The sequence below is a fragment of the Leucobacter faecis genome (assembly GCF_054456635.2).
In genome coordinates this window covers 1-57,671 of the sequence record NZ_JBTJEP020000015.1, presented here as the reverse complement: position 1 = coordinate 57,671, position 57,671 = coordinate 1, and the positions used below count along the sequence as shown (strand labels likewise).

Here is a 57,671-nt window from a genome sequence, read left to right as displayed (position 1 = left end):
CTTCTTGACGACCAGCTGCTCCTGCTTGATGTTTGCCTCATCGAGCGTTTCGAACTGCTCGTTCAGGCTCTTGCCCTCGCTGGTGCGGAACTCGCTCTTGAACTTCTCGATGTGCGAGGTGATCTCGGCCACGAGTGAGTCATCGAGCACGTTGGTCTCGCGAAGAGTCTTGAGAGCCTCGGAGTTGCGGCCGAGGTAGTCAAGGAACTCACGCTCGAAGCGAAGGATATCCGCGACGGGAACCTCGTCCATGAAGCCGTTGGTGCCAGCCCAGATCGAAACGGTCTGGTCCTCAACGGGGTAGGGCGAGTACTGACCCTGCTTCAGGAGCTCGGTGAGGCGTGCGCCACGCTCGAGCTGCTTACGGCTTGCCGCGTCGAGATCCGATGCGAACATCGCGAATGCCTCGAGTGCGCGGTACTGAGCGAGCTCAAGCTTGAGCGTGCCCGACACCTTCTTGATCGACTTCACCTGAGCGTCGCCACCCACACGCGAAACCGAGATACCCACGTCAACTGCGGGGCGCTGGTTAGCGTTGAACAGGTCTGACTGCAGGAAGATCTGGCCGTCGGTGATCGAGATCACGTTGGTCGGAATGTACGCCGAAACGTCGTTTGCCTTGGTCTCGATGATGGGCAGGCCCGTCATCGAGCCTGCGCCGAGCTCGTCCGACAGCTTCGCACAACGCTCCAGCAGGCGCGAGTGCAGGTAGAAGACGTCACCGGGGTATGCCTCGCGGCCCGGCGGGCGGCGCAGCAGCAGCGATACGGCACGGTAGGCCTCGGCCTGCTTCGACAGGTCATCAAAAATGATGAGCACGTGGCGGCCGTCGTACATCCAGTGCTGACCAATGGCCGAGCCGGTGTAGGGTGCCAGGTACTTGAAGCCCGCGGGGTCCGATGCCGGCGAAGCCACGATGGTCGTGTACTCCATGGCACCGGCGTCCTCGAGCGCGCCCTTCACCGAAGCGATGGTCGAGCCCTTCTGGCCGATAGCGACGTAGATGCAGCGAACCTGCTTCGACTTGTCGCCCGACTCCCAGTTAGCCTTCTGGTTGATGATCGTGTCGATCGCGAGAGCGGTCTTGCCGGTCTGGCGATCGCCAATGATGAGCTGACGCTGGCCACGGCCAACAGGGATCATCGCGTCAATCGCCTTGATGCCGGTCTGCAGCGGCTCGTGAACCGACTTACGCTGCATCACACCGGGAGCCTGGAGCTCAAGTGCGCGCCGGCCCTCGATGCCAGTGATCTCGCCGAGACCATCAATCGGTGCGCCGAGCGGGTCGACAACGCGGCCGAGGTAGCCCTCGCCCACGGGTACCGAGAGAACCTCGCCCGTGCGGGTAACGGGCTGACCCTCTGCAATGTCGGTGAATTCGCCGAGAACGACAACGCCGATCTCGTCTTCTTCAAGGTTCTGAGCAAGGCCCAGAGTGCCGTCCGCAAAGCGAACGAGCTCGTTAGCCATAACGCCGGGGAGACCCGCGACGTGTGCAATGCCATCGGCTGCGTCTACGACGGTGCCGACCTCGGTCTTCTCTGCCTGCGACGGCTCGTACGACGCTGCGAAATCCTTCAGCGCGTTACGAACCTCATCAGGGCTGATGGAGAGTTCTGCCATTTCGATTCCTCTGTCTGTTCCGGAAAGCCTAGGCCCCCGGGATAAAAAGTGGTGCCCTAAGCTGCGAGCTGCGTGCGCAGGTCGTCCAGTCGGGAACGGATGCTGCCGTCGATCACATCGTCCGTGATCTGCACGCGGATCCCGCCAATGACCGAAGGATCAATGACGGTGGTGATCTTCACGGTGCGACCCGCTGTGCGCTCGAGAGCGCTCGCGAGTCGGGCCTGCTGCTGCGCCGAAAGCGGCGCAGCGACGGTGACGGTGGCGAGATCGCAGCCAATCTGGTCAGCGCTGATCCGAGCTGCTTCGCGCAGCGCAGATTCGAAACGACGACCGCGAGGGTACGACACCAGCTGGTTTGCGACCGTAATCGCAGCAGCCGAGACCTTGCCGGTCAGGAGGCGCTCAAGGAGCGACACCTTACCGGCCGCGGCCACGAGCTTGCTGCCAAGCGTGAGCTGCAGCTCGTGGTTACGTGCGACCAGATCGGCAACCGACAGCAGCTCGTCTGAGAGCGCGGGCTGCGAGACGCCCGTAGCACGAATGCCGAGCTCCTCGATGCCTGCAGCGAACTCGTCTGGGCTCGACCAGCGGCCGGAGACCGCGGCGCCAAGGACCGCGAGCGCGTCAGCGGAGAGCGCGCCGAAGAGCTGTGAGATCACAGCGCTCTTCGCCTCGGCCGCTGCGGAGTGGTCTCCGAGCGCGGATGCGAGTGCGGGGTTCGAGGCGATAGTGCCCGAGACCTCAAGCAACTCGGTGCCAACGCTTGTGGCCAGGCCGTCCCGGAGTGCGGTACGTGCCTGCGCAAGTGCTTCGCGTGACGCGCTGCCCATTACTTGGCCGCCTTCTCGGAAGCCTCAAGGTCAGCGAGGAAGCGATCGACCAGAGCCGATGCCTTCTGGTCATCGGTCAGGCTCTCGCCGACCACGCTCGAGGCGAGATCGATCGCGAGCGAACCAACGTCCTTGCGCAGCGAGACAACGGCGCTCTGACGCTCTGCCTCGATCTGAGCCTGAGCGGCCTGCGTGATGCGTGCCTGCTCGGTGACGGCGTCTTCCTTGGCCTTTGAGACAATCTTCGCGCCGTCTGCACGTGCAGCGTCGCGGATCTCGCCAGCTTCCTGGCGGGCGCTTGCGAGCTGCGCGGTGTACTCCTGCAGCGCGGCCTCCGCCTTAGCCTGAGCTTCATCAGCCTTCGCGATGTTGCCTTCGATTGCCTCGGCGCGAGCGTCCAGCATCACCTGGACCTTCGGAAGGAAAACCTTCCAGAAGGCCACGAGGAGGATGAGGAATACAATCGCTGACCAGACCATGTCGTACGTTGCCGGGAGCAGCGGGTTACGGGCTGCTTCTGCGGCGACGAACAGCGATGCGGGGTTCATCGTGCCTCCCTTTCGAGACTAGGGAAAGAGTGGTCTATTAAACGAAGATGAAGTAGGTAGCAACACCGATGAGTGCGAGCATCTCGGTGAACGCGATACCGATCCACATCATGCCCTGGAGCTTACCTGCGAGCTCGGGCTGACGAGCGGTGCTCTCAATGGTCTTGCCAACGACGATTGCCACGCCAATTGCGGGGCCGATGGCTGCGAGGCCGTAGCCTACGGTCGCGATGTTACCCGAGATTGCAGCGAGAACAGACACAGTATGTGTTTCCTTCCGTATGTGAGTGCGGCGGTCGCCAACACCCGGTGGGGGTTTTAGTGCTCTTCAGCCAGCGCGAGCTGGATGTAAAGCGCGGTGAGCAAAGTGAAGACGTAAGCCTGCAGGCCGGCAACGAACAGCTCGAAGAGCGTGAACGCGATGCTGAACCCGAAGGTGACAGCGCCGACGGCGGGGAAGATACCCCCGGCAGACAGGATGAAGAAGTTGGTGGCCGAGAACAGCAGCACCATGATCATGTGACCCACGAGCATGTTCATCAGCAGTCGCAGTGCCAAGGTCACAGGGCGCATGATGAACGTCGAGAGGAACTCAACGGGAGTCACGAGCAGGTACATGATCTTGGGCACGCCTGCGGGGAACAGTGAGTTCTTGAGGAAGCGACCCGGGTGCTTGCGCAGGCCAGCGTAAATGAACGCGATGTAAGCAACGACCGCCATAACGAGCGGGAAGCCCACAACCGACGACGCCGAGATGTTGACACCCGGAATCACCGCCGTAGCGTTAAACGCGAAGATCAAGAAGAACATCGACATGAGCAGGGGCGCGAAACGACGCCCCTCCTTCGCGCCGAGCTGCTCTTCAATGATGTTCTTGCGCACGAAGTCGAGCGCAAACTCAAGAACGCCCTGAGCGCGGTTCGGAACAACCCTGAGGTTGCGCGTACCTGCCCAGAACAGAATCAGCAGTACCACGAGCATGACCACACGAAGGATCATGATGCGGTTCATCTCGAACGGCGTACCTTCAAAGAGCACCGCCGCCGGGAAGAAGTCGTCAAGGGTAGGGCCGTGAAAGCCACCCGATTCAGAACCAAAAAGTCCGGGGGCAACGAGGTGCATAGCGTTTGGGAACAGCGCCATTCTCCTGTATTCGGGGTGCGGAAGAAGCCGCACGGCTTCGAACGATGGACGAGCCCCCAGCACTTATTGCGCGCACGACAAGTGGCGCCCGGCAGGGACTCGACCAGTGTAACAATATTTTCGCGCTCAGTGAAACTGAACGGCCAAAAAAACAGTTGCGATGGGCGCAGCGTCTGGCGCCCGTTCGCTAGCCTGGCAGATTAGCGATCGGTATGCGCCCGCGCGCAAAGACCACCGCGTTTACGGTGAGTGAAACCACCACACCGACAATGATTCCAATAAACATCATGGTCGGGTTGAGCCAAGGCTGCTCCCGTAGCAGGATCGCTGCGACAAGGAAGACAACGATCTTGAGCAGCCAGGCGCCCATCACAATGCTGAAAAAGATCTGAATAAAGATTGGGCTCGAAGAGAACCTGTTCGCAAACGCAATACTCCCAGCAGTGAGCGTAATGAAGAGGCCGGCAATGCCTGCGCCAATCGCACCGCCTGCTACCCCTGTGAGCCCTGAGACGAGCCACCCAATTCCGGCGAACACCACCACGAGCAGCAGCGATACGACTATCCCCCAGCGCACCGCACGCAGCAGCACCGGCTGCGAGGTGGGCATCAGATCAATGGCCTCGTCGTCGTAGTTGGCGGTGTCGGCCCGGTCTGCACCCGGCGTTGGTTCGTGTTCTGTCACTCGGTTCTCCTGTCAGTAGGCACACGTTCGACCTAAGGTAGCAAGCTCCGTCGTGCGATCGCTGAGCGCACTCGATTAACCGGGAACAGGAGCACCAGCACGCACACGGTGCCACCGATGATCAGTACCGTGAGTGGCACCGTGTAGCTCTGCAGCGTAAACACGAGCAGCGCCGCGGTCGAGAGCACAGCCGAACCCAGGTAGAAGATAATGACGGCCTGCACGGGTGAATGGCCCATGTTGAGCAGGCGGTGGTGCAGGTGAAGCCTATCGGCGGTAAACGGGCTTTGACCGGCCTTGAGGCGCCGGAACACGGCGAGTGCAAAGTCTGCGAGCGGCAGCGCGAACACGGCCACGGGCAACAGAATCGGAATGTAGCTTGCGATCACGAGCTTCTGGTCGAGCGCAGCGGGGTTCAGTTTACCCGTCACGCTCATGGTGCTCGCCGCCATCAGCAGCCCGACGAGCAGTGCGCCGGTGTCACCCATAAACATTTTCGCGGGGTTCCAGTTATAAGGAATGAACCCCACACACACCGCCACCACTATGCACGCGATGAAGCTCGCGAGCGTGACCGCGTCAACCCTGCCGATGCGCTCGTGCAGCAGCAGCGTGTACACAAAGAAGACCGAGTTCGAGATGATCGCTACCCCTGCAACCAAGCCGTCGAGCCCGTCGACAAAGTTGACCGCGTTCATCACCAGGGTCATGAAGAACACGGTAATCCCAAAGTTGAGCACCGACGAGCCCACAAATAGCGTGTTGCCCACCGGCAATGACACAATCTGTAGCCCGTTCCACGCAAGCAGACCTGTCGCGGCGAACTGTGCCCCCAGCTTGATCATCCAGTCGAGGTCGAGGAGATCGTCGAGGATCCCCACGGCGGCGATGATGATACAGGCGCCCGCCAACGCCCACATTTCGGTGCTTTCGGTATAGATCGACTGAAACTCAGGCACCATCGCACCAACACCGAAGGCCGAGAGCAGCCCGACAAACATTGCTACACCGCCCAAGCGTGGCGTTGGCGTCTTGTGCACATCGCGCGCGCGCACTGCGGGGGCGAGGTTAAACCTGCGACTCAGCAGCAACACGACGTACGACGCGATCGCGGTGACCACGACGGCGACCCCTGCCACGATCAGGTACGGGAGCATCTCAGTCCTCGAACGTTACCCGAGGCAGCGCCTCGGCGAGGGCTTCACGTGTCACGCCACCCTGCCGCAGAATACGCAGGGTGCCCCCGTCTTCTGTGAGCCCCGTCGCGTCAATGATGGTCGACGCCGGGGGCTGATCCGGAACCTCGCCGTACTCCAGGTACACCTCGACCGAGTCGGCAAGCATGGCCTGCGCCTCGGCTGCGGTACGCGCCGCGGGCTCACCGGTCTTGTTCGCCGACGACACAGCGAGCGGGCCGGTTTCTTGCAGTAGCTCCAGCGTGAGCGGGTGGTTGGGAATGCGCAGTGCGACGGTGCCGCCTGTCTCTCCCAGGTCCCAGCTGAGGGCGGAGTTAGCGTTCGTAACAATGGTCAGCGCGCCCGGCCAGAACGTCTCGGCGAGCGTGCGCAGCGTGCTCGGCACCTCAGCCGCGAGCGCTCCGAGCGTGGCGACGTTGGGAATCAACACGGGCGGCGGCGACTGCCGCGTGCGGCCCTTGGCGTCGAGCAGCCGCTGCACCGCTTCGGGCGTAAACGCATCGGCCGCGACTCCGTAGACGGTGTCGGTCGGCAGCACCGCGAGCTGCCCGCTGCCGAGCGACCTGCGCGCCGCGCGCATCGCCGATAGAAGCTGTGTGGTGTCGCTGCAATCAAAGACCTCTGCCATAGCCCCCCAGCTTACTCCGGTTAGCTCACGGCCCGCGCCGTCGTCACCCGGTCTCGGCCCGTCAGATCGAGGTGGGTCTGCGCCAGGGTCCAGCCATCTCGCTCAAGCAAGCGCCGGATCGCCGCCCCCTGCTCCTCTGCGTGCTCGAGCGCAATGAGCCCCCCGGGGGCCACCAGGTGACGCCCCACCCTGCTCAGAACTCGAATGACGTCGAGGCCGTCCTCGCCCCCGTACAGCGCGAGATCCGGATCGTGCTCGCGCACTTCGGGGTCGCGGGGAATGGCGGCCGCCGGCACATAGGGTGGATTCGAGGCCAGCACGGTGACGCGCCCCGCCAACGGCAATATGGCCCGCGCAACCGCACTGGCGGGCGCAACGACGGGCCCGGCGGGATACTTGGGGTCGAGCTCTGCCACGTCACCGAGCAGCAGCGTCACCCGGCCGTCGCCCCACTCGGCCACGTTACGCGTCGCCCAGGCGTGCGCTTCGACGCTCTTCTCGACAGCCCACACGCGGGCGCCGGGCACCTCTTGTGCAAGCGCCAGGGCAACGGCTCCACTGCCCGTGCACAGGTCAAGTGCGACCGCATCGTTCGCACCACGGAGCTCATCGATGGCGAGCTGCGCGAGCAGCTCGGTCTCGGGCCGCGGCACGAAGACTCCCGGGCCGACTTGGAGCTCGAGCGTGCGAAACGCGGCCCGGCCGGTCAGGTGCTGCAGCGGCACACGGTCGGCGCGCTGCGCTGCGAGCGCTTCGAGTCGCGCGGCGTCGTCGCCTTCCAGTGTGCTGCCCATGATGGCAAGGGCCTGCACGCGCCCACGCGAAACCCCCAGCACGTGCCCCGCAAGCAGTTCGGCGTCGGCCTCGGGCGTGTCGATGCCTGCCTGGGAGAACTGGTCGCACAGTGCGGCGAGCATGTACTGCAGCGAGCGTGGATCTGATGCCATGCGTCAACCTTCCCACACCGCAGGTAACGCGCGTAACAGAGCGACACCTTTCATAACTTCTGACTACCCCTCCAATAAGGTGGGACTATAGTAAGCGACGTTCAACACACGCAGGAGGAAGCACCCATGGCACGGATCTACGACAACATCACCCAGGCATTTGGTAACACGCCGCTCGTGCGACTGGGGCGCGTCACCGAGGGCGCCGGCGCAGAAGTTTACGCGAAGCTCGAGTTCTACAACCCGGCAGGTTCGGTGAAGGACCGCATCGGCATCGCGATCATCGATGCGGCAGAGAAGTCGGGGGCGCTGAAGCCCGGCGGCACGATCGTCGAGGGCACGAGCGGTAACACAGGTATTGCGCTCGCGTTCGTCGGCGCTGCCCGAGGCTACCGCGTTATTCTCGTAATGCCCGAGACGATGAGCATTGAACGCCGCAAGTTCCTCAAAGCCTTTGGCGCCGACATTGTGCTCACACCCGGTGCGGCAGGCATGAGCGGTGCGGTCGAGAAAGCGAGAGAAATCGTTTCGGACACACCCGGCTCGATTCTCGCCAACCAGTTCGGCAACGACGCGAACCCGCAGGTGCACTACGAGACGACCGGCCCCGAGATCTGGGCCGACACTGACGGTTCGGTCGACGTTTTTGTCGCTGGTATCGGCACAGGCGGCACCATCACCGGCGCAGGTCGCTACCTGAAGGAGCAGAACCCTGGCGTGCGCGTTGTAGCGGTCGAGCCGAAGGACTCCCCCATTCTCACGGGCGGCCAGGCAGGCCCCCACAAGATTCAGGGACTCGGCGCAAACTTCGTGCCAGAGGTGCTCGACACAGACCTCTACGATGAGGTCGTCGATGTTGAGCTGGACGACTCGTTGCGCTTTGCACGCGACCTCGCCACTAAGGAGGGAATCCTGGTGGGCATCTCGGGTGGCGCAGCCATTGCCGCAGCAGTCGAGGTGGCGCGTCGCCCAGAGAGCGCAGGCAAGAAGATCGTGGCCATCATTCCCGATTCGGGCGAACGCTACTTCTCAACACTCCTGTTCGCAGACCTCGAGGTATAACTAAGACCCATGAGCATCCTGTCGAGAATTCGCGAAGATGTGCGTTCGGCGCGCGCCCACGACCCCGCCGCCCGCGGCGCCGTCGAGGTCTTTTTCGTGTACTCGGGGTTACACGCGGTGTGGTGGCACAGGGTGTCACACGCGCTGTGGCACCGAGGCGCACGGTTCCTGCCGCGCGCTATCTCGCAGGGTGCCCGGTTTTTCACCGGCATCGAGATTCATCCCGGTGCCACCATCGGTAGGCGGCTCTTCATCGATCACGGCATGGGTGTCGTGATCGGTGAAACCGCTGTCGTAGGTGACGACGTGCTCATCTATCACGGGGTGACACTTGGCGGCACGGGCCACGGGCGAGGCAAGCGTCACCCCACACTGGGCGACCGCGTCGTCGTTGGGGCCGGCGCAAAGCTGCTTGGCGCAATCGACCTGGGCCACGACAGTGCGGTGGGCTCAAACGCCGTTGTGGTGCGCTCTGCCCCACCCTGGACCACGCTCACTGGCATTCCGGCAGCAGCGCGGCCACGCCGCGGGGCGCCGCACGCAGAACAGCCCGACATGGCGGACTTCTACGTGATCTAGTCTCACCGCAAGCGGCGGCCGTGCTCCGCCATCCAACGCTTCGTCCGGCGACTCTCCACAATGATCATCGTGAGCCCCAGCAGCCACAGCGGCGCCTGCACCGCGAACGCCCATTTAAAGGCTTCGAGGGAATAGTCTTCGGGGGATCCGGCGCCCTGAGCGTCGAGCGAGAGCCCCAAGAGCAGCATGACCACCAGGGTCGCAATGAACCCGCCGGTGTTGACGAACCCGGTCGCAAAGCCAGCGAAGCTGCGCGGCGCGTGCGATCTCAGCACTTCGAACGCGATCATCGACGCCGGCCCACCCAGCGGCATCACGAGGATCAGGGCAATGAGCAGCCACATCGGCGGTGCGCCGGGCCACAGCAGCACCAAGCTCCACGTGCAGGCGATTGCGACAGTGATGCCAAAGTTGATCCAGACGCGTCGCTCGACGAAGCGTGAGCTAATCGGGCCCAGCATGAGCCCCGCGAACATCGAGGAGAGCACGGTGAGGCTCAAAAGCCCCGCCGACTCGGTGGTACTGAGGCCCACCCCGCCGGTGAGAAACGGCGTACCCCACAGAAGCAAAAAGGTGTTGAGCGCGAAGGGCGAGGTGAAATGAACCCAGAATGCAAGCCGCACACCGGGGATCTGCAGCATGCGCCTGGCCTGCGCGAAAAATGCGGGGCCACGCCCAGCGCCAACGACGGGAATCGACGAAGTAGCGGGCGGAGCGATGGAGGTGGTGATCACCTCCGGTTCGCCCGCGAGCGACCGCGCATTGCGCGTGAGCTGCCCCGGCCGACCGGTGATGCGCTCGAACAGTGTAGGCGCGCCGGGCTTGTCGCGCAGCACAGCGGCGCCGACGATGGTGACCACCAGCCCGGCCGCGGCGAGCCCCAAAAACCCGTTCGTCCAGCCCGCCGCACCCACGAGCAGCGCGAGCGGGGTGACCGATACGAGCTGACCGGCTTGACCTATGAGCCCCGTGAGCTGGCTCACGGTGGGCAGCTGGCGCACCGCGAACCACTCGGGCAAGAGTCGCATTACGCTGATGAAGGTGCAGGCATCGCCCGCCCCCACGAGCACGCGCGCAAGAATCGCGAGCGACACCTCGGGCACGGTCGCCATGGCGACCTGCCCAATGATCATGAGAACCCCACCGCCCAGCACCATCGCTGTGGTGCCGACGCGGTCAAGCAGCAGGCCAACGGGAATCTGCAATCCCGCATACACGACCAGCTGAATCACCGGAAATGCTGCGAGCGTGGTCGCGTCAATGCCGAAGTGTTCTTGTGTTGCTGGGCCGAGCGCCGCGAGCGACGATCGGTTGATCACGGCCACCGCGTACGCTATGGCCGCGACACCCCAAACGATCCACGGGAGCATTGGGTGGCGGGCAGTGCGCATGCCTAACAGCCTATCGCCGCATTCGGGCTTAGAATTCACCCACAGAGATAAGTTTCATTGCCTGGCTACAGGTGGCACATATGCATTACAGTGAGGAGCACTTGTGAGCGCGTTCGATACGAGGGAGCTCGCGTGGGCGGCCCTGCATCACACGCGCACCACCGCGCAAGATCTCGCCGATATCGCGGGCCGCTACCCCGAGTTTGCGTCGACCATCGCCACGCACCCGAGCGCCTACCCTGAGCTGCGTGACTGGGCTCGCTCAATGTCTCAAGATCCAGATGCCACGGCCTCGCGCCGCCTTGCGCCTGCGGGCGCGGCTGTGCTCGCGGCGACTACCCCGCAAGCGCTGCTCATCGCCCCCACGCCCGCGGGCACGAGATTCACGCTGGCCCCCGACGGCGGCGCCAGCGGGCCCATGTTCGCGCCGCCCATGGCGGGTACGGGTTTTGGGGCTCCCCCGCCCGTCGCCCCGTCTCAAGCTCCGGATCACGCCGCGCGGCGCAAGCGGGTGCTCTGGTGGACCCTCGCGGGGCTCTACGCCGTGGCAGTCCTAGCCAGTGCGCTCTTTGAGGCTCGGTATTGGTTCGAGAGTTTTCTGACGGACGGGACGCTGCCCTACCCGATCTTCGCGTTTCTTGAATACCGCGGCCTCTCTCTCGTGTTCGCCGTGCTGTTTGCGGCACACTGCATGATCGCCGCACCGCGAGGCTGGCGAAAGGCCATATCGCCTATCTTTGTAGTCTTGTCTCTGCTCCAGGTCTGGGTGCCCTTCGTAGGCATGTTCACCGGCATGACATTCTTCCTCGCCCTTGCTTACTTCGTCGCGCGACCGATACGTGGTGCAGGCTGGGCTGCGCTACCCGTATTTATCGGGGCGGGAGTCCTCCCCGTACTGCTAATAGACTTCGGGTGGCTCTATAACAGCCCCAGCCCTGTACTGGCAGTCTTAATGCACTGGGGGATCCTGATGGCGGTGACTGCGCTCGGGGTATTTATGGCGGAAGCATTGAGCAGGGGCGCTGTACGGCGCATCGCTACGAGCGATGCTGCATGGGCACAGCAGAGAGCTGAGCGAGAAGCACTACTCGCGCAGACTGTTGCTGGCGCAGGAGACGCGCAAACGAGCATGTGGGCATTGGCCGAGCTCCAGCGTCCGCCACGCAACAACACACTCGCGGTGCTTTCGCTCGTGTTCTCGGTGCTCATGGCGCTACCCGCCATCGTGATGGGTCACGTAGCGCTGGCACAGATTGCCCGCACGGGTGAGAGCGGCCGGGGTCTCGCGATCGCCGGGCTCATCATCGGATACTTCATGCTCGTTGTGGGCGTTGTAAGCGCGATCCTCTACAGCTTGGTCTTCTACCCGCTCTGGGCGCTCATGGTCTAGGGCCCGCTCATGCAAACGGCCTCGCTCGTGTGGGCGGGGCCGTTTGTATACCTTGGGCGTCCGGCGCTACCTGACTCGTGCCACTTTACTGCTGGCGCGCAGTGCACATGTCGAGGCTTTTGTGGCAACAGCCCAGGCGAATGCGGCTTTTACCCCGCATCCAATGCACCAAAGATCGATTCCTATGGGGAATAGGTGTGTTGCAGCCCGGCAAAGAGGGCGTGCGGCCAAAAGTGGGTGTTATCGGTCCTGATAACACCCACTTTTGGCCACACGATGTCTTGGCGCCTCTCTGTGACCTGGTTCGTGCGGTCGAACACCTACCAGCACCGCATCCAATCAGCGATTTCCTATCAAATTGAGTACGAAAATCTAAAAGTGGCACGAGTCAGGTTCTACCCGCTCTGGGCGTTCATGGTCTAGGGCCCGCTCACGCAAACGGCCCCGCTCGTGTGAGCGGGGCCGTTTGTATACCTTGGGCGTCTGGCGTTACTCGCCGAGGCTCGCCAGGCGGTCTTCTTCGTCCATGCGAATGCACGACTCGATGACCGCGTCGAGCGCGCCGTTCATGACGTGGTCAAGGTTGTAGGCCTTGTACCCTGTGCGGTGATCGGCAATGCGGTTCTCGGGGAAGTTGTACGTGCGAATACGCTCCGAGCGATCCATGGTGCGAATCTGGCTCGAACGGTGTGCGCTGGCCTCGGCCGCGGCTTCCTCCTGCTTACGCGCGAGCAGCCTGGCGCGAAGCACTCGCATGCCCGCATCGCGGTTCTGCAGCTGGCTCTTCTCGTTCTGCATCGCAACGACAATACCGGTGGGAATGTGCGTGATGCGCACGGCGGAGTCCGTCGTGTTCACCGACTGGCCGCCCGGACCGCTCGAGCGGTAGACGTCAATCTTGAGGTCGTTCTGTGCGATCTCGACCTCTTCTGGCTCGTCAACCTCCGGGTACACCAGCACCCCAGTGGTTGACGTGTGGATGCGGCCCTGCGACTCGGTAACGGGCACACGCTGCACGCGGTGCACACCACCCTCGTACTTCAGGTGCGCCCATGCGCCCTGCGAAGGGTCAGACGGGTTGGCCTTGATCGCAACCTGCACGTTCTTGTAGCCGCCAAGATCGCTCTCGTCTTTCTCGAGGATCTCGGTCTTCCACCCCTTTGACTCTGCATAGTGCATGTACATGCGCAGCAGGTCAGCACCGAACAGCGCAGATTCAGCGCCGCCCTCGCCACCCTTGATCTCAAGAATCACGTCACGCGCATCGTCTGGGTCACGCGGAATCAAGAGCCTGCGCACCTTTTCTTGCGCTTCAGCGAGCCCCGCCTCGAGCTCGGGGATCTCTTCAGCGAATGCGTCGTCCTCTTTCGCGAGCTCGCGCGCGGCCTGAAGGTCCTCCCCCAGGTGCTGCCAGTGCTCGTATGCGACCTTGATCTTGTTGAGTTCGGCGTATCGCCGGTTAACCTTCTTGGCGCGTGTCGCATCGGCGTGCAACGCCGGATCGGCCAGGGCCTCCTGCAGGGATTCGTGCTCCTTGAGCAGCGTCTCAACCTGTTCGAACATGTTTCCTCCGAGAGTGTGTTGCGTATGCGTGACCGTGGGCGCTTACGCGCTAGGCCGCGGAGGTGGGCTGAAGGGCTGCGGCGCCGCGGGTGCGTGAACGCTCCGCGTCAACGACGAGCTGCGCGCCGGTCGCCTGCGCGAAACGAATCTCGCAGTTTGCGACCGTGCGTAGCTCGCGCAGCAGCTGCTTATCTGCTGCGACACCGGTCTTCGTAGCGGCCGTGACGAGCACGGTCAGCGATCCGGCGTTCTCGGCGTTGCGTGCCGCGCCAAGAACGCGTCGCACCTGGGTGATCGCAAAATCGTCGATCGCGCCGTGAGCGGGGCGTGCCGAAACGGGCTGTGCCTGAGCGTAGGCCCGTGCCAGGTCACCCACCGAGTCCACCAGCACAACGACGTCATGCCCCAGCTCGGCCAAGCGGCGTGCGCGGTCGATACCCAGTTCGGCGACGGTGGCCTGATCTTCTGCCGGGCGTTCGAACGACGCCGCGACGACCTCGCCGTTTACCGTGCGCGTGAGGTGCGTAATGTCCTCGGGCTGCGCGTTTGTGAGCAGCAGCATCAGGTGCGCGTCGGGCGCATTCGCGCTGACACCGGCGGCAATCTGGCTCAGCACCTCTACACCGCGTGCGGGCTTAGGTACTACGAGCAGACCTCGCTGGCCCAAGCCTACGGGAGCGGCGGCGTCGATCTCGGCCCCAAGACCCGCCCCCTGGGCGAGCTTAAGCTGGCGCTCAGGGTAGATAGCAGCAAGCTCTGCGAACTCTTCACGCTTTTCGTTCTCTTCGAGTGAGCGCCCGTTGATGGAGTCGACCTTGACGATCGCGTTGTACTTCTGACGGCCCGCCTGCTCGCCCTCGCGGGGCTGGCGAATGGCGCCGACGATAGCATCGCCGCGCTTCATGCCGTACTTCTTGACCTGCCCGAGCGAAACGTAGACGTCACTCGTGCCGGGGAGGTAGCCGGTGGTGCGCACGAATGCGTAGTTATCGAGCACGTCGAGAATGCCGGCGATGGGTAGCAAGACATCATCTTCAGTGATCTCGGGTTCGAAATCGTCGCCCTGGCCGCGACGCTTGCGGTCACGCTGGCGCGTTCGGCTTGAACGAGAATCGTTGTTCTTATCGTTCTGCTTGTGCTGGTCGTTACCGTTGTTACCGCCGTCGCTGGCCTTCGCGTCGGCGTTCTTCGCTTCGGTGTTCTTCGCGTCGGTGTTCTTCGCGTCACCGTTCTTCGCGTCGGCGCTCTTGGCGTCAGCGTTCTTGGCGTCACCGTTCTTGGCGTCAGCCTGATCTTGCTTCTGGCCACGGCGCTTGCGTGAGCGAGCGGGTTTGTCTGAATCGGCCGTCTCGGCAGCCGGCTGCCCGGGAGTCTCTTCTGCCCCCTGGGGCGCTTCGGGCGTAGTCGACGAGGCTGCAGCTTCATCAAGTTTCGCCTCGATTGCGGCTGCGACAGACTCGGGTGCGCCCGTGGCACCCGCCTCTGCAGTGGCGGCCTGCTGAGCGGCATCGGCTTCTGCCTTCGCTGCCTTCGTGACGCGCGCACGACGCGTCTTCTTCACGGGTTCAGGTTCCGTTGTTGCATCGTCTGCAACGGAGGCAGATTCCGCGGCCGTGGGAGCTTCAGCGGCTGCAGGCGCATCTGCCGTAGCGGCATCTGCGGCGGGGGCTTCAGCAACCTTCTTGCGCGCACGCGTCACGCGCTTCTTCGGTGCGTCCGCAACCGGCGCGTCCACCACGGGTGCGTCAGCCGCTTGGTCTGCTGCTGCAGTATCTGCGGCATGTGTAGCTGCGGGCGCTGCCTCTGCGGCCTCGGCTGCACTGTCAGTCGCCTCGGTGACGGGCTTCTTACGGGCGCGGCTTACTCGCTTCTTCGGCGCTTCAGCGGGCTCTGCTGCCAGTGCAGCGGCGGGCGCAGCGTCCACAGGGGGCGCCGCCTCGGCCGCGGGCGCCGAAACCGTCACGGCTGCTGCGGCTTCGCCAGCAGGAGCCGTGACACGGCGCGAGGCGCGCTTGCGCACGGGCTTCTCGGGGGCGGTCTCAGCCGCAACAGCGCTGGCCTGAGTTTCGGTCACGTTATCGTTCACAGTGTTGTCCTCCACAGTGTGTTCCTCTCGGAATGTTGCGTAGCTGGCGCGAAGCGCACCACCGCAAAATTGCACGTTGTGTGCGATTGGATCGACGGGCAGTCGCCCTGACGAAGAAATGATCCACCCCTCCACAGCGGCACAAACACCGTGCACCGAAACACTCGGCCGCGCGGGAACGCTACTGGGAAACGCGCGCAGAATGCGCGGGGATCGGCTCCACTGTAGCACCCTTCGTGTCAACCGCGAGAGTAAGCACGCGCCAATCGGGGTGCTTCTCAGCGACCAAATCGGCGGCGGCCATGCGCTCCAGGGGCCCGTTTGACAGTACGAGCACCGACGGCCCCGCCCCCGATACGACGGCCGGATGACCCGCGGCACGCAGCTCGGCGATCAAGTCGCGCGTGCCCGGCATCGCAGCCCCGCGGTAGTTCTGATGCAGTCGATCCTCGGTCGCTTCAAACAACAGCTCAGGGCTCTGCGTGAGCGCGGCAATGAGCAGGGCCGAGCGCGACACGTTAAACACCGCGTCCTCGTGCGGCACCTGCTGCGGCTGCAGGCTGCGCGCAAGCTCGGTCGACATCGTAAAGCTCGGCACGAGCACCAGCGGCGCCACACCCCGGTGCACCATCAGTTTCTTAAACTTCGGCCCGTCGGCGGTGGTCCAAGCGATCGTGAGCCCGCCAAAAAGCGCCGGCGCCACGTTATCGGGGTGCCCTTCAAGCTCAGTTGCGAACGCAAGCAGCTGGGTCTCGCTGAGGGCAAGAGGCGACACCGGATCGCTCTCAAGGAGCCCCGCGGCGATCATCACTCCGGCGACAATGGCAGATCCGGAGGAGCCCATGCCGCGACCGTGAGGAATGCGGTTGTGAGCAGAAAGTTCGATGCCAGGGATGTTGCGGCCCAGGCGCTCGAAAACGTGAGCGGCCGAGCGCACGACCAGGTTCGTAGCGTCGGTGGGCACTTCGCCCGCGCCGACGCCCGTGACGTGTACGAGCGCGCCTGGCTCGTCGCGGGTCACCGCGGTGAGCTCATCGCCGTACGCCAGAGCGATGCCGAGCGTGTCGAATCCGGGGCCCAGGTTCGCGCTAGTGGCGGGCACACGCACCCGCACCGCGCGGTGCACCGTTAGGCCCGCCGCTGATCCGGCGCTCACGCGTTGCCCTCGAGGCGCAGCACGCTCGTGACCTCGTGCACCAGATCGGTAGCACGCAACGCGTCAACCATCGCGGCGAGGTCTGCCTCGCGGGCGACGTGCGTACCGATCACGAGCAGTGCGCGACCGGGCGCGCCGTCGGCGATGTTCTGCTCGACACTCGCCGCTGAAACGCCGTGCTCTGCGAGGAGGCCCGCGATGCGCGCGAGCACACCGGGCTGGTCGCGCACTTCGAGCATCACCTGGTAGGCGGTGCTGACCGCGCCCACGGGCAGGATCGGCAGCTCGGCGTGCAGGGAGCCTGCAATGCCGGGGCCGCCCACGACGTGGCGGCGCGCCGCTGACACCAGGTCACCGAGCACCGCCGATGCGGTCTCAGAGCCGCCAGCGCCCGCACCGTAGAACATCAGTTCGCCAGCGGCCTCGGCTTCGACGAACACCGCGTTCTTGCCACCGTAGACCGCCGCGAGTGGGTGATCGCGGCGAATCAGTGCCGGGTAGACGCGAGCAGAGACACCCTGCGTGCCGTCGGCAGCAGTGAGCCGCTCAGCGATTGCAAGCAGCTTGATCACGAAGCCAGCCTTCTTGGCTGTCTCGATCTGCTCGAGCGTGATGCTCGAGATACCCTCGCGGTACACGGCCTCGACCGGCACCTCGGTGTGAAACGCGATCGAAGCGAGAATCGTAGCCTTCTGCGCCGCGTCGTAACCCTCGACGTCAAGCGTCGGGTCTGCCTCGAGATAACCGAGTTCGCTCGCGACCCGCATCGCGTCTTCGGCGCTGTCACCAAAGCGATCCATGCGGTCGAGAATGTAGTTTGTTGAGCCGTTCACAATGCCCATTACACGCGTAATGTGATCGCCCGCAAGGCTCTCACGCAGCGGGCGCAAGATAGGGATTGCGGCGGCAACGGCTGCCTCGTATGACAGCTGCGCGCCCACCTGTTCGGCGGCTTCTGCGAGCTCGGGCCCGTGTGCGGCGATGAGCGCTTTGTTGGCGGTGACGACGTCGGCGCCGCCCTGCAGTGCCTGCAGGATGAGCGTCTTTGCGGGTTCTATACCACCCATGAGCTCGATGACAATATCTGCGCCCTGCACGAGGCGGTCAGCGTCGCTTGTAAAAAGTTCCTGGGGCAGGTCGACGTCGCGCTTCGCATTCACATCGCGCACGGCAATGCCAGCGAGGGTGAGACGCGCGCCAATACGCGCGGCGAGCTCGTCGCCGTGCTCGAGAATGAGCCTGGCTGTCTGGGCGCCCACCGAGCCGCAGCCCAGCAGGGCGACGCGTAGGTCACGGTATCCGTTCACTTCACTGTCTCCGATCATCGTGTGTGTTGCGCCGCACACACCGTGTGGTGCGGCAGGTTTGCGCGCCGTCGCCCGTAAACGTGGGCGACGGCGACGAAGCTTAGAGCCCTGCGGGCGGCAGGTCGCAGGCCGCCGCGCGGGGCGCGGGCTGCCACGCAGGCGCGCCGGTCACGCTTTTCGCGAGCAACTGTTCTTCGGTCTCGCCCGCCACAATGAGGCGCGCGCTACCGCCCTGCACTGCTACGACAGGGGGCCTGGGCACGTAGTTGTAGTTACTCGCAAGTGACCAGCAGTACGCCCCAGTCGCGGCGACGGCGAGTGTGTCCCCCGGACGCACGTCGCTGGGCAGTAGGTCTCGCGGCACGACGATGTCACCCGATTCGCAGTGCTTGCCGACCACGCGGGCCAGCGCAGGCGCGGCCTGGCTCTCGCGGTTTGCGAGCACCACGTGATAGTCGGAGTCGTAGAGTGCGGGGCGGGCGTTGTCACTCATACCGCCGTCAACGCTCACGTACAGCCGTTCGCTGTAGCCGAGGTCTGCCGGGTCTGCCGCTGCATCGCTACCCGCAAGTTGCACCGTCTTTGTCGTACCGACCGTGTAGATCGTGACACCCGCCTGACCGATGACAGAGCGACCGGGCTCGAACGCGAGCTTGGGCACCGGGATTCCTACTTCTTCGCAGCTTGCAGCGACGATATCGGCGAGCTCACGCGCAATCGTCGCCACCTCGGGTGCCTGCTCTGCCTGAGCGGGTGTGTAAGCAATACCAAAACCACCGCCGAGGTTGAGCTCGGGAATCTCACGCCCCGCCAGCTTTGCGAGCTCGGGATACACGCCGAGCAGGCGGCGTGCCGACTCTCGAAAACCCTCGGTCGCGAAAATTTGCGACCCGATGTGGCAGTGGAGACCGACGAAGTCGAGCGACTCGTGGCCGAGGATCTGTTCGACGAGACGGGGCGCGTCTGCCAGCGGGTTGCCAAACTTTTGGTCCTCGTGAGAGGTGGCGAGGTAGTCGTGGGTCGAGGCGTGTACGCCGCTGTTGACGCGCAGGCGCACACGCTGCACACGGCCCTGTGCCGCGGCCACGCGCGCGATACGCTCGGTCTCGATAGCGCTATCGATAATAATGGTGCCCACCCCGGCAGCCACGGCAAGCTCAATCTCGCCGATCGACTTGTTATTGCCGTGGAAGCCGATGGCCTCGGGTGCGACGCCCGCGGCAAGCGCGACCGCAAGCTCACCACCGCTCGCAACGTCGACCGCGAGGCCCTCCTCGGCCATCCACTGCGCAACCTCGACGCACAAGAATGCTTTGCCGGCGTAGTAGACGGTGGCTGAGGTGCCGATGCGCTCGGCCTCACTCGTGAGCGCTTGGCGCACCTCACGCGCTTTCGCGCGAGCAGCACCCTCGTCAATAACGTAGAGCGGTGAACCAAACTGAGCGGTCAGGTCGGTGGCCCGAATTTCGCCAATCTTGAGCTCTCGGCACTGGTTGCCGCGGCGCGCCGAGGGCGGAAACACGCGGGTGTCAATGGCGTTCAGGTCGGCCGGCTGGGGGGCAGCGGTCATCACAGCTCCTGGAGGGGTCAATCGTGGTCGAGAACGCGCTCGCAGCGGCTGCCCAGGGCAGCGCGTGGCGAGCGGACCCGGCTTGGTCCCTGAAGCCGTGCGAACGGAGACTTAAGGTCTCAGAACGAACCCCTCAAGCTTAGCGTGATGCGCATGCCCGCCGCACCACGCACGCGTCATATGACGCGCGTGCTGCGAGCGTGGCACGATTACTTGCAGCTGCCCGGCTGCTGCTCGGCCGGGTCTGACAGGATCGTGGGCGCCAGCGCCGCACGAATCGTGACCGATCCCGTCGATGACATATCAATTGCCGTCAATTCGACGCCCTTCGGTAGGCGGTCTGAGATGCACACCTGCTGCGGCTTCAAGATCGGGTCGAGCAGACTACCGGTAGCCTTGCCCAACTGCTCAGCCGCGAGATCAAACCCGGCGGCCTTCACCCCCGTGGGCTCGACGGTTACCTCACCGTCTTTGACACCCAAGTGCAGGGACGCTGAGAGCCCGACGTTCTGACCGAATATCTCGAGCGAGCGCCCTACAACTAGGTCATCGCCGCGCACCTCACCCGACTGCGCGATTCCCTGGGTAAGCATCTCGATCGTGGCACCCAACTCGTCCTTCGGCACCGTAAGCGCGGCCGTGCCACCCCGAATCTCACCCTTCGAGGGGTCGAAGGGTGAGAAGGCTGCGTGAACCTTCGCGTCGACGGAGAGCCCATCGATGATGGGCACACCCGGCGACGATACTGTGACGTCACCAATGCCCCCGCGCAGGGCATTGATGAGAGCAGAACCGCCCATCTCAACTTCGACGGGGTGGTCATCGCTGAGTTTCATTTCACTGCGAATCGCACCGGCGATCACGCCGGGCACAATGAGCCTGAGGGCCACCTCTGCGGCGCCCGCCAAAAGACCGAGCACGACCACGACCACGAGTGACCGTAGCCACCAGTTCGTTTTACGCGGTGACATGGGAGCGGAGCCCGTACTAGAGCCGCTCGGGTGCCGAGACACCGATGAGGTCGAGTCCGTTACGCAGCACCTGGCCAGCAGCGTCGTTGAGCCACAGGCGCGTGCGGTGCAGGTCACCGATCGCTTCTTCGCCTAGTGGCAGCACACGGCAGGCGTCGTACCAGGAGTGGTATGCGGAGGCGAGCTCTTCGAGGAATCGCGCGATGCGGTGCGGCTCGCGCAGCTCAGCCGCGCCCGCGACAATGCCGGGGTACTGCTGCAGCTTGCCGAGCAGCTCAGTCTCCGTCTCGTGTGTGAGCAGTTCAGGCGCGAACGTGCTGCGGTCGATTCCGGCTGCCTCGGCGTTGCGATCGACCGCGCAGGTGCGCGCGTGCGCGTACTGCACATAAAACACGGGGTTATCGTTCGAACGGCTACGTACCTTCTCACCATCGAGCGCGAGCGGCGAGTCGGCCGGGTAGCGTGCGAGCCAGTAGCGAAGCGCATCTGATCCGAGCCACTCGAGCAGGTCGTTGAGCTCGATAATGTTGCCTGCGCGCTTCGACAGCTTCGCACCGTTCAAGTTGACGAGCTGGCCGATGAGCACCGTCACGTCGGTTTCGATGTTGTCGCCCGCAGCGCCCGCGATAGCGGTGAGACGCCCGATGTAGCCGTGGTGGTCAGCGCCGAGAAGGTAGATTTTCTCGCCGAAGCCGCGGTCCTTCTTCGACAGGTAGTAGGCGGCATCAGCCGCGAAATACGTGTAGATGCCATTGCCGCGCGTAAAGACACGGTCCTTGTCATCACCAAAGTCGGTCGTGCGCACCCAGGTCGCACCATCTTCGTCATAGACATGACCCTGTTCGCGCAGACGATCAATCGCTGCTTCGATCGCGCTCGCTTCGCCATTCTCGCCCTTGGCGTGCAGCGTGCGCTCCGAGAAAAACACGTCGAAGTGCACGTTAAAGCGCTCGAGCGAGTCTTGGATCTCGGCAAGCTGCAGCTGATAGCCGAGCTCTTCGGCCTGTTCGAGTGCTGCACCGCGATCGGTAGCGGCGAGTGCTGCGAGCCCTGGTAGCTGCTCAATAATCTGCGCGCCAAGGGCCTGAATGTAGGCACCGGGGTACGCGTCTTCTGGGGCGTCTTCGCCGAGGGCGGCGGCCAGCACAGAGCGACCGAACTTGTCCATCTGCGCGCCAGCGTCGTTGATGTAGTACTCGGTCGTCACCGTGGCACCGGCGGCGCGCAGCACCCGTGCAGTCGAATCACCCAGCGCGGCCCAGCGGGTATGCCCCATGTGCAGTGGCCCGGTGGGGTTCGCCGAGACGTACTCAAGGTTGATGTTTTCACCGTTGAGCGTGTCGCTGCGGCCGTAATCGTAGCCCTGCTCGACGACACGACGGGCGGTCTCGCCGGCACTCGCTGCGTCAAGCGTGATGTTAATGAAGCCTGGACCAGCGATCTCTGCCTTGGCTACACCGTCGATGACTGCTGCCTGCGCCACAACCTCTTGGGCAAGCTCGCGCGGGTTGACACCGAGCTTCTTGGCGAACTTCATCGCGACGTTCGAGGCCCAGTCGCCGTGTGCACGGTTTTTGGGTCGCTCCACCTGCGTATCAAGCTCGGTGACCTCAATCTCAGCCCCTCGGGCTTCGACGATGTCGGTCAGAATACGGTTGATTGCTGCAGAGAGTTCTTGTGGCGTCACAAGGGACAAGTCTACTCGCATCCTCGGTCACGAATTTCCGTTGACAGGAGCGAGCCGATAGAGAACTTCAGGGCGCCCCTTTCTCCCAAACCTGTGCGACGTGTCAACTTCGCCAACTCGCACGAGATAGTCCAAGTAGCGGCGCACGGTTGCACGGGATGCACCAGTGAGCCCACCGACGTCACTCGCGGTCATTGCTTGCCAGGACGACAGCGAGTGTCGCACTTTCTGGAGGGTTGCCGGAGACACCCCCTTCGGTAACGGCGCATCTTCAAGCTGGGTCTCATCAGTCTGGCGACGCCTGGGTTTTGACAGCACCGCCAACAGCTGGTCGATCTCTCCCTGTCCCAGCGGCACGTCAGCCTCGTCCTGCGCTACCCGTGCGGTAGCACGCCAGTCGGAGTACTCGGTCATTCGCGCCCGGAACGTTTCCTCAGAAAAAGGTTTCAGCAGGTACCCCGAGACCCGCGCAGATAGAGATTGACGCACAGTTCGCCGATCGCGTGATGAACTGACAATAAAAATGTCGACGTCAAGCCCATGCGCAGCACGGATCTGGTGCAGCACTTCGATACCGCTAAAACCCGGCAAATGGATATCGAGCAAGATGAGATCGATCGCAAGTCGGTCAGCGGCAATCACGGCATTCTCGCCTGTGCCAACGGCGGCCACTACATGAAACCCTTGAATCCGGGATAGATACTCTTTGTGCAGCGCTCGAGCCGCCGCGTCATCGTCGACAACGAGCACTCGAATCTGGCCACTAATCACGCGTTCTCCTTTGTGGCAGAACTACTTCGAATCGTGCGCCACCCAGTGCGGCTTCTCCCACTTCGATCGACCCGCCAGCGTCGACTACCTCCTGCAGCACGAGGGAGAGCCCAACGCCTCGCCGCTGCCCGTTGGGCGTCGATTTGGTTGAGATCCCACTATCGAACACGACATTCCGAAGGTGTGCGGGAATCCCTGGACCATCGTCTTCAACGGTCAGTGTGATCTCGTCAGCGCCCACCGCCCATTTCGTTTCAATGTTGTGCGCCCCCGCTTCGACCGCGTTGTACACCAGATTTGAGACGGTCGTCGAAAAAGCTCTGGGCGCTGTAATGAGGTTGGGAAATTGGCCCGTGCTCAGGCACACACCCTTGCGAACAGCCTCACGCGAAAGGCTATCTAGCAGTCCCTGAAGTTCGCTCGCAGGAATCAAGTATTCGTCGTGCTCGCTCCTTCGCCGAACGGTGTGCGTAGTTTTTGATCCAGATGCGTCACGGCGTTTTCTATCGTTGTCGTCCTGATCCGCTGACGCATTCGCAATGAGATTTGTGAGAAATGCTTCCGCCTCAGCATATTTGCCCGATGACAGATACCCCTGGGTGATGTGCAGTTGCGTGCGGAACTCATGCGTCTGCTCTTTCAACCCATCAACCAATTTAGCCCGTACTCTGGCACTGTGCGCCTGAATAGCGAGCAACCTTAGTCGCCTGTTGAGTCGCGTTGCTATCGCGGCCGCACCAAGCGTCCCCATAATCGCCGCAAGACCGATCCACGGCAGCGTCTCAAACACCGCCGTATGAAAGTCTTCGTCGATATCTGAGATCGGCACTCCTACCGACACCGTGCCTGCGGCCTCCCCTGCGACCAAGATACGGGTTTTGGCACGCAGCGTCGGTACGAGCTCGCCTTGTTCGACCCCGACGAACGGTTCTCCAGCCAGCACTGCAGAGTGGTCGGTCGAGAGCGGCTTACCTCGTTCACTCACTATTGGATGTGTGAGTCGAATCCCTTCATCGTTCGCAAACACGACAAAAGTGAACCCGGACGCTTGAAGGATCGCGTCGGCCAGAGGTTGGAGGTCTGCCGAAGCCCCGGCAAAGTCCAACTGCATTGCGTCCCTGACGCGATCCATCTTGGCGAGTCCCTCAGCGGCGTTCAAGACTCGTTCTTCAGCCAGTTTTCGCAGCGAATGGTCTTGCACTGCCACTGCGACACCAGCAGAAACGATCACCACTACCAACACGATCGCACACTGTATAAGAACGATGGCCCAGCGTTGACGGCTGCCAATATCGAGCGGTGCCCACTGCGCCTGGTTCGTCACGCGATCCTCTCAGGTCTAATTTGCTCATCCTCCCATACCCGCGAGCTTTCACGACCAGTTCGCGCTTAAATATCAGGCCTTGATCCGTCGTCGCACGAGCAGACCCACGCCTACGAGAGCGAGCAACCCTGCCAGCGTCAACGGCGCCGTAAGATTCCCCGCCCCCGTTTCGGCGAGCGGATCTGTTTCTTTCTCTACAGGAGGCTCAGGATCGACCCCTGTCGAAACGTCGTGGGTAGCCTGTGCGCTCGAAGTGAGGTGATTAGTGTCGCCCGAGTATGTCGCCACTACCGGCGAAGGAAGCGAGTCTTGCAGGGCGTCGAGCTGCCATGAGCTGTCACCCGCCTGTAGCTCTACAGTCCCGAGCGTCTTGTCACCGTGGGTCAGCGTCACCGTGCCCGTAGCCATCGTGCCAAATTGCGTCATCACTTCGCCTACAGCCGAGAGGATCGTCCCCTCGTCGTCAGTTTCCAGTTGGATCGAGAGCTCGGTCGTCGCCGGAGCCACCGTAAGGGTGCCAGGCGTTCCGACCGCAGTGATACTGCCGCCGGCAGCGTCTTTCAACTGCAGCTCCACTTCGTAAGATCCCGCGCTCTGTGTCGCTGCAGGAACTAAAGCTTCGAGGACTTCACCGTCGGCAATGCCCGTTACGTCGAGCACAGAGGTTTCCACTCCATTAACCATGAAAGTCGCAGTGGCAGGGTCGAAGGACCCCTTGGTGATCGTTCCTGTGAGCGTCACATCCTGCCCGTACGTCACTTGTACGTCGTTCACAACCGTGGTGGGATCAGTTGTGACACCAACCGACTGAAAGACGTATACAGAACCGCTCTTTGCACGTGCCAGAGGACTCGCGATGAGTGCGCGGTCGCCGCTGATGCTGAGTCCCCGACCGTAGATCTGCTGCCCGAAATAGTCGCCCGGCTGGGCGTCTGAGGCTGTCAGTACCTGTATCGGTGCTGGCGACTGGCGGCCGTTCGTGTCGCCGCTGCCCACTCGATCAATCGTGTCCATGGCGTACACGTACACCTCACCCGCGTAATCGGGTCCATGATCACCATTGGTGAGCAGCACCTCGCCGTCAGCATCCAGCGAGTAGCCGAAGCCAGTGGTGAAGGGCGGCGGTGTGAGCTTTCCTCCTGTTTGTGTGAGGGCGGCGTCGAACAGATACACAGCCCCCTGCGTGGTGTCTCCCGCGGCTACCGCTTCTGATGTGCAGCCGATTTCGGGGGTATCCGCGTTGTAGTTCAGCTCAATGGGTGAGCCGACAGCGAGGTAGTCGCCGAAGAACGAGAGCGACATTCCAAATGCCGGGCCGCCGCCAGCAGAATTCAGGCACGTCTTCGGGTCATTCATTGGCTGGCTGGTGAAGAGTGGTTCAGCGCCCGTGGCGAGATCCCAGAGATACACCCCTCCAACTGGTTTATTCGCGCCGTCCCTGAACTGCACTGCGCTGACGGCAGCCTTCGTCCCAGAAATTGCCACAGATTGACCCGTCACGCTGTGCGCAAGAGGTGTTGCCGCAATAAGTGGAGTCCAGGTTTCATTCGGAGCCGATACATCTACGGCAAACGCGAACCCTGCGTTTCGTAGATCATCAACTCGCGCATTCGGCACCCCAACAACGAGTTTGCCCGCGGAGTAGGACAGGGACTCACCAATGGAGGCTCCATAGTCCGTTACGCGCGACGGCTTCACGTCGGGCGTAAGCGATCTTGCGAGAGACCACTGCCCCGCTGCATCACGGAGATACTCGTAGACGGTCTGAGCTTTCGGCGCAGACACATAAGCCGCTGAAGCATCATCATTAAACACAACGGCAGCCCCAAATTCGGTATCCGGCTCGGGAGCGGCTACCGTGCTGGTCGACCAGTCTTGGGGAGTTGGCCCAACGAACTGTGCAAAGTCAACCGATTGTCCTTGGACACGCGTGTACGCCGCAAAGTCTCCTGAGAAATCCACGCTGTAGCCAGCACGGATGCCGTCAGCCGGCGAAAATTTCGCAACCTCGTTGTACTCCGGAATGGCCGCTAGGGCGGGCGATGTTCCGAGTGGGAGCAGCATAGCTCCCGCCATGAGTCCTGAGGCAAGCACACCAATACGTTTAGGCACGGGCATATTCCTTTCGTGATGACGCATTCGATGCTTTGGGGTATCGAATTGCTTTGGTGGGTCGAAGAGAATCGGCTAAACAGTCGCCGGTGTCGAGTCTTTGCGCTCGGTCACCTGGCCTGTGGCTTCAGTATCCGCCTCCAACTTCTCGGTAGCGTCTTCCACCGTTTCTGCGCGTCGCTTGCCTGGAACAATAAAGATGAAGAGCAAAAGTGCCACCACGGCGACTCCTACGTACAGCCCCGTACTCGTTTTGAGGAGGCTTGATACTAACCCGACGAATGGCGCGTGGAAGAAGTACTTATCTGCTTCGGTGATCACATAGGGTTGAGGATCCTCGGTCGCGTTCGCATCACCCCGCATGCGCATCTCAAAAGCGGTGGGGCTACCATCGACGGGTGAGATCTCGAGCACCCGGTGGGTGATGAGGCCTTCTCCCTGTGTTCGCTCCGTGGTAATGACGTCGCCAGGTGTAATGTCTTTAGCGTCGATCTTCGTCGTGAAAATCATCGAGCCTGTCGGAATCCCGGGCTCCATCGATCCGGACATGACATTGAGTGCCTTCACCCCGAAGAACATCGCCGATAAGAAGACCACGATCGAAAGTACACCCATCACCGCCGCAAGCGTAAGAACGCCCGAGCGAAAGTGTGTATAGATTGTGTTGATCATAGGGTTCCTTGGTTTCTTGTTTTGTGGTCGAAGTAGCGTGAACGCGCCTAGGGAGCGACCGATTGCGCGTCAAATCGGATCGCGAGTGCCGATTGGCCACCGTTGAAATCGACAGTCTGCGGGTCGTCAAGGTAGGTAATCGTGAGCACGAGGTTCTGGCGGCTTCCGCTGTCTCCGTCGACGAACACATCGCCGTGAGCAAGCGGCGCTTTCCCACGGGGCTCCAGCTTCCCTAAGGTGCCCACCGCTTCCTCCCAGGGCTTGTCTGCAAACAGTTCAACGCCGTCCAGCTTGGCTGAGAACCGCAAAAATTCAGTGATGTTTGGCTTCCCCGGTACTGCACCTTGATTGCCTTTCAGAAGCAACCGAAAGTCGACTACAGCATCAATCTTCGGGGTGTTGTTAAAGACGGGAATTTCGGTTTCGATCGTGCCACCCGGCACAAGGGCATCTGAGTCCTTAATTCGCCAGTCAAAACCTTTGTCGGTGTCGGCTTGTTCGACGGTTCCTGCCGGAATGACCACACCTATATCGAACTTGTTGGCGCTACCGATGCCAGTGCCCCCCAGGTTCAGGTTCGCCCAGTCGGTGAGGACTGCCGCTGTTGCGAGCGCGCCCGTGAGCAACAACGTTCCGGTAGCCAGCAACAGCCGCTTTTTGCCAGTGAGGCGGTGTAGGCGTTTCATAACTTCCGTATCCTTTTCGCTTATCTTCAATTGGCGGCTCTAACCGAAGACGCCGAGTCCAATATCAGTAATCAACCGCTTACTTGCGCCTACTGGCTTACCCAAGACACCTTGGGCGTTGTATCCCTGACCCCAGTTCTCACCGCTCGAAAGTCGCCAGATATAAAACCCCTGCCCCGCACTGAAATCGACGACGTCAGAGCTCACAAGCACTGGGGACTGCGGAAACTTGCCATAGTCATCGCTGGCACCGTAGCCATACAGGTTTTGGTTGGCGTCGAGCAAGATCGTCCCGGTGAACCCCGCTGCCGTAGATGTGATGTTGGCGAGCGAAGATTCGGGCACCAGACCGGGGTTGTGCGGGGCGGGGTTGCCTCCCCCGCTCGGCCTGCCGCCAATACGGGTGTCATTGCCACCCCAGGTCAGCACTCGGCCGTTCGACAGCACAGCGTGGCCCATGTCGATCCCGCCCGCCACCTGCACGATGTACGGTTCTCCCTGGCCCACATTGTTCTTGAACCACGGGCTCAACGCTTTCGATTGCCGCGCCTGGTTCAGACTTGCCTGGTCTGCGCGCGGCATTGAGCCTTGGCTCCCCCAATACCAAACTTCACCATTACTCAGGATCACCCAGAAGTTGTTGTAGGCGCCGTTGAGGTACATCGGAAATGCATCACCCGAGCTCGGATCGGGAAGACCTGGCACTTGGGTAGCGCCTCTCCCGCTCATCCCGCCATAGCCCGCTTCACCCCAGGCCCACACTGTGCCATCGTTGCGCACGGCGGCTCCTGCCTGCTCAGAGCTCGAGATCATTCCAATGTTCTCGAGTAGGGGGCCCGCACCGTTCCAGTGAGATCCGATCCGGATCTGGGCGGGCCGATTGTCGGGGCGCTGGTTGCCAGTGCCATCGCGTGCGGGGATGGTGCCCCAGCCCCATACGTGACCGGAGGATTGCAGCGCATTGTAGTTATAGATGCCGCCTGCGACAGACGACATTTCCCCGACGGGGAGGCCTCCGACGGGAGTGGCTTTCTGCCACAGGCCGCCGCGATTCGATCCGGCTTTGGCGTCGTTGGTGTTTCCCCAGACGTAGACGGTGTTGTCCGTTCCCAGCCCAACGCCAGTGTCGACGCTGCGTGCGGAGGTGAGCCCGGTCAGAAAGGGAGGCGGCACGTGGGCCGTGAGCGGCTCAGACCTCGCGTTTGCCTGATCCACATAGGCGGCAGCGGTAGCACCTGCAACCGCCAGCGCGCCCACGACCAAGGCCGTGAGGGTCATTCCTCCGACACCACGCGAGATCCGGCCGCGCCGTCGCACCGTACCCGACGTTGTCATTTCTGCACCGTCTTTCGTCTCATGATTACTGCACCAGTTCCAATAAGTAGCGCTGCGGCGATACCCGCCGCAGCGAGCGGTGCGCCTGTTTCAGCCAGGGCATCTGTAACCCCGGGGGTGTCACTCGTCTGTGCAACGAACGTGAACTGCAGGTTTCCCGATGCCCCCTGGTACTCGTTGCCAGCTTCTGCGGGCAACGACACCGTGCCCGTGAGGGAGATTGATTCCCCGGGATCTAGCTGACCAAGTACGGGAATCTGCGGCTGTAGCTGTGTGACGCTGAGATCATCTAGCAGCGTGCGGCCCGCTGAATCAACGATTGTGATTCGTGCGGGGGTGCTCCCCGATCGCAGGACTTCGTCCAGCTCGTTGACCGTCGACAGATCCACGTCCACCGGGTGCTTGGCTACATTCCGCACTTCCGTGCTCCAGGTTTCCGTGTGTCCGGGCGCCGGCATTGAAATGTGGCTCGACATTGGCGACACACTGATCAGGTCAGAATCCTGCGCGAGGGCCGGTGTCGACGCGATCGGAGCAACGAATAGTGCGACTACGATCCCAATAATGATTGTCTTCACGGTGTTGATACCCCTTCGAACCTCAGGCCGATCATGGTTTCTTTACCCGAGAGCATGAAGCTCGTCGAAGGATCGAGTCGCACGGACAGCTTGACCGAGTGAGTGTCACCCGGCACTACTCCGAGAAACTTGGCGTCGGGAAGCTGATTAAACATCTCTGACGACACCGCCGATGCCACCAGGGTGCCATCTAACGAAACGTCGAAGCGCATTTGATCGAATAGCGCAGAGCAAGCGCCTTTGCAGTCTTCACGCAGCACCAATTTGGGGCTCACGTCTCCGCTCGGGCCACCCGGTTCGATCCGTACGGTCGCTTCGTATTCGATCGGGTTATTTACCGAAATCACCGCGTCAGGCGTCGTCGGATAGACCACGGCTGAAGCTTCGTCGTCGGCATCGGCCCAATTGGAGCCGTCGGCCACCTGCACCTCAAACTCGTTCGGGTTGCCGATCGCTTTGCCCCCGAGATTCAGGTTGGCGTGATCGATATACGCTGCGCTCGTACCCGCGACTACGGTGAAACCCACCAGGCCAATCACAGAGCAGGCTGCGAGCATTTCGGTTCTTCGCCCAGGCGCGATTCTCACAGGCTTTCCCCTTCAAATCCAAAACGAACGTCTGTGCTCGCAAGCTGCCACCGGTTGTCGAGCGATTCGGGGATGTCGATCGTGACATCGAATACCCGATGTTCGCCGGCTGCAATCGGCCCCTCGAGCTGAATATCCTGCAGTTCGTTCGCCGGCACGCCCGTGATCAGGCTGCGCCCGTCTTCACTAACTGAGAAAAGTAGAGCCGGGAAGAGGTCAACAAAATTTCCCGTCTCCGGATCAAGTTCGTGGCTTCGATCGTGCGGATCGCTGATCTTGAGATCCACCTTGCCAGCCAGTTTTGGGCTCGCATTCTTAACCGCCACGGTGAGTTCAATCGTCTCACCGGGAACCACTACGAAATCTGATCCGTCGGCGGTCAAGGAGATTTGGAACGGAGCGGGGTTACCTTCCACCCAGCTCGCAGCCCCGGGCTGCCAGTTGTGTCCGGGTGCTCCAGCCGTCAAAATATTCAGCCGGTTCTCGCTTCCGTCCAGAAACACGGAGCTGTTTTCTACGTCGAGGATCACAGCGGCAGTGAGCAACGAGCCAGCCCCCAAAAAGAGGCCAGCAGCAAGCACAAGCCGCACATAACCGCTGCGTTTCATGATTCACTCCCGTCAAGATCAAGGTGGGGCAACCCTGTCGGCTGCCCCACCTCGAGATGGAACTTACGGCTTGACCGACGAGGCGTGGAAGTTCGCCTGGACGTAAGAGACCTTCTCCATCAGAGCATTGTTGGCTTCTTCGGAGCCCTGGTCAGGCAGCGTGATGGTCAACTTCAGCAGGCCTTCCTTTGCCGACGTGTATGTGCCGAGGTCGAGGTTGTTGACCTCGTCCTGCGAAACGTTCGTGACGAGCTCCGTGCCGTCGAGGGTGACGGTGTAGTCGAGAGCGTTTCGCATCTCAGGGCTCGACACGTGGTTAGGGCGATCCTGCAGCTTGAAGTCAATATCGGCAGAGAGGACGGGGCTCTCGTTGCGGAACGGGATATCGACGCTGATGGTGTCGCCTGGGGTGATCGTGTCAGCACCCGGAATGTTGATAGATACGCCCTCGGGGGTATTTGCTTCCTGCCATGCGCCGGGAACAGGGTTACCGAGCGGGTCGGTCTTAACGACCTGGATGTTGAAGCGGTTGTTACCACCAATACCCGAATCGTCCGTACCGCTTCCAAGGTTGAGGTTCGCGAAGTCCGTAAACGCCGCAGCGGTGGCAAGGCCCGCTACAACGAGCAGGCCACCGCTGGCCAGAATGATTCGCTTGCGCCCCGAAGTAGCGCTCTTCATTGTTGACATGACTGCATGTTCCTTTCACAAGGCCGTCTGGGCCAGGTGTCCTGGCGTTTACATGACACCTGGACGTAGCGTGTTAGCCAAGCTGCCGCTGTCTCCTTGTGAAAGACAGGGCCTGACTAACTCCGAGTGTGCCGAACTTGAGTCGCTGACGAGACGGAATGCCCAGTTGTACTCATTGATGCTCACGGCGGGCACGACGCAATAAAAAACGGGCCTGAACTGCTTTAAGCAATTCAGACCCGCTTCTGTCGCCGTGCCCCCGGAGGGATTCGAACCCCCGACCTTTGGTACCGGAAACCAGCGCTCTATCCCCTGAGCTACGGAGGCGAGGTACTGCGACCCGATCAGCTTAGCGTAAGTGCGGGCATGACTTCGAATCGAGCGGCGCGCGTCGGCCAGGGCCTTCGGGTTCAGGCGCGATCCGGAGCAATCACAGCATAGATCGCGGTCGTAACGCGCTCCCCCTTGACCCACGCGCTGTCACGCAGCGTCGCCTCGCGGCGCATGCCGAGGCGCTTTGCAAGCGCGGCCGAAGCCGCGTTGCGCGCGTCGAGCTGCGCCGCGACCCGGTGCACCCCGTGCTGCTCGAACGCGACCGTGAGCAAGGCGCTTGCTGCCTCGGCCGCGTACCCCTTCCCCTGCCATGCCGGATCAAACGCCCATCCGATTTCGGCGATGCCGTGTGCGCGGTCGGTGTACCACAGCAGCACCTGCCCAATGGGAACAGCGGGTTCTGCGCGAACTGTGCGAACTGCGCGCTCGGTGTTGCCCGCAAGCTCGACCGCAAGCGTGAGGCCGCCCGCCTCGCCCTCGAGGTCGTTCTTAGCGATGTGCTCGGCTAGCTTCTGCCGCGTGAAGTCGATACTCCACGGCTCATAGGGCAAAAAGCGCGCGACATCTTCGCGCGAGAATAGCGCGTATAGCCAGGCAGCGTCGGCCGCCCGGTGGGGCCTAAGCCGTAGTCGCTCGGTGATAATCGGATAGCTGATTTGTGATGTCACACTTCACACTAGGCACAATTTTGTTCGCGTCAAATTGTGAAATTCGCGCATTGCTTGTTACATTGCCCGATGGGAAGTTACGCACTGCGGCGATTTCGATGTCGCAGTGCGAGGGTCGAAGTCGTCTGCGCGCTTCTTGCCGCGCGAAGCACAAGACGTCAGTTTCGCGCGGGGACAATGACCCCCACTGAAACGGAACCTTTTGAATACCGGCACCATCGAAGTCGCCCCCGGGGCAGCCACTGCCCCAGCCAGCACGGGCACGGCCGCCCACAAACACCCAGCGATCACGTTCTGGCAGGGCGTCGCCATCATCTTCGGCACGAACATCGGTGCCGGCCTACTCAGCCTGCCCTACGGCTCTCGCCAGGGTGGCTTCCCCGCCCTGATGATCGCGCTGCTCATCTCGGGCTTTCTCGCGACCGCGTCGATGCTGTATGTTGCCGAGGTCGCGCTGCGCACCAAGCAGCCACTGCAGCTTGCTGGCCTCGCGCAAAAATACCTCGGCAACACCGGATCATGGCTGGTTTTCGCTGGAGTCGTCGTCAACGGTTTGGGTGCGCTCATCGCGTATGCATCGGGTAGTGGAAGTCTGCTCGCAGACCTGCTCGGCGTGCCTCCCATGCTTGGCAGCATCTTGTTCTTTGTGCCCGCCGTCGCCATCATGTGGCTTGGCCTACAGGCCACCGGCAAGTCTGAGCAGGCGATCACGGTCACGATGCTCGCTCTCATTCTGGTGTTGTGTGGCTGGACGTTTGTGGGACCGGGCCTGCACGCCGAGTTCCTCACGTATATGCAGCCCTACTTCATCATTCCGATCGTCAACCTCGCGGTATTTGCGTTCGTCGCGCAGTACACCGTGCCCGAGCTCGCGCGCGGCCTCGCCGCGACCAACCCCCGCGCGCTGCCGCGCACCATTGTCGTAGGCATGAGTGCGACGGGTTTCTTGCTGGCGCTCGTGCCGCTCGCGGCGCTCGGCATGATGGGCCCCGACGGCATCACCGAGGTTGTCACAATCGCCTGGGGCCAGCAGCTTGGCACCGCCGCGTATTACATGGCCAACATTTTTGCTGTGCTCGCCATGATGACGTCGTTCTTGGGCATTGGGTTCACCATGATGATGAACATCTTTGACCGTTTCAAGTGGCCTTCTGAGGGCTCACGGCGGCACAAGGTGGCAGCGATGGCCATCACCGTGGTGCCGCCGTTTATCATCGGCGTAGCTGGCTGGGCCGGTTTTGTGTCGGCACTCGGTTACGCGGGCGGCTTCGCGGGTGCGATCATGTCGATTGTTCCCGTGATGATGCTGCACCGCGCGCGCAAGCACGGCGACCAGGAGCCCGCCTGGGTTGCTGGCTGGATCGCGCACCCCGCCATTCAAACGGCGCTCATTGGCGTCTTTGGTGCGGCTTTTGTGTTCTCCATCCTTTCAGTGCTGGGACTGGTGCCGCAGGGCTGGCTGTAGTCCTGGCTACTTAAACTGGGGCCTGGTGATTTATCTTCGTCCACAGGGCCCCTTTTAGGGGTCTCTACGTTCGAATCTGTGGATAACATTTCCCGAAGATTTGTACGATTCATGAGATAATAGATACATGACTCCCACCACCTCGCCCCAGTTCCCGGCACACAGTGCGTGCCGGGAACTGGGGCGAGTCACCGGCCGTTGGAGCGTGCTTGTATCATGACCGCTTACGCCCCGGGCCCTACTCCTCGCGCATCGCGCGGGGCAGGGGCCGGGGCGGGCCGCAGTGCTGGCGGTGGTGGCTGCGGTAAGGGGCAGAAGAAGCCCCGCAAAGAACAGCGCGAACGGCGTCGTGACGGCCGCACCACGAACGAGGCCGTCACCTATGTTGAAGAACTCACGCGCATGCAACGGCGCATCGACCGCGACCGCATGGACGAATACGCCCGCCTCGTCGCGGTCGCGTCACATGACCGCTCCCCCGCCCAGCTCGGGCTGCGCTGCCTCCGGGCAGAACTCGCGGCCGCGCTACACGTGAGTGAACACGCGGTCGAACGTGAACTCGACCTCGCCCACACCCTCGCCACCCGCTATGTCGCCACGAGTGAAGTGCTGGGGGCGGGGCTTGTCGGGTTGGCGCATGTGCGCGTGATCTGTGACGCGGGCACGATCATCGGATCAGGCGAGGGATCTGCCGTGCGGCACGCGAAGTACGAAGCGGCCGTGCTGAAGTACGCGATCGAAGAAACCCCGACCAGGTTGCAACCCATCGCGAAGCGGCTCGCCGAGGAATACGCTGAAGTGTCACTTGACGAGCGGCACGCGGCCGCCCGCAAGCGGCGCCGCATTGAAGTGGTTGACCGTGAAGACGGTATGGCCGAGCTGTATGCGTATTTGCCGGCCGAGATCGCGTACGCGATCAAGGACCGGGTGCAGCGCATCGCGAAACAAACCTGGACCGTCGAGGTCGTCACGGTCGAGGCCGAGCGGCAGGCCGCCGCACGTGAAGACGCCGCCCGCGAGGCCGCCGCGCGCGAAGCCGCCGCGCGGGCTGCTGCCCCCCAAGCGGCTGAGCAGGCGGGCGAGGCCAGCCAGGCGGGCCAGACGGCAGAGCCGGCGCCGAGCCTGGCCGATCAAGTGGCACCGGCGCGCACCCTCGACGAGGTGCGCGCCGACACCCTCGCTGAGCTGCTGCTCAACGGTAACCCGTACACCGAGCTTGATGTGAGCGACGGCAGCAAAGCAGCGCAGGTACCCAGTGGGTTCTTCGCGCACGTGCAGGTGCTGGTGCCCATCGCCTCGATCCCGGCCACAGCAGACCTCGCCACCGGCACCAGCGCCGCATCCCCGCGGCAGGTGTGTGAACTCGTGGGGTACGGGCCGATCGCTTCGCAGATCGCGCACGACATGCTTGCCCTCTCCCGCAACGTCTCCCGCGTGGACGAAGACGAGTACGGTAACGTGCTGCGCGTCGACCGCTATAAACCGACGAGGGCGATGCGTAACCTGTTGTGGGCGAGAGACCGCAGGTGCAGGTTTCCGGGCTGCACCCGGCTCCCCATAACCTGCGACATGGACCACACGATCGCGTGGGAACACGGCGGCCCCACCACCACAACTAATTTACAACTGCTGTGCAAAGCACACCATTCCTTGAAACACGGCACGGATTGGCGGCCCGTGCAAGACCGCACGGGCACGGTGACGTGGAAGAGCCCGACCGGTCGGGTACACACGGACCGGCTCGCGGGCCGCCGCTACCCCCGCCCCGACACTGGCCCCGACATCGACCCTTACGGCGACTGTGAGAACGGGCAGGCCGACGATCTTGGGCCCGACCCGTGGGACGAGGCGCCAGCGGTGGCGCAGGAGTTCAGCGAGTTTTTGTGGTGGCGCCAAGCGAGTACGGAAGCAGACCGCCCAAAACCAGCAGACACCACCCCAGCAGGCACAGCCACAGGCCCCAAGCGCGAGGTGAGGTTCGTGACTGCCGACGACACCGACAGCACCGACAGCACCGACGGCAATGACGCAGGCACGGGCGATGAGGCTCGCAGCAGCGAAGCCACCGACTGCAGAGCCTGGCACAGCGGGTTCACGGTACGCGACCGGCTCACCGCCCTCGAGAAGCACGCCATCACCTGCGGCTGCAACTACCCCGAGTTCTGCGACCGCGACTGCGGCACAGAGCTCCGTGCAGAATACGAGCGCAGGGCCGCCCGCAGCGTACCCAAAGAACGGCCGTTCTAGATCTATGTTCTGGCTCACGGCACGCTGATATGTTCGAGGTTACCGCTCGCGCAGGCACAAGGAGTTTCAATGACGCAGCAGCTACTCGCACCGCATCCGGCAGATCGCGTGGACGCGATCATCGAGACAATCACCCTCGCGTTTGCAGGCGACCCGATGTGGGGGCCGATGCTGGCGGGACCATTGGCCGGCGACCTGTCTGTCGCACGGCAGTACTGGAAACTATTTGTAACGAGCGCACAGCGGTACCCCCACACTTACGTCGCAGCCCCGCCCGCGCCGACACCACCTGGAACCTCACCCGTGGCCGCCACCACGGTGTGGCTACCGCCGGGCGGCGCAGAGCTGTCTGAGACTGAAGACGCCAACTTTAGCGATTTTGCGGCACAGCTTCTCGGTATGGCTAAGCGCGATGAACTCTTCTTGGCTTCTGAGCGCTTCGAAGCCGCACACCCAACCGAACCGCATTACTATTTGAGCTTGCTCGCCACGCACCCCGATCACCGAGGGCACAATCTCGGCATGGGGCTACTCGCCGCGAACCTCGCGCATTTCGATTCGCTTGAGGCACCAACCTATCTAGAGTCGTCAAACCCGGCAAATGACCTGCGCTACATGACTCTCGGCTACGAACGCCACGGCTCGATCGAGCTGCCCTCGGGCCTCACGCTCAGCACATTCTGGCGCGAACCGCACACCCCCGCTACGCCAGCGACATAAACAGCTTCTCGAGTTCTTCTTTGTCGGGTGCACCCTCTGCATCGGGGTTAGTAAGGCACTCTTGAAGCGCCGTCGAGATCACCAGGAATCCCGCACGGTCGATCGCTTTTGATACCGCCGATAACTGCTGCACGACATCTCGGCAGTGCTCGTCTCGCTCAATCGCGTCGATCACTGCCCCCAGCTGCCCCTGGGCACGGCGCAACCGGTTGACAATCTTGCGTTTGGTCTGCGCATCATGCCGCGCATCCTGCTGCGATTCAATTTCCATGACAATGTCCTCCGCGCTTATTGCTCTTGACACCAACAATACCCGAGGGGGTATAGTTAGTCCACAAATACCCCCGCAGGTATTCAATGACCCATCTACCCGATCGGAGCGCCCCATGTGCCGACCCACCACTTGCCGCACCTGCCAGAAGACGACGTGGGCTGGCTGTGGCCAGCACGTCGCAATGGTTAAGAAGAGCGTGCCCGCATCTAACTGGTGCAGTGGCAAGCACTCCCAGGCCGAGGTCGACGCCGCCCGCACAGCCCGCCCAGGGTTGTTCGCGCGCCTGTTCGGCCGCTAACCCGCGGGCAGTCGCACCTCTGCGGTGAGACCACCACCGGTTCTGGCATGCAGCGCGAGGCTCCCCCCGTGGCGGGCCACGATTGCACGCACAATCGATAGCCCCAACCCGCGCCGGCCACCGCCGACCCGGTCTTCCCCGCGAGCGAAGGGCTCAAGCAACCGCTCCAGCGCCGTGTCTCGCAGCTCAGCGCCAGTGTTCGACACACGCAACACCGCGAACTCCCCTTCGCGGCTCACCTCCACTTGTACGCTGCCACCCGGCACATTGTGCTGCACCGCGTTCTGCACGAGGTTTTGCACGAGCTGCCGCAGCAGCACGGCGCTGCCACGCACGGGCGCTGGCTGATCCGGAGCCCGCGTGGCCACCTGCACGGTGACGTCGTGCGCGCTCGCCAGATCAGAACAGCGCGAAGCCTCACCAGCAACGAGCGGCACGAGATCGACCAGCTCGGCCGGGGCTCCCTGGCCCGTGCCCTCGATCTCGGCGAGATCGAGCAGCGCCTCGACGGTCTCGACGCTGCGCTCATTGACCTCACGCAGGCGAGTGAGCAGCGCACGGTCGGGCCCTCCGGGCGTGACCAGCGCGACGTCGAGCATCGTGCGTGTCGTCGCGAGTGGCGTGCGCAGCTCGTGCGACGCGTTCGCGGCAAACCGCCGATGTGCTTCGACCGAGCGCTCAATCTCGGCAAGCATCGTGTCGAACGTGTCGGCGAGCTCAGAGATTTCATCACGCGGCCCGGTTGCCCCGATACGGTGATCGAGTTCACCCGTCGCCGCGCGCTTCGCCGCTTCGTTGACCTCGGCGAGCGGCTGCAGCATGCGACCTGCCAGCAGCCAGGCCACGGCCGCGGTCGCAAGCGCGAGCACTGCGAGCGCCACCACGGAAACCGTCACGAGCACGCGCAACATGTCGTCTTGTGTTGCAACCCTGATCCCTGCGTCGGGGTCGAGCTGCACCCCCGGTTCGAGCTGAATTTGCAGCCCCGTGGCACCAAACGAGTAGCTGGGCACCACGCTCATAAACACCGTCACAATGGTGATCAGAACCGCGCCACAGATCGTGACGAGCAGCGCATACGAGAGCGCGAGCCGCGCACGCACTGTGAGCCTGCGCCGTCTCACCAGCTCAGCCACGGGCGTCTGTCGAATCTGTGTTGAGATCGATCGCATACCCCACGCCCGGCTCAGTGCGGATCACCCAGGGCTCACCAAGCTTGCGGCGCAGCGTGCTGATCGTCACCTTCACTGATTGGGTGAAGGGGTTTGCATTCTCGTCCCATGCCTTTTCGAGCAGTGTTTCGGCGCTCACCACGCGACCCGGGTCACGCATGAGCACGTCGAGCACGGCAAACTCTTTGCGACTAAGCCGAACAAACCGACCGTTGCGATAGACCTCGTGGCGAAATGGGTCGAGCGTAACGCCCGCCGCGTGCAGCTGCGGCGGGAGCGTGGTGAATTTGCGGCGACCGAGTGCACGCACGCGCGCCACAAGCTCTTCAAAATCAAAAGGTTTTGCAAGATAGTCGTCTGCGCCGAGTTCGAAACCATCGACTTTGTCGCCGAGGCGCCTGGCGGCCGTGACCATGAGAATGGCTGGGCGTGTCTCACGCGCATTGAGTTCACGGCACACATCGTCACCGCTCAGGCCAGGCAGGTCACGGTCGAGCAGCACCACATCGTACGAACCAAGTTCGACGGCCGCGAGCGCTTCATCACCGCGCTGGGCGATGTCTGAGGCGATCGACTGGAGCGCAAGCCCCGCCTTGATGGCGTCTGCCAGGTAGGGCTCGTCTTCGACGATCAGTACACGCACGAGTGTCTCACTTTCTATGGCGGCTTTCTATGGCGGCTGCATCGGGTTCGTGTTTCTTATGCAAGTCAATCACGCAGTTAAGCACGCGGCCGGTAAAGAAAAGGTAAGTGTCTACCTTTACCCCGTCGCAACCTCACGTTCGATGAGATGGATTCATCCCCGCCAAACACGGCAGGGCGCGGCTCGCCTCTTGGGTCGCGATTTCACCCCCACTTCGAACGAAGGATCTCACTGTGACTGATTCACGTATGACCCCCGCCGCAATCGCGCTCATTGGCCTGACCGCTGTGGCCACACTGGCGGGATGCAGCACGCAGGCTTCACCCGGCACTACCGGTGATCTCGCCAAGACAGCCGAGATGGGCGCTGAAGAGTGGCAGCACGAATTTGAGAAGTGCATGAAGGCCGAGGGCGTCGACCTTGACGCGGGTATTCCCATGAATGCCGACACGAGCGGGGTTGCCCCGGGTGCAAGCGAGGGCGGCGACTACGGTGCCGCGCAGACCGCCTGCACCACAAAGCTCGGCGCCGCCCCTGTCGCCTCTGATGTACCCGATGACGCCGAGCTCACGAGCATGATGCTCGACATGGCCAAGTGCATGCGCGCAGCCGGCTATGACATGCCAGATCCCAAGCCCGTCGATTCGTCGAGCGGCATGAGTGTGCAGCAGTGGGGTGTGCCCGACGCTGATCCGGCAGATATTGAGCGCTGCACAGTCGAGGCCGGTCTCGCTTCGCCCGCGCAGGGCGGCGCCGAGGGCGACACCGAGGGCGCATCGGGGTCGGCAGAATGAGCACGAAGCGCAAAACTGTGATCATCGCGGGGGCTGCCGTGCTTGCGCTGGGAGCTGGCGCTGGTGTGACCGCGCTGCTGGCACAGCCCGCGCCCGAGGCCGACGCTGCCCAGCCCACCACAGAAACAGTGGCGGCAGAGGAGGGCGCCCTCACCGAGCGGGTCGAAGCAAAGGGCAAGCTATCGTTTGGCGGCGCACAAGAGGTGGGCACCCAGTTACAGGGCACAATCACGTCGATGCCGAAGGCGGGATCCCTAATCGGGTTGGGCAACGAGCTGATGCGGGTGGACGACAAGCCCGTCACGCTCATGCACGGCGCGTTGCCTGCCTGGCGCACACTCGAACCGGGCATGACGCGCGGCAAGGACGTACAGCAGCTCGAACAGAATCTCGCGGCTCTCGGGTTCTTCGAGTACGAGCCCGATGACATTTTTGACTGGAACACACAGTATGCGATCGGCAATTGGGAGGAGGCCCTAGGTATGCCCCGCACCGGCAAGATAGATCTTGGTCGCGTCGTGTTTAGCCCAGGCGATCTGCGTGTTGCCGAGCAAAAGTCGCGTGAGGGAAGCGCTGCTTCGGCCAGTGCGTTCACAGCAACCGGTACCGTCAAGACGGTTACGGCCGATGTCGCGCCCGAACTGCGCGACCTGCTACAGGAGGGCACTGAGGTTGATCTGGCTTTGCCCGACGGTACGCAGACCAAGGGCACCGTGACCGGCGTGGGTGCCCCCGTTGAACGCGAGGACAAGTCGGGGCAGAAGTCCCTCAAGCTGCCCGTCACGGTCGCACTCGCTGACCAGGCGGCCGCCGAAGCCTTTTCTGATGTGAGTGTAGGACTCAGCGTCACGAAGACGGTGCGTGAAAACGCACTCACTGTGCCCGTGCGCGCACTGCTTGCCCAGCCCGGCGGCGGCTACGCCGTTGATGTGCAGACGGGTACAAAGATCAAGCGTGTGCCGGTCGAGCTTGGCGCGTTTGCGAGCGGCAATGTCGAGGTCACAGGCGGAAAACTGCGCAAGGGCGACAACGTGGTGGTGTCTGAATGACAACGCCACACACCGGCGCAGCTGAGCCGCTCATTGAGCTCAGCGGAGTTAGTCGTGAGTACGGCGCCCCGCCCACCGTGGCGCTCGACAGTGTGAGCTTTCAGATCGACGCGGGCGAAATGGTGGCGATCACCGGCCCCAGCGGTTCGGGCAAGTCGACGCTCCTCAACCTGATCGGCACGCTCGACCGCCCTTCGAGCGGCGAAGTCACGATCGGCGGCAGTCGGGTGTCTGATCTCGGGGACGCTCAATTATCGGCTCTTCGTTCGCGCACCATCGGGTTTGTGTTTCAGCAGTACCACCTCGAAGACAGTTTGAGCGCGACCGATAACGTCGCGACCGGCCTGCTCTATTCTGGTGTGCCGCTCGCTGAACGGCGGGAGCGCGCTCGCGTAGCGCTCGGTCGTGTCGGGCTCGAAGACCGCGCCGATCACAAACCCAAACAGCTTTCGGGCGGCCAGCGGCAGCGCGTCGCCATCGCGCGCGCTGTGATCGGCGACCCACCGCTCATTCTCGCTGATGAGCCCACTGGGGCGCTCGACACCCAGTCGGGCGCTCAGGTCATGGACGTGCTGCGCAGCTTGAACGCCGACGGCACGACCGTGCTGGTCATCACGCACGACCGTGATCTCGCGGCCCAGCTGCCGCGCCGGATCGCGGTGCGCGACGGCGTGATCCAATCTGATTCGAGGGAGGTGGCTCTTGTCTGAGCCGACACGCTCGCGTTTGCGGGTCTCAGACCTTATGCGTCTGGGCATTCAAGGGCTTCGCGCGCACCCCATGCGCGCCACGCTTTCTGCGCTCGGTATCGCGATTGGTATTGCCGCGATGATCTCGGTCATCGGCATTTCGATGTCGAGTGAGGCGAAGGTGCAAGAGAAGCTCGCCGCGCTTGGCACGAATCAGCTGACTGTGCAGGCGGGCAAGTCAATCACCGGCGAGCAGGCCAAGCTCCCCGCAGACTCCCCCGAACGACTCAAACGCGTTGAAGGTGTCACAGAGGTCGGCTGGATCGCTGAGCTCAAAGACGTGGGCGTGTACCGCAACGGTTTCATTGACCCGGGTGAGACATCTGGGCTCAAGGTTGCTGCGGCCGGCCAGACCCTGCCCGAGGCGACTTCGGCCACGCTCGCTCGCGGCGTTTGGCTCAACGAGGCAACGTCGCAGTACCCAGTGACGGTTCTCGGGGCGACCGCGGCAAAGCGCCTGGGCATCACTGTGCCCGGTTCTACCGTCACAATTGACGGCAAAAGTTACACCGTCGCAGGGTTACTTGCGCCCAGCCCGCTCGCCCCCGAACTCGACACAATGGCCCTCATCGGCCAGAAGCAGGCGGCTTCCGACCTAGGCTTCGCTGGCCACCCCACCACGATCTACGAGCGGTCAGCTGAAGATCGGGTCGGCGCGATTCGAGAGCTGATTCCCGCGACCGTGAGCCCACAGGCACCGGGCGAGGTGCAGGTGAGTCGCCCGTCCGATGCGCTCGCCGCGCAGAACACCATCGATCAGGAGTTCACCGGCTTGCTCGTCGGTGTCGGATCGATCGCGTTGCTCGTCGGCGGCATCGGCGTGGCCAACACCATGGTCATCACGGTGCTCGAGCGTCGCCGTGAGATTGGGCTGAGGCGCTCCCTCGGCGCCACCCGACGCCACATCAGGCACCAGTTTCTCGTGGAGGCCGTGCTGCTGTCGGCATACGGCGGACTCGTGGGTGCCGTGCTCGGTATCGGCATCACCGCCGGCGTCGCCGCGGCGAACGGCTGGACCGCGACGATACCGCCCGCTATTGTGGCCCTCGGAATCGGCGTCACGATCATCGTGGGGGCGATCGCGGGCATGCTACCCGCCATGCGCGCCGCCAAGGTCTCCCCCACCGAGGCGCTCGCGGCCTAGGTGCCGGCAGGCTCCGGATCAGGGTACTGGTGCAAAGGTTGAGGCGGATTCCACGAATCCCCACAACCTTTGCACCAAAGTTTTTGTTGAGGTAGCAAACGAGCAGCTGGGCGTTCTTGTTCACTGGAGTCGTGGGCACTGTAATGTACGCCCGTCATGCCGAAATGTCATGGCCGTTCGTATGGCGGCTGACACTCGGCATCGCGCCGGGCGCACTTGTAGGAGCATTTTCCAATCAATGGTTACCCGATGCTGTCGCCCTCATGCCGCTGGCAGTGTTGGTGACGGGCGCCGGCTTGCTCCACCTCAGGCGCCTCGCCCGGCCCGGCGCTGCGCCTGACCGGCCGATCACGACGATTCCCACCCCGCGCATCGTCACCATTGGTGTGCTCGTCGGCTTCGCCTCGGCCCTCACCGGCACGGGCGGCCCGGTGTTTCTCGTGCCAGCTCTACTCATGCTGCGCGTGCCAGCACTTCCCGCTATCGCAGCGAGCCAGGTCATTCAGATTCCGCTCACCCTATTTGCGGTGACCGGGTACGCCCAGGTTGGCGCGATCAATATCGGAGTCGGCGCCATGATCGGGTCGATCGCTGCGGTTGGCGTTGTCATTGGCGCCTGGACCGCCGTGCGCCTGCCACGCAAACTCCTCAGCCGCATCACGGGCGGTGCGCTCACCGGCTTCGGCATCACACTTCTCGTCACTACTTTCGCCGCCCTGTAACACCGGCTTGATCCGGAGCGAAGCGCCAGCGCAGTTAGTCTTCGAGCGCCGCGCCGCGGCGATCGACGAGCCCCCAGGTGGCTGCGGCCGCGACGACGAAGAAGATCGCGAAAACCGCGAATGTAAGGCCGGATCCGCCGGCCGCGAGCATCACCGGCACGGTGAGCGGGGCGATGATCGATGCGATGCGGCCGAACCCTGCAGCCCAGCCGGCGCCCGTGCCACGCAGCGAGGTCGGGTACAGCTCGGGCGTCACCGCGTACAGCGCGCCCCACGCGCCGAGGTTGAAGAATGATAGCGCCATGCCCGTCGCGATGATCGCGCCCTCTGCGTGCACCGTGCCGAACAGGATCGCCGAGACGGCTGAGCCCGCAAGAAACACCGACAGTGTGAGCCTGCGCCCCCAGACTTCGATGAGCCACGCCGCCACGGCGTAACCCGGCAGCTGCGCGAGCGTGATGATGAGGGTGAATCCGAAGGAGCGTACGAGGCTGAACCCCGCGTCGACGAGGATACTCGGGATCCAGATAAACGCACCGTAGTACGCGAAGTTGACGCAGAACCAGACCGTCCAGATGGCGAGTGTGCGGCCGCGCAGCTCACGTGACCAGAGCGCGGCGACACGCGAGCCCGTGCGTGGGGCGGGGGTGGATTCTGCGATCGGCTGCGCCGCCGCAGAATGACCCGGGGAGACAGCCGCCGCAGAATGACCCGGGGAGGCAGCCATCGCAGAATGACCCGGGGAGGCAGCCGCCGCAGCCTCGAAGCTTGCCACGACCTGCTCTGCTTCTGCCGTGCGGCCGCGGCCGCCCAACCAGCGGGGCGACTCGGGCAGCGCCCAACGCACGACCATGGCCCAGACAGCGGGGATCGCACCAAGTGCGAACGCCCAGCGCCAACCGTGCTCAGACGCCGGCACCACGAAGTAACCGATAAGTGCCGAGGCCGTCCAACCGACCGCCCAGAATGCTTCAAGGATCACGATGATGCGGCCGCGAATGCGGGCGGGTGCGAACTCGCTGACATAGGTGGAGGCGACGGGCAGCTCGGCACCGAGGCCGAGGCCAACAAAGAACCGCAGCACGAGCAAGATCGCCACGCCGCCCGCGAGTGCGCTCGCGCCCGTCGCGATGCCGTAGATCAGCAGCGTGATGGCAAAGATCTGGCGGCGGCCGAACCGGTCGGCGAGCAGCCCGCCGAGGCTCGCACCGATCGCCATGCCAACAAAGCCGATCGATGCGATGAGCCCGGCTTCGCCGCTCGTGATACCCCAGTGCTGCGTGAGCGCCGCAATGATGAACGAGATCAGCCCCACGTCCATCGCGTCGAGCGCCCACCCGATGCCCGAGCCCGTAAGCACTTTGCGGTGCTTGCGCGTAAACGGGAGTGCGTCGAGACGCTCGGCAATAGTGGGCCGCGGGGTTTCACTCATGCGATCAATCGTATGACGCCCGCGACGCCGCTAACACTCGATGACATTCACGGCGAGCCCACCGCGCGAGGTTTCCTTGTACTTATCGCTCATGTCACGGCCGGTATCGCGCATTGTCGCAATCACCTGGTCGAGCGTGACGTGGTGCGAACCGTCGCCCATGAGGGACATCTTCGCGGCGTTCACCGCCTTCGACGCGGCAATCGCGTTGCGTTCAATGCATGGAATCTGCACGAGCCCACCGACCGGGTCACAGGTGAGCCCGAGATTGTGCTCCATCGCGATCTCGGCGGCGTTCTCAACCTGCTCGGGGGTGCCGCCCAGCGCGTGCGCGAGGCCCGCTGCCGCCATCGAAGACGCCGACCCAACCTCGCCCTGGCAGCCCACCTCAGCGCCCGAGATCGATGCCTGTTCTTTGTACAGCACGCCGACGGCCGCCGCCGTCAGCAGAAACTCGGCGATGACTCGCGCTTTATGGGCTTCGCTCCAGTCACGCGCGCCGGGGGCGTAGTGCACCGCATAGAACAGCACGGCCGGAATAATGCCCGCCGCCCCGTTCGTGGGGGCCGTCACCACGCGCCCACCCGACGCGTTCTCCTCGTTCACAGCGAGCGCGACGAGATTGATCCACTCCTGCCAAAACTCGGGGTCGCGGTGCGGGTCGCGCTCTCGCATGCGACGGTGCCACTCGGGCGCGCGCCTGCGCACTTCGAGTCCGCCGGGTAGCGTGCCGGTGCGAGTGAGGGCCGAGTCTTTGCACGCCTCCATTACGAGCCACAGGTGCGCAAGCCCCGCGTCAATCTCTTCGTCGCTGCGCGTGACGCGCTCGTTCGCGCGCATGACGCCCGCGATCGAAAGCCCCGTCGCGCGCGCGTGCGCGAGCAGCTCACGCGCGGTCGTAAACGGGTACGGCTGGGCTGCGACCGCAGCCTCAAGCCGGTCGCGTACGTCGTCCTCTGCGCCCTCGCGCACGACGAACCCGCCGCCTACTGAGAAGTAGGTCTGCTCGTCGAGCAGGTCACCCGCGGCATCGAACGCGGCAAGGCGCATGCCGTTCGTGTGTCGCGCGAGCACCGTAAGCGGGTGCAGCACGAGATCGTTCGTGCTGATCCGGATCATGGGTGCGCTTGTGCCGGTGGGATTCAGCTGCGCCCCCAAGCGAATCTCGCCGCTTGATTCGATGCGGCCCAGGGCGGCATCGACCTCTGTGGGCAGCACCTGCTCTGGGTCGAATCCCTCGAGCCCGAGCAGCACGGCAGTGAGGGTGCCGTGGCCGCGCCCGGTCGCTGCGAGCGAACCGTAGAGGTGCACGTCGAGCGACCGGGCACCGGTGAGGAGGCGAGCGTGGGCGAGGCGCGCCACAAAGTGGTGTGCGGCCCGCATCGGCCCGACGGTGTGCGAGCTTGATGGGCCTATGCCCACCTTGAACAGGTCGAACACGCTAACGGCCACGCTGCCTCCTTAGTATGGTGAACCGGCTACGCGACCTGCGCGTCGTTCTCGGCCGCGTACTCCTCGGGAGTGAGCAGCGGGCCTTCCTCGGTGACGGCAACCTTAAACAGCCACGCGGCGCCGTAGGGGTCGGAGTTGATGAGGGCGGGGTCTTCGATCGCGGCCTCGTTGCGCTCAACGACTTCACCGGTCACGGGCGAGTAGATCTCAGACACCGACTTGGTCGACTCGACCTCGCCGCACACCTCGCCCGCGGTGACGGCGGTGCCCACCTCGGGCAGGTCGACGTAGACGATCTCACCGAGAGCGTCAGCCGCGACCTCAGAAATACCGATCGTGGCGGGGCTCTCGCTCGTCAGCCACTCGTGCTCGGCCGAGTAGCGCAGTCCAGTCTTTACAGTGCTCATAGTTGATTCCTTAAGATGTGTGATGGTGTGTTGAAGTTTGTGCGATGGGTAAGCGTGCTACGCGCCACGCTTGTAGAAGGGCAGCGCGACGACCTCGAACGGCTCGGGCTTACCCCGCAGATCGACCTCGACGGCCGTACCGACCGCGGAGTGTTCGGGGGCGACGTAGGCGAGGGCGATCGGGTGACTGAGCGTGGGGCTCGGCTGCCCGCTTGTGATCTCGCCCACCTGTTCGCCGTTCACCGAGACAGCGTAGCCGCCGCGGCCCGCACGACGGCCCGCGCCCGTAAGACCTACGAGCACGCGCGCGGGGCCCTGCTCGCGCAGTACCTCGAGCGCTTCGCGGCCCACAAACTGTTCGGTCTTCTTGAACGAGACGATACCTCCAAGGCCAGCCTCAAACGGCGTCGTGTCGACACCGAGCTCGTTACCGTAGAGCGGCATGCCCGCCTCGAGGCGCAGCGAATCACGGGCCGCGAGGCCTGCCGGAATCAGCCCGAGAGGTGCGCCCGCTTCAAGCAGTGCGCGCCACAACTCGGCGGCACGGTCGTTCGGCACGTACACCTCGAAGCCGTCCTCGCCGGTGTACCCCGTGCGGGCGACGAGCGCCGCTGCCCCCAGCACTTCTACGGGTGCCGCGGCGTAGTACTTCATGTCGCGCACGGCGTCGCGGTCGCCCTCGCCTACCAGCGCAAGCAAGATTTCGGCGGCCGCGGGGCCCTGCACCGCCACGAGCGCGGTCGACAACGTCTCATCGACAAGGGTCACGTCGAAGCCCTGGGCGCGCTCTTCGAACTCGGCAAACACCGCGGCGGCGTTACCCGCGTTGGGCACCACGAGGTACTCGTCATCTGCGAGCCGGTAGCTGATCAGGTCGTCAATGATGCCGCCCTCGGCGTTGCAGATCACCGAGTACTTTGCGCGGCCCACCGCCATGACGGCGAGGTTGCCCACGAGCGCGGTGTTCAAGAACGCTGCCGCCTCGGGGCCGCTCACGCGCACCTCGCCCATGTGTGAGAGGTCAAAGAGCCCGGCGGCGCCGCGCACAGCGCGGTGCTCGGCAAGCTCTGAGCCATACTTGAGCGGCATGTCCCAGCCGCCAAAGTCGGTAAACGATGCGCCCAGCGCCTCGTGTTCAGCGTGCAGCGGGGTCTGCTTCACGGCATTCTGCGGGTCACTCATCGGTGTGTGGCCTTCCTTCGTCGAGTCGTGCTTAGTCTTCGAACGCTTCGGGGGCGGGGCAAGCGCACACCAGGTTGCGGTCGCCAAACGCACCGTCGATGCGGGCGACGGGGGCAAAGTACTTGTCGGTGCGCAGCCGCGCCACCGGGTACGCGGCCTGTTCGCGGCTGTACGGGCGGGTCCACTCCCCCGCAATGACGCCCTCTGCGGTATGCGGCGCGTTACGCAGCGGTGAATCGGCGACGTCGAAACGGCCGTCGATGATCTCTTGAATCTCGGCGCGAATCGCCACCATCGCCTCGATGAACCGCTCGATCTCGTCGAGTGCCTCAGACTCGGTCGGCTCAACCATCAGCGTGCCCGCGACGGGAAACGCGAGCGTCGGGGCGTGGAAGCCAAAGTCGATGAGCCGCTTAGCCACGTCCTCCGCGGTGACGCCCGAGAGCTTCGTGAGCTCGCGCAGGTCGAGAATGCACTCGTGTGCGACGAGCCCGCCCGGGCCGGTGAAGAGAATGGGAAACTGGTCGCGCAGCCGCGCAGCAATGTAGTTCGCCCCGAGTAGCGCGTGACGGGTCGCGTCGGTGAGGCCTTCGCCGCCCATCATCGCGATGTACGCGTACGAGATCGGCAGCACACCGGCCGAGCCAAACAGCGTGGCCACCACCGGGGTCGCCGAGCCTGCCTCGCCCGCTGCAGCGCGCGGGTCAGCGGGCAGGTAGGGCAGCAGGTGTTCAGCCACGCCGATGGGACCTACGCCCGGCCCGCCCCCGCCGTGCGGAATCGCGAAGGTCTTGTGCAGGTTCAAGTGCGACACGTCGCCGCCAAATTTGCCGGGCTGGGCGACGCCCACGAGCGCGTTCATGTTGGCGCCGTCAATGTACACCTGGCCGCCCGCGTCATGCACGAGCGCGCACACCTCACGCACATCAGTGTCGTACACGCCATAGGTCGACGGGTACGTGATCATGATCGCGGCGAGTTCGCTCGCGTGCTTCTCGATCTTGGCTTTCAGGTCAGCCATATCGATTGTGCCGGTCTCGGTGTTCTTCACCACGACGACCTTCATGCCCGCGAGCACGGCCGAGGCCGCGTTCGTGCCGTGAGCAGAGGCGGGAATCAGGCAGATCGTACGCTCGGCTTCACCGCGCGCAACGTGGTAGGCACGAATCGCGTTGAGACCCGCATACTCTCCCTGGGCACCCGAGTTCGGCTGCACCGAGACGCCCGCGTAGCCGGTGATCTCGACGAGGCGGCGCTCAAGGTCTTCGATCAGCGCACGCCAGCCCGCCGTCTGCTCGGCCGGAGCGTACGGGTGAATACCCGCAAACTCGGGCCACGAGATCGACTCCATCTCGGCGGTCGAGTTGAGCTTCATGGTGCACGAACCGAGCGGAATCATCGTGCGGTCAAGCGCCAGATCCCGGTCAGCGAGACGGCGCAGGTAGCGCAGCATCTGCGTCTCAGAGCGCAGCTCGTGGAATATCTGGTGCGTCAGGTACTCGCTCGTGCGCACAAGCTGCGCGTCGAAGCTGTAGTCGCCCAGCTCTGCGGCTTCGGGTACTGCGACGTCGAAACCCGCAGCGGCGAACGCCTCAAGCACGGTCGCCACGTGCTGCGCGGTCGTCGTCTCGTCGGTCGAAATACCCACCGTGTCTGCGTCGATGCTGCGCAGGTTAATGCCGCGGTCGGCCGCTGCCGCAATCACGGCATCTGCGCGATCCGGCACGATCGCCGTGACAGTGTCGAAGAACGCGGCGCTCGCGACGCTAATCCCAGCAGAGGTGAGGCCGTTCGCGATGGTGCGGGCGTGCGCGTGGGCGCGCTCAGCGATGCCCTTGAGTCCTGAGGCGCCGTGGTACAGCACGTACATCGAGGCGGTGATCGCGAGCAGAGCCTGCGCGGTGCAGATGTTGCTCGTCGCCTTTTCGCGGCGAATATGCTGCTCGCGGGTCTGCAGCGCGAGCCGGTACGCCTGGCGGCCCTCGGCGTCGCGCGAGACGCCCACGAGACGACCGGGCAGCGCGCGCTCGAGCCCCGCACGAATCGCGAGGTACGCGGCGTGCGGCCCGCCATAGAACAGCGGCACGCCAAAACGCTGAGTGTTGCCGACGGCAACGTCGGCGCCCTGCTCGCCGGGCGAGGTGATGAGGGTGAGCGCGAGCAGGTCGGCGATGACCGTGGCCATCGCGCCGCGCGCTTTGGACTCGGCGATGATCGCGGCGTGGTCGACGACCGCGCCGTCGCCGCCGGGCTGCTGCAGCACGATGCCAAAAATGTCACCCTCGGGCAACCCCTGCGAGAGGTCCGCGACCTCGACCGTGAAGTCGAGGGCCTCGGCCCGCCCCAGAATCACGTTGATGGTCTGCGGGAAGAGGTTCTGGTCGATCACGGCCTTCGCCGTGGGGGCCGCTTTGCTGGCGCGGCGCATCAGCAGCACGGCTTCGGCCGCGGCCGATGACTCGTCGAGCATCGACGCGTTCGCGACGTCGAGGCCGGTGAGGTCAGACACCATGGTCTGAAAGTTGAGTAGCGCTTCGAGACGGCCCTGCGAGATCTCGGGCTGGTAGGGCGTGTACGCGGTGTACCAGGCCGGGCTCTCGAGCACGTTGCGGCGAATGACGGGCGGCGTGTGGGTGTCGTAGAACCCCTGCCCAATCATCTGCGTCTTCACCGTGTTCTGGTTCGCGAGCTCACGCAGGTCAGCGAGAATCTCTTCTTCGCTGCGCGCGCCGGGCAAATCGAGCGGCGCGTCCATACGAATGTCTGCGGGCACTGCCGCGTCTACAAGCGCTTCGAGGCTATCGAGGCCGAGCGCGCCGAGCATTGCGGCGCGGTCAGAGGCGGCCGTGACGCCCATGTGGCGATCGGCGAACGTGCGGTGGGTAGGAGTAACGCTCAAGAGGATCTCGTCTCGAAAGTGCGCGGGCGCGCAAATGGGCGTGGGATCCTCCCCGCTCTGTTACTGGACCTGAGAGATTCGGGTCGCGGCCGGGCTGGTTGCCCGGGGCGCGGCGCCCTTGCACCGTCGGTGAGCACGTTGTAGCGCGCTGCTTTCCAGAGTTGCCTCGCTGCGACGGTACGTGGGCCTGAGAGATTCCCGGGGAGGGTTTGCTCCTACGGCGCCGGGCACGCGTGCCCGAGCTCTCCCGCCACAGCTTGATGGCCGATATTCACAATGTGCGTTCATTCTAGCATTGGCATACGACACCCGTTCTATACACCGGAGTACGCGCTGTGCTTCAATGGCCTGATCACCAACCTGTAGGGTGCACACACCCGCCTCAATGATGAGACACAGAAGGAGAACTGCATGCGAGATGCGACCGGTGCCGCGGGACGGCTCACACCCGACGAGCTGCGGGCAGAGGTGAGCGCAGGTCACATCGACACCGTCGTTGTCGGTTTCACCGATATGCAGGGCCGGCTCATGGGCAAGCGTGTGTCGGCCCGATTGTTCCTCGAAGACGTCATGGAGCACGGCGCCGAGTGTTGCAACTACCTGCTCACCGTCGACGTCGACCTCAACACGGTCGACGGCTACGCGCTCACGAGCTGGGAGCGCGGCTACGGCGACATGGCGATGATGCCGGATCTCTCCACGCTGCGCGTGCTGCCCTGGCAGCCCGCAACCGCGCTCGTGATTGCCGACCTCACTCTCGCGAGCGATCATTCCTTGATCGAGGTGTCACCCCGCCAGATCCTGCGCCGCCAGATCGAACGGCTGCGGGAGCGGGGGCTTGTCGCCCACGTCGCCACTGAACTTGAGTTTCTTGTCTTCGACGACGACTACCGCTCGGCCTGGCAGTCGGGCTACAAAGATCTGACCCCAGCGAGTGATTACAACACCGACTACGCACTCCACGCTTCGACACGGCTCGAGCCGCTGCTGCGCGACATTCGCAACTCGATGGACGGCGCGGGGATGTACTGCGAGGGCGCCAAGGGCGAGTGCAACCTTGGTCAGCAAGAGATTGCGTTTCGGTACGCCGAGGCCCTGCCCACCTGCGACAACCACTCGATTTATAAGAGCGGGTCGAAAGAGATCGCCGACAAGCACGGCAAGTCGATCACGTTCATGGCGAAGTTCAACGAGCGCGAGGGCAACAGCTGCCACGTGCACGCGAGCCTGCGCTCGGTGACCGGCGAGATGGTGTTCGTCGACGAGTCGACTCCCGATGGCATGTCGCAGATGTTTCGCCACTTCATCGCGGGCCAGATGCGATCGATGCGCGAGTTCACGCTGCTCTATGCCCCCAACATCAACTCGTACAAGCGCTTCGTCGACGGCAGCTTCGCGCCCACCGCGGTGGCCTGGGGGCACGACAACCGATCGTGCGCGCTACGCGTCGTCGGCCACGGCCACGGCATGCGCGTCGAGAACCGGGTGCCCGGCGGCGACGTGAACCAGTACCTCGCCGTCGCGGGCATGCTCGCCTCAGGGCTCTACGGCATCGAGCACGAACTCGACCCCGGCGAAGCGCTCACCGGCAACGCGTACACGAGCGATATCCCCCGGGTGCCCGCGACACTGCGCGAAGCAGCCGACCTGTTCGAGGCGTCGGCGCTCGCCCGCGAAGTGTTCGGCGATGAGGTCGTCGAACACTACGTACACGCGGCGCGCGTGGAGGTTGCCGCGTACGACGCGGCCGTGACGGACTGGGAGCGGGTGCGTGGCTTTGAACGACTCTGACCGAATTGACACCGGTGCTGACAACGGATCCGGCGCCGCTGGCACCGCGGGCGCCCCGCCACGGATCGGGATCACGAGCTACCTCGAACAAGCGCAGACCGGGGTCTGGGACGTGCGAGCGTCATTTCTGCCGCAGGTGTATCTCGATGCGGTGACGAGCGTCGGCGGCATCGCGTTCGTGCTTCCTCCCCAACCAGTGTCGGCTGACACCGCGCGCGCAATCATTGCGTCCCTCGACGGCATCATCTTCTCTGGTGGCGCCGATATCAACCCCGCCGCGTACGGCGAAGCGGCGCACGAGAAGACCGGCTCCCCTCGCGACGACCGTGACAATTTCGAGGGCGAACTCGTGCAGGCTGCCATCGAGGCGAAGATTCCGTTTCTCGGCATCTGCCGAGGCGCGCAGATGCTCAACGTTGAGCTGGGCGGCACGCTGCTGCAGCACCTGCCCGACGTGGTGGGCGACGACCGCTACCAGCTCGGCGCCGCGCGCTTCAACCCCATCGAAGTCGAGGTCGATCCGGGCACACGCATCGCCGAGGTCTACGGCGACTCGCTGCAGGCCACCGCCCCGCTGTACCACCATCAGGGGCTCGGCGAGATCGGTGAGGGCCTCGTCGTCACGAGTCGCACGGCTGACGGCATCGTCGAATCCGTCGAGCTGCCCACGGTGCCCTTTGGACTCGCCGTGCAGTGGCACCCCGAGGAGCACGCCGAAGACCGCCGGCTATTCGAGGGCCTCGTGGCCGCCGCACAAGAGTACGCAGCCCGAAAGGAACAACCGTGAGCTACACCGTCATCAACCCCGCCACGGGCGAGGCCGTCACCGAGGTCGCACACCTCGACGAGCACGACACGGACGCCGCCATCGCCCGTGCCGTCGCCGCTCAGGAGGCGTGGGCGAAGGTCGCCCCCGTCGACCGGGCGCGCGCGCTGCGCCGCTTCGCCGACGCCGTCGACGGCGACTCCGAACAGCTCGCCCAGCTCGAAACCCAAAACTCGGGCCACCCGATCACCCAGTCCAGGTGGGAGGCCGGGCACGTGCGCGACGTGCTCGAGTACTACTCGGCGAGCCCCGAGCGACTCATCGGGCAACAGATCCCGGTCGCGGGCGGCATGAACGTCACGTTCCACGAACCGCTCGGCGTCGTCGGCATCATCACACCGTGGAACTTTCCCATGACGATCGCCTCGTGGGGCTTTGCTCCCGCGCTCGCCGCGGGCAACGCCGTCGTGCTGAAGCCAGCCGAATGGACCCCGCTCACAAGTATCCGTCTCGGCGAGCTCGCCCTCGAGGCGGGACTGCCCGTGGGCCTGTTCCAGGTGTTGCCAGGCCGTGGCTCAGTCGTCGGCGAGCGCTTCGTCACGAACCCGAGCGTGCGCAAGATCGTGTTCACCGGCTCGACCGGCGTCGGCAAGCGCATCATGAGCGGCTGCGCCGACCAGGTGAAGCGCGTCACCCTCGAGCTCGGGGGCAAGAGTGCCAACATCGTGTTCGCCGACGCCGACCTCGAACAGGCCGCGGCCACCGCCCCTTACTCCGTGTTCGACAACGCGGGCCAAGACTGTTGCGCCCGCAGCCGCCTGCTCGTGGAACGCAGTGTCTACGACAAGTTCATGGAGCGATTCGAGACCGCAGTGCAGGGCGTCAAGGTCGGCGACCCACTGCTCGATGACACCGAGGTCGGGCCGCTCGTCACCCAGGCCCACAAGGAATCGGTGCAGTCGTATCTCACCGACGACGTGCCCATCGCGTTCACGGGCAACGCTCCCGAGGGTCCCGGCGCCTGGTTCGCACCCACGGTCGTAACCCCCGAGCGCGACAGCAGGATCGCCACCGAGGAGGTCTTTGGCCCCGTCGTCGCCGTGCTGCCGTTTGAGGATGAGGCAGACGCGATCCGGCTCGCGAACAGCAGCGATTTCGGGCTCTCGGGCTCGATCTGGACCCGCGACCTCGGCCGTGGGATCCGCGTCGCCCGCGGCGTCGAGGGCGGCAATCTGTCGGTGAACTCGCACTCGTCGGTGCGGTATTCCACGCCGTTTGGCGGGTTCAAGCAGTCGGGTCTCGGCCGCGAACTCGGCCCCGACGCCGCAGAACACTTCACCGAAACTAAAAACGTTTTCTTCTCCGCCGAATAGCGCCGACCTCTCCAAAAGAAAGACCACACCATGAGCGACATCACTCCCATCGACCTCACCCAGCGCCTCGCCGGCAAGGTCGCCGTCATCACCGGCGGCGGCAGCGGCATCGGCCTCGCGACCGCGAAACGCATGCGCGCCGAGGGCGCCCGCATCGTCATCGGCGACATGGACCCCGCGAGCGGCCAGGCCGCAGCCGACGCCGTCGGTGGCCTCTTCGTGCAGGTCAACGTCGCCGACGAAGCCCAGGTCAACAACCTGTTCGACACCGCGGCCCGCGAGTACGGCTCGGTCGACATCGCGTTCAACAACGCGGGCATCTCCCCCGACGACGATGATTCAATCGAGGTCACCGAACTCCCCGCGTGGGAGAAGGTGCAAGACGTGAATCTCAAGAGCGTCTACCTGTGCTCCCGCGCTGCGCTGCGGCACATGACGAAGCAGGGATCCGGATCAATCATCAACACTGCATCGTTCGTTGCGATCATGGGATCTGCGACCTCGCAGATCTCGTACACGGCGTCGAAGGGCGGCGTGCTCGCGATGAGCCGCGAGCTGGGCGTGCAGTTCGCGCGGCAGGGCATTCGCGTGAACGCGCTGTGCCCCGGGCCCGTCAACACCCCGCTCTTGCAGGAGCTGTTCGCCAAGGATCCGGAGCGGGCCGCGCGCCGCCTCGTGCACATTCCCGTGGGCCGTTTCGCTCGCCCCGAGGAGCTCGCGGCGTCGGTCGCGTTCCTCGCGAGCGACGATGCGTCGTTCATCACGGCGTCGACGTTCTTGGTCGACGGCGGACTGACGAGCGCGTACACGACGCCGCTGTAATCTGTCGTTCTCGATGACCCCGGACCGCCGAAGGCTTTGAGCTGCTCGTGCGCAGCTCGCAACCTGCGAACGCGTACGAGGAGACGATGGAGCGGCTGTTGCAGTCGGTGCGGCTGGGGCTGACTTGCCCCGGGTGAGCGACTGCCCGCCGAGCGCGACCTCGCGGCGATGCTCAAGGTGAGCCGCGACACGGTGCGCGAGGCGCTGTCTGCCCTCACCGAGGCCGGGTACGTAGAGTCGCGGCGCGGGCGCTACGGGGGCACACTTGTGTCGGCCGAGCTGCCCGCGGTTGGGGTCGGCACCGAGGTCAGTGGTGCCGGTGCCGGGGGGGGCACCGTGCCCAGCCCCGCGAGCTCTTTGCCGAGATCGAGGACACGGCTATGTTGCGGCGCGTGCTCGAGGCCTGCCTCGCTGCATCAGATGCTGATCACCGCAGACTCAATTCCAGGGCGCACCTGATCATCGCGGAGCTCTCGGGATCCGGATCGCTCGTTCCCGCGATCGCGAGCCTGCGCACGCGGGTCAATGCACTGCTCGACGAGATTCGGATACTGTGCCCCAACCTCGTGCACTCCGATGACCAGCACATGGCGATCGTCGGCGCGATTCTTGCGGGGCGGCCTGATGTCGCAGCGGCGGCCCTGATGGACCACGTCGAGGGTTCGACGGAGCTGCTGCGCGGCTTCTTCGGACGTTAGGCGGGGCACCGATTTCTATATGAGTCGCCGCGCTGATTGCGCCAGCTGCGATTTCTGCGTCCGCACGCCACGGGATAGACAAAGCTAACTCGAATCGTGAGTGAGGACGCCGTTCATGTTTTGCATAGACTGGTGTGGATGGGCAGCATCTGGTTCCGCGCTCACAGCGCAGCAGATTCAAACATCCCATTATTCCTACCACAGGCCTGGTCATGTAGCCGGGCACTGAAAGTCAACGAGGAGCCTCATCGCTATGTCCGAAAACAATGTTCCTAGTGAAGAATTCACACCCGCCCCTGCTCAGTCTGCCCCTCAGGGTGGGTACTCCGTGCCTCCGGTAACGCCGGAACCCGCGCCGCAGCATGAACAAGCTTTCGCGTACAGCGCGACGCAGCCCGGGGCTATGCCCCCTCAGCAGCCGTATGTAACCCCTGGTACACCGGGTCCCGTGCAGCCAAAGGGCCTTGCGCTCTCCGCTCTGATTGTGGGTATCGCGAGCTTGGTGCTCTGCGCGTTGCCCTTCATGGGTATTGCAGGCGGCATCACCGCTCTCGTCCTCGGAATCATTGCGTTGAAGAGAGCCCAGTCGAAGGGCATGTCACTCACCGGCATCATCACGGGCAGCCTCGCAGTGCTGTGCTCCATAATCATCGTGGTGGTGTCCCTTACATTCCTCGGATGGGCCACCAATTCGACCTCTTCAGCCATAAGCTCGTTGGATCAGGCTATTGAAGAACTCGAGTCAATCGCGCCCGATGCCGCTGAAGTGAGTATTCGAAGGCTTTAGCACCGGCGATATTGCGAGTGAGCACCAAGCAATATTGCGATTGAGCACCGCGGAAT

At 63.6% G+C, this 57,671-nt stretch carries 54 protein-coding genes, 1 tRNA gene, 1 pseudogene and 1 riboswitch (1 of these 57 running past the window's edge); of the genes and pseudogenes, 19 read left to right on the top strand and 37 right to left on the bottom strand.

What is annotated here, in order from left to right:
* The 9 genes from atpA to prmC form a co-directional block, all read right to left on the bottom strand.
* Positions 1-1,623, bottom strand: partial view of a F0F1 ATP synthase subunit alpha gene (gene atpA / locus ACXR2T_RS11775; protein WP_458816085.1) — the 5' portion only. The gene continues 3 nt to the left of window position 1, outside the view; 1,623 of the gene's 1,626 nt are visible here — the first part of the coding sequence; the start codon lies at positions 1,621-1,623; its stop codon lies off the left edge, out of view.
* A 56-nt stretch (positions 1,624-1,679) separates the two neighbouring features.
* On the bottom strand, positions 1,680-2,456 hold the full coding sequence (locus ACXR2T_RS11770) for a F0F1 ATP synthase subunit delta (RefSeq protein ID WP_458839505.1): 777 nt from the start codon (positions 2,454-2,456) through the stop codon (positions 1,680-1,682).
* Entirely contained in the window at positions 2,456-3,004 is a 549-nt protein-coding gene (locus ACXR2T_RS11765) for a F0F1 ATP synthase subunit B (RefSeq protein ID WP_458839503.1), read from the bottom strand. Before ACXR2T_RS11765 ends, ACXR2T_RS11770 begins: the two co-directional genes overlap by 1 nt.
* Before the next feature lie 37 nt (positions 3,005-3,041).
* A complete protein-coding gene (atpE, locus tag ACXR2T_RS11760) occupies positions 3,042-3,266 on the bottom strand; it encodes an ATP synthase F0 subunit C (protein WP_325093250.1) in 225 nt (74 codons plus the stop codon).
* 56 nt (positions 3,267-3,322) lie between these two features.
* Entirely contained in the window at positions 3,323-4,147 is an 825-nt protein-coding gene (atpB, locus tag ACXR2T_RS11755; RefSeq protein WP_489945533.1) for a F0F1 ATP synthase subunit A, read from the bottom strand.
* 187 nt (positions 4,148-4,334) lie between these two features.
* Positions 4,335-4,832, bottom strand: coding sequence for a Cg1360 family ATP-synthase-associated protein (locus tag ACXR2T_RS11750; RefSeq protein ID WP_458839500.1), 498 nt, complete (start codon positions 4,830-4,832; stop codon positions 4,335-4,337).
* A gap of 32 nt (positions 4,833-4,864) precedes the next feature.
* Positions 4,865-5,989, bottom strand: coding sequence for an MraY family glycosyltransferase (locus ACXR2T_RS11745; protein ID WP_458816074.1), 1,125 nt, complete (start codon positions 5,987-5,989; stop codon positions 4,865-4,867).
* A 1-nt stretch (position 5,990) separates the two neighbouring features.
* Positions 5,991-6,656: an L-threonylcarbamoyladenylate synthase gene (locus tag ACXR2T_RS11740; RefSeq protein WP_458839499.1), complete on the bottom strand. Its 666-nt coding sequence runs from the start codon at positions 6,654-6,656 to the stop codon at positions 5,991-5,993.
* A gap of 20 nt (positions 6,657-6,676) precedes the next feature.
* Positions 6,677-7,603, bottom strand: a complete 927-nt coding sequence (prmC, locus tag ACXR2T_RS11735) for a peptide chain release factor N(5)-glutamine methyltransferase (protein WP_458839497.1) — start codon at positions 7,601-7,603, stop codon at positions 6,677-6,679.
* Between the two features lie 126 nt (positions 7,604-7,729).
* On the opposite strand from prmC, the gene cysK reads away from it, so the two are divergent.
* Together cysK and cysE are read left to right on the top strand one after the other, a co-directional pair.
* Positions 7,730-8,665, top strand: a complete 936-nt coding sequence (cysK, locus tag ACXR2T_RS11730) for a cysteine synthase A (protein WP_458839495.1) — start codon at positions 7,730-7,732, stop codon at positions 8,663-8,665.
* Positions 8,666-8,674: 9 nt separating this feature from the next.
* Positions 8,675-9,244: a serine O-acetyltransferase gene (gene cysE / locus ACXR2T_RS11725; protein ID WP_458839493.1), complete on the top strand. Its 570-nt coding sequence runs from the start codon at positions 8,675-8,677 to the stop codon at positions 9,242-9,244.
* Between the two features lie 2 nt (positions 9,245-9,246).
* Here the strand turns inward: cysE and ACXR2T_RS11720 are convergent, their stop codons facing one another.
* Entirely contained in the window at positions 9,247-10,635 is a 1,389-nt protein-coding gene (locus ACXR2T_RS11720; protein WP_458839491.1) for an MFS transporter, read from the bottom strand.
* Between the two features lie 103 nt (positions 10,636-10,738).
* On the opposite strand from ACXR2T_RS11720, the gene ACXR2T_RS11715 reads away from it, so the two are divergent.
* On the top strand, positions 10,739-12,025 hold the full coding sequence (locus ACXR2T_RS11715; RefSeq protein WP_458839490.1) for a DUF4190 domain-containing protein: 1,287 nt from the start codon (positions 10,739-10,741) through the stop codon (positions 12,023-12,025).
* A 489-nt stretch (positions 12,026-12,514) separates the two neighbouring features.
* Here the strand turns inward: ACXR2T_RS11715 and prfA are convergent, their stop codons facing one another.
* From prfA to ACXR2T_RS11620, 19 genes are all read right to left on the bottom strand, one after another.
* On the bottom strand, positions 12,515-13,588 hold the full coding sequence (prfA, locus tag ACXR2T_RS11710) for a peptide chain release factor 1 (RefSeq protein WP_458816060.1): 1,074 nt from the start codon (positions 13,586-13,588) through the stop codon (positions 12,515-12,517).
* 49 nt (positions 13,589-13,637) lie between these two features.
* Positions 13,638-15,689 carry a hypothetical protein gene (locus ACXR2T_RS11705; RefSeq protein ID WP_458839489.1) on the bottom strand — a complete coding sequence of 684 codons (2,052 nt, stop codon included), beginning with the start codon at positions 15,687-15,689 and terminating at the stop codon, positions 13,638-13,640.
* Between the two features lie 166 nt (positions 15,690-15,855).
* Positions 15,856-16,830 carry a homoserine kinase gene (thrB, locus tag ACXR2T_RS11700; protein ID WP_458816056.1) on the bottom strand — a complete coding sequence of 325 codons (975 nt, stop codon included), beginning with the start codon at positions 16,828-16,830 and terminating at the stop codon, positions 15,856-15,858.
* Positions 16,827-18,155, bottom strand: a complete 1,329-nt coding sequence (locus ACXR2T_RS11695) for a homoserine dehydrogenase (protein ID WP_458839487.1) — start codon at positions 18,153-18,155, stop codon at positions 16,827-16,829. The genes thrB and ACXR2T_RS11695 overlap by 4 nt, the downstream gene beginning before the upstream one ends.
* 82 nt (positions 18,156-18,237) lie before the next feature.
* On the bottom strand, positions 18,238-19,707 hold the full coding sequence (gene lysA, locus ACXR2T_RS11690) for a diaminopimelate decarboxylase (RefSeq protein ID WP_458839485.1): 1,470 nt from the start codon (positions 19,705-19,707) through the stop codon (positions 18,238-18,240).
* Positions 19,708-19,916: 209 nt separating this feature from the next.
* Positions 19,917-20,678, bottom strand: a complete 762-nt coding sequence (locus tag ACXR2T_RS11685) for an LmeA family phospholipid-binding protein (RefSeq protein WP_458839483.1) — start codon at positions 20,676-20,678, stop codon at positions 19,917-19,919.
* A gap of 16 nt (positions 20,679-20,694) precedes the next feature.
* The gene (gene argS, locus ACXR2T_RS11680; protein ID WP_458816048.1) at positions 20,695-22,365 is read right to left on the bottom strand and encodes an arginine--tRNA ligase; all 1,671 of its coding nucleotides are present in this window, start codon (positions 22,363-22,365) and stop codon (positions 20,695-20,697) included.
* A 27-nt stretch (positions 22,366-22,392) separates the two neighbouring features.
* Positions 22,393-23,115: a response regulator gene (locus ACXR2T_RS11675; protein WP_458816046.1), complete on the bottom strand. Its 723-nt coding sequence runs from the start codon at positions 23,113-23,115 to the stop codon at positions 22,393-22,395.
* Positions 23,116-23,128: 13 nt separating this feature from the next.
* Positions 23,129-24,460 (bottom strand): sensor histidine kinase, encoded by a 1,332-nt coding sequence (locus ACXR2T_RS11670; RefSeq protein WP_458816044.1) that lies wholly within the window; start codon positions 24,458-24,460, stop codon positions 23,129-23,131.
* Positions 24,461-24,532: 72 nt separating this feature from the next.
* Positions 24,533-26,572 (bottom strand): FG-GAP repeat protein, encoded by a 2,040-nt coding sequence (locus ACXR2T_RS11665; protein WP_458816042.1) that lies wholly within the window; start codon positions 26,570-26,572, stop codon positions 24,533-24,535.
* Positions 26,573-26,647: 75 nt separating this feature from the next.
* Entirely contained in the window at positions 26,648-27,244 is a 597-nt protein-coding gene (locus ACXR2T_RS11660) for a signal peptidase I (RefSeq protein ID WP_458816040.1), read from the bottom strand.
* 47 nt (positions 27,245-27,291) lie between these two features.
* Positions 27,292-27,960 carry a hypothetical protein gene (locus tag ACXR2T_RS11655; protein ID WP_458839482.1) on the bottom strand — a complete coding sequence of 223 codons (669 nt, stop codon included), beginning with the start codon at positions 27,958-27,960 and terminating at the stop codon, positions 27,292-27,294.
* Positions 27,961-27,969: 9 nt separating this feature from the next.
* Positions 27,970-29,265 carry an RCC1 domain-containing protein gene (locus ACXR2T_RS11650; RefSeq protein ID WP_458839480.1) on the bottom strand — a complete coding sequence of 432 codons (1,296 nt, stop codon included), beginning with the start codon at positions 29,263-29,265 and terminating at the stop codon, positions 27,970-27,972.
* Positions 29,262-29,843, bottom strand: a complete 582-nt coding sequence (locus tag ACXR2T_RS11645) for a hypothetical protein (protein ID WP_458839478.1) — start codon at positions 29,841-29,843, stop codon at positions 29,262-29,264. The genes ACXR2T_RS11650 and ACXR2T_RS11645 overlap by 4 nt, the downstream gene beginning before the upstream one ends.
* A complete protein-coding gene (locus tag ACXR2T_RS11640) occupies positions 29,840-30,430 on the bottom strand; it encodes a hypothetical protein (RefSeq protein ID WP_458839477.1) in 591 nt (196 codons plus the stop codon). The genes ACXR2T_RS11645 and ACXR2T_RS11640 overlap by 4 nt, the downstream gene beginning before the upstream one ends.
* Positions 30,427-31,038, bottom strand: coding sequence for a hypothetical protein (locus tag ACXR2T_RS11635; protein WP_458839475.1), 612 nt, complete (start codon positions 31,036-31,038; stop codon positions 30,427-30,429). The genes ACXR2T_RS11640 and ACXR2T_RS11635 overlap by 4 nt, the downstream gene beginning before the upstream one ends.
* Before the next feature lie 63 nt (positions 31,039-31,101).
* Complete coding sequence (locus ACXR2T_RS11630; RefSeq protein ID WP_458839474.1) at positions 31,102-31,728, bottom strand: hypothetical protein; 627 nt, start codon at positions 31,726-31,728, stop codon at positions 31,102-31,104.
* A 254-nt stretch (positions 31,729-31,982) separates the two neighbouring features.
* Positions 31,983-32,055, bottom strand: a tRNA-Arg gene (locus ACXR2T_RS11625).
* Positions 32,056-32,138: 83 nt separating this feature from the next.
* Complete coding sequence (locus ACXR2T_RS11620) at positions 32,139-32,729, bottom strand: GNAT family N-acetyltransferase (protein WP_458817114.1); 591 nt, start codon at positions 32,727-32,729, stop codon at positions 32,139-32,141.
* Between the two features lie 202 nt (positions 32,730-32,931).
* Between ACXR2T_RS11620 and ACXR2T_RS11615 the strand changes: the two genes are divergently transcribed.
* From ACXR2T_RS11615 to ACXR2T_RS11605, 3 genes are all read left to right on the top strand, one after another.
* Complete coding sequence (locus ACXR2T_RS11615) at positions 32,932-34,194, top strand: aromatic amino acid transport family protein (protein ID WP_458817112.1); 1,263 nt, start codon at positions 32,932-32,934, stop codon at positions 34,192-34,194.
* Between the two features lie 216 nt (positions 34,195-34,410).
* Positions 34,411-36,441, top strand: a complete 2,031-nt coding sequence (locus ACXR2T_RS11610; RefSeq protein ID WP_489945532.1) for an HNH endonuclease signature motif containing protein — start codon at positions 34,411-34,413, stop codon at positions 36,439-36,441.
* A gap of 69 nt (positions 36,442-36,510) precedes the next feature.
* Complete coding sequence (locus ACXR2T_RS11605; RefSeq protein ID WP_458813494.1) at positions 36,511-37,161, top strand: GNAT family N-acetyltransferase; 651 nt, start codon at positions 36,511-36,513, stop codon at positions 37,159-37,161.
* On the opposite strand, the gene ACXR2T_RS11600 is transcribed toward ACXR2T_RS11605, so the two are convergent.
* Positions 37,145-37,432, bottom strand: coding sequence for a metal-sensitive transcriptional regulator (locus ACXR2T_RS11600; protein ID WP_458813496.1), 288 nt, complete (start codon positions 37,430-37,432; stop codon positions 37,145-37,147). The genes ACXR2T_RS11605 and ACXR2T_RS11600 overlap by 17 nt on opposite strands.
* 115 nt (positions 37,433-37,547) lie before the next feature.
* Between ACXR2T_RS11600 and ACXR2T_RS11595 the strand changes: the two genes are divergently transcribed.
* Positions 37,548-37,733: a DUF8730 family Cys-rich protein gene (locus tag ACXR2T_RS11595; RefSeq protein ID WP_458813498.1), complete on the top strand. Its 186-nt coding sequence runs from the start codon at positions 37,548-37,550 to the stop codon at positions 37,731-37,733.
* Here the strand turns inward: ACXR2T_RS11595 and ACXR2T_RS11590 are convergent.
* Both ACXR2T_RS11590 and ACXR2T_RS11585 read right to left on the bottom strand, forming a co-directional pair.
* Positions 37,730-38,869: a sensor histidine kinase gene (locus tag ACXR2T_RS11590; protein WP_489945531.1), complete on the bottom strand. Its 1,140-nt coding sequence runs from the start codon at positions 38,867-38,869 to the stop codon at positions 37,730-37,732. The two genes, ACXR2T_RS11595 and ACXR2T_RS11590, sit on opposite strands and share 4 nt — an antisense overlap.
* Positions 38,862-39,548 carry a response regulator transcription factor gene (locus ACXR2T_RS11585; RefSeq protein ID WP_458813502.1) on the bottom strand — a complete coding sequence of 229 codons (687 nt, stop codon included), beginning with the start codon at positions 39,546-39,548 and terminating at the stop codon, positions 38,862-38,864. The genes ACXR2T_RS11590 and ACXR2T_RS11585 overlap by 8 nt, the downstream gene beginning before the upstream one ends.
* 233 nt (positions 39,549-39,781) lie before the next feature.
* On the opposite strand from ACXR2T_RS11585, the gene ACXR2T_RS11580 reads away from it, so the two are divergent.
* From ACXR2T_RS11580 to ACXR2T_RS11560, 5 genes and pseudogenes are all read left to right on the top strand, one after another.
* On the top strand, positions 39,782-40,342 hold the full coding sequence (locus ACXR2T_RS11580; protein ID WP_458813504.1) for a hypothetical protein: 561 nt from the start codon (positions 39,782-39,784) through the stop codon (positions 40,340-40,342).
* Entirely contained in the window at positions 40,339-41,391 is a 1,053-nt protein-coding gene (locus tag ACXR2T_RS11575; RefSeq protein WP_458839469.1) for a peptidoglycan-binding protein, read from the top strand. Before ACXR2T_RS11580 ends, ACXR2T_RS11575 begins: the two co-directional genes overlap by 4 nt.
* Positions 41,388-42,101 (top strand): ABC transporter ATP-binding protein, encoded by a 714-nt coding sequence (locus ACXR2T_RS11570; protein ID WP_458813508.1) that lies wholly within the window; start codon positions 41,388-41,390, stop codon positions 42,099-42,101. The genes ACXR2T_RS11575 and ACXR2T_RS11570 overlap by 4 nt, the downstream gene beginning before the upstream one ends.
* On the top strand, positions 42,094-43,284 hold the full coding sequence (locus tag ACXR2T_RS11565) for an ABC transporter permease (protein ID WP_458813510.1): 1,191 nt from the start codon (positions 42,094-42,096) through the stop codon (positions 43,282-43,284). Before ACXR2T_RS11570 ends, ACXR2T_RS11565 begins: the two co-directional genes overlap by 8 nt.
* A 110-nt stretch (positions 43,285-43,394) precedes the next feature.
* Positions 43,395-44,006, top strand: a pseudogene (locus ACXR2T_RS11560) (sulfite exporter TauE/SafE family protein); the annotation flags it as partial.
* 34 nt (positions 44,007-44,040) lie between these two features.
* Here the strand turns inward: ACXR2T_RS11560 and ACXR2T_RS11555 are convergent.
* Genes ACXR2T_RS11555 through gcvP form a run of 5 tightly spaced genes read right to left on the bottom strand, consistent with a single transcriptional unit; the run spans position 44,041 to position 51,378 of the window.
* The gene (locus ACXR2T_RS11555; protein WP_458813512.1) at positions 44,041-45,438 is read right to left on the bottom strand and encodes an MFS transporter; all 1,398 of its coding nucleotides are present in this window, start codon (positions 45,436-45,438) and stop codon (positions 44,041-44,043) included.
* A 30-nt stretch (positions 45,439-45,468) separates the two neighbouring features.
* Entirely contained in the window at positions 45,469-46,890 is a 1,422-nt protein-coding gene (locus tag ACXR2T_RS11550; RefSeq protein WP_458839467.1) for an L-serine ammonia-lyase, read from the bottom strand.
* Between the two features lie 26 nt (positions 46,891-46,916).
* Positions 46,917-47,297, bottom strand: coding sequence for a glycine cleavage system protein GcvH (gene gcvH, locus ACXR2T_RS11545; protein ID WP_458813516.1), 381 nt, complete (start codon positions 47,295-47,297; stop codon positions 46,917-46,919).
* Positions 47,298-47,354: 57 nt separating this feature from the next.
* Complete coding sequence (gene gcvT, locus ACXR2T_RS11540) at positions 47,355-48,479, bottom strand: glycine cleavage system aminomethyltransferase GcvT (RefSeq protein ID WP_458839466.1); 1,125 nt, start codon at positions 48,477-48,479, stop codon at positions 47,355-47,357.
* A gap of 31 nt (positions 48,480-48,510) precedes the next feature.
* Complete coding sequence (gene gcvP, locus ACXR2T_RS11535; RefSeq protein WP_458839464.1) at positions 48,511-51,378, bottom strand: aminomethyl-transferring glycine dehydrogenase; 2,868 nt, start codon at positions 51,376-51,378, stop codon at positions 48,511-48,513.
* 165 nt (positions 51,379-51,543) lie between these two features.
* A riboswitch (glycine riboswitch) is annotated at positions 51,544-51,638 on the bottom strand.
* A 151-nt stretch (positions 51,639-51,789) separates the two neighbouring features.
* Between gcvP and ACXR2T_RS11530 the strand changes: the two genes are divergently transcribed.
* The 7 genes from ACXR2T_RS11530 to ACXR2T_RS11500 all read left to right on the top strand — a co-directional run bounded on the left by ACXR2T_RS11530 (position 51,790) and on the right by ACXR2T_RS11500 (position 57,615).
* A complete protein-coding gene (locus ACXR2T_RS11530; protein ID WP_458839462.1) occupies positions 51,790-53,169 on the top strand; it encodes a glutamine synthetase family protein in 1,380 nt (459 codons plus the stop codon).
* Positions 53,150-53,956: a gamma-glutamyl-gamma-aminobutyrate hydrolase family protein gene (locus ACXR2T_RS11525; protein WP_458839461.1), complete on the top strand. Its 807-nt coding sequence runs from the start codon at positions 53,150-53,152 to the stop codon at positions 53,954-53,956. Before ACXR2T_RS11530 ends, ACXR2T_RS11525 begins: the two co-directional genes overlap by 20 nt.
* Positions 53,953-55,308, top strand: coding sequence for an aldehyde dehydrogenase family protein (locus tag ACXR2T_RS11520; RefSeq protein ID WP_458839459.1), 1,356 nt, complete (start codon positions 53,953-53,955; stop codon positions 55,306-55,308). The genes ACXR2T_RS11525 and ACXR2T_RS11520 overlap by 4 nt, the downstream gene beginning before the upstream one ends.
* Before the next feature lie 30 nt (positions 55,309-55,338).
* Complete coding sequence (locus ACXR2T_RS11515; protein WP_458839458.1) at positions 55,339-56,130, top strand: 3-oxoacyl-ACP reductase; 792 nt, start codon at positions 55,339-55,341, stop codon at positions 56,128-56,130.
* A gap of 168 nt (positions 56,131-56,298) precedes the next feature.
* Entirely contained in the window at positions 56,299-56,589 is a 291-nt protein-coding gene (locus ACXR2T_RS11510; protein WP_458839456.1) for a GntR family transcriptional regulator, read from the top strand.
* A complete protein-coding gene (locus ACXR2T_RS11505; protein WP_458839454.1) occupies positions 56,511-56,828 on the top strand; it encodes an FCD domain-containing protein in 318 nt (105 codons plus the stop codon). Before ACXR2T_RS11510 ends, ACXR2T_RS11505 begins: the two co-directional genes overlap by 79 nt.
* 448 nt (positions 56,829-57,276) lie before the next feature.
* Positions 57,277-57,615 carry a hypothetical protein gene (locus ACXR2T_RS11500; protein WP_458839453.1) on the top strand — a complete coding sequence of 113 codons (339 nt, stop codon included), beginning with the start codon at positions 57,277-57,279 and terminating at the stop codon, positions 57,613-57,615.
* The last annotated feature ends 56 nt before the right edge of the window (positions 57,616-57,671 follow it).

Bases quoted from the DNA above. Each gene is read 5' to 3' on its own strand.
- ACXR2T_RS11770 (WP_458839505.1), bottom strand. From the start codon at position 2,456: ATGGGCAGCGCGTCACGCGAAGCACTTGCGCAGGCACGTACCGCACTC.
- ACXR2T_RS11765 (WP_458839503.1), bottom strand. From the start codon at position 3,004: ATGAACCCCGCATCGCTGTTCGTCGCCGCAGAAGCAGCCCGTAACCCG.
- atpB (WP_489945533.1), bottom strand. From the start codon at position 4,147: ATGGCGCTGTTCCCAAACGCTATGCACCTCGTTGCCCCCGGACTTTTT.
- ACXR2T_RS11745 (WP_458816074.1), bottom strand. From the start codon at position 5,989: ATGCTCCCGTACCTGATCGTGGCAGGGGTCGCCGTCGTGGTCACCGCG.
- ACXR2T_RS11740 (WP_458839499.1), bottom strand. From the start codon at position 6,656: ATGGCAGAGGTCTTTGATTGCAGCGACACCACACAGCTTCTATCGGCG.
- prmC (WP_458839497.1), bottom strand. From the start codon at position 7,603: ATGGCATCAGATCCACGCTCGCTGCAGTACATGCTCGCCGCACTGTGC.
- cysK (WP_458839495.1), top strand. From the start codon at position 7,730: ATGGCACGGATCTACGACAACATCACCCAGGCATTTGGTAACACGCCG.
- cysE (WP_458839493.1), top strand. From the start codon at position 8,675: ATGAGCATCCTGTCGAGAATTCGCGAAGATGTGCGTTCGGCGCGCGCC.
- ACXR2T_RS11720 (WP_458839491.1), bottom strand. From the start codon at position 10,635: ATGCGCACTGCCCGCCACCCAATGCTCCCGTGGATCGTTTGGGGTGTC.
- prfA (WP_458816060.1), bottom strand. From the start codon at position 13,588: ATGTTCGAACAGGTTGAGACGCTGCTCAAGGAGCACGAATCCCTGCAG.
- ACXR2T_RS11695 (WP_458839487.1), bottom strand. From the start codon at position 18,155: ATGATCGGAGACAGTGAAGTGAACGGATACCGTGACCTACGCGTCGCC.
- lysA (WP_458839485.1), bottom strand. From the start codon at position 19,707: ATGACCGCTGCCCCCCAGCCGGCCGACCTGAACGCCATTGACACCCGC.
- ACXR2T_RS11685 (WP_458839483.1), bottom strand. From the start codon at position 20,678: ATGTCACCGCGTAAAACGAACTGGTGGCTACGGTCACTCGTGGTCGTG.
- ACXR2T_RS11660 (WP_458816040.1), bottom strand. From the start codon at position 27,244: ATGATCAACACAATCTATACACACTTTCGCTCGGGCGTTCTTACGCTT.
- ACXR2T_RS11650 (WP_458839480.1), bottom strand. From the start codon at position 29,265: ATGACAACGTCGGGTACGGTGCGACGGCGCGGCCGGATCTCGCGTGGT.
- ACXR2T_RS11635 (WP_458839475.1), bottom strand. From the start codon at position 31,038: ATGAAACGCAGCGGTTATGTGCGGCTTGTGCTTGCTGCTGGCCTCTTT.
- ACXR2T_RS11630 (WP_458839474.1), bottom strand. From the start codon at position 31,728: ATGTCAACAATGAAGAGCGCTACTTCGGGGCGCAAGCGAATCATTCTG.
- ACXR2T_RS11610 (WP_489945532.1), top strand. From the start codon at position 34,411: ATGACCGCTTACGCCCCGGGCCCTACTCCTCGCGCATCGCGCGGGGCA.
- ACXR2T_RS11605 (WP_458813494.1), top strand. From the start codon at position 36,511: ATGACGCAGCAGCTACTCGCACCGCATCCGGCAGATCGCGTGGACGCG.
- ACXR2T_RS11600 (WP_458813496.1), bottom strand. From the start codon at position 37,432: ATGGAAATTGAATCGCAGCAGGATGCGCGGCATGATGCGCAGACCAAA.
- ACXR2T_RS11595 (WP_458813498.1), top strand. From the start codon at position 37,548: ATGTGCCGACCCACCACTTGCCGCACCTGCCAGAAGACGACGTGGGCT.
- ACXR2T_RS11575 (WP_458839469.1), top strand. From the start codon at position 40,339: ATGAGCACGAAGCGCAAAACTGTGATCATCGCGGGGGCTGCCGTGCTT.
- ACXR2T_RS11570 (WP_458813508.1), top strand. From the start codon at position 41,388: ATGACAACGCCACACACCGGCGCAGCTGAGCCGCTCATTGAGCTCAGC.
- ACXR2T_RS11555 (WP_458813512.1), bottom strand. From the start codon at position 45,438: ATGAGTGAAACCCCGCGGCCCACTATTGCCGAGCGTCTCGACGCACTC.
- gcvH (WP_458813516.1), bottom strand. From the start codon at position 47,297: ATGAGCACTGTAAAGACTGGACTGCGCTACTCGGCCGAGCACGAGTGG.
- gcvT (WP_458839466.1), bottom strand. From the start codon at position 48,479: ATGAGTGACCCGCAGAATGCCGTGAAGCAGACCCCGCTGCACGCTGAA.
- ACXR2T_RS11530 (WP_458839462.1), top strand. From the start codon at position 51,790: ATGCGAGATGCGACCGGTGCCGCGGGACGGCTCACACCCGACGAGCTG.
- ACXR2T_RS11515 (WP_458839458.1), top strand. From the start codon at position 55,339: ATGAGCGACATCACTCCCATCGACCTCACCCAGCGCCTCGCCGGCAAG.
- ACXR2T_RS11510 (WP_458839456.1), top strand. From the start codon at position 56,299: ATGCTCAAGGTGAGCCGCGACACGGTGCGCGAGGCGCTGTCTGCCCTC.
- ACXR2T_RS11505 (WP_458839454.1), top strand. From the start codon at position 56,511: ATGTTGCGGCGCGTGCTCGAGGCCTGCCTCGCTGCATCAGATGCTGAT.